The sequence below is a fragment of the Streptomyces ficellus genome (assembly GCF_009739905.1).
Taxonomy (GTDB): Bacteria; Actinomycetota; Actinomycetes; order Streptomycetales; family Streptomycetaceae; genus Streptomyces; species Streptomyces ficellus_A.
The window spans coordinates 4,771,568-4,828,310 of the sequence record NZ_CP034279.1 but is presented as its reverse complement, the minus strand read 5'-3'; the positions used below and the strand labels follow the sequence as shown (position 1 = coordinate 4,828,310).

The following is a 56,743-nucleotide window of genomic DNA, read 5'->3' as shown; positions in this document are numbered from 1 at the left end:
CTCGGCCGAACGATTATCAGTGATCCGACACGAGACACGGCAAGAGACATGACACCTGCGCGTGCCGCGCCGCCCCCCGAACCGAGACCGGCGGGCCAGCCGGTGCGGGGGACGAGACAGATCTGCGCGACGCTCGCCGCGCTCACCGAGTCCGCCCGCCGGGAGCTGCTGACCTTCGACGATCCGGCCGCCTGTCTGGGCCTTCCGATCCCGGCGCCGTTCCTGGAGCTCGCGGGCACCTGCGTGCGGGCGGCGAGCGAGCGGGTGGCCACGGTCCGTCAGATCGTGCCGCGGCACGCGCTGTCCAGCGTCGCAGCCGCGGACGCGGCCGGGGCGATACGGCTGCCGGGCCGGGCCAGGCTGACGCCGTCCATCCCGTTCAAGATGATCGTGGTGGACCGTACGGTCGCGGCGATCCCTCTCGACCTCGAACTGCTCTACAACGGGCTCCTGCTGATCCGCGACCCGGTCGTGGTGCAGGCCCTGGTGCGGGCTCACCACGCCTGGTGGGAGACGGGCGAGGAGGTCCCGCCCCGGCCGGCGCCCGCCGGGGCGCTGCCCGCGCACCTGCGGCCGGTGCTGGAGGCGCTGCTGGCGGGGCTCACCGACGAGACGGCCGCCGCGCGGCTCGGCATATCGGGGCGTACGTACAGCCGTCGGGTGGGCGAACTGCTCGCGGCGCTGGGCACGACGAGCCGCTTCCGGGCGGGAGCGGAAGCGGTTCGTCGCGGCTGGCTCTGAGCACGACGGCACGACGGCACGACGGCACAACGTCTACGACACGATGTCCTTGCGGGAGAAGCCCCGAAAGGCGAGCGCGAACAGCACCAGGGCGTAGGTCACGGACACCGCCGACCCCTTGAGCATGCCGCCCCACTCCAGTTGCGGCTGCAGCGCGTCGGCCCAGGCGAACTGCCAGTGCGCGGGCAGGAAGTCGCGCCAGGAGCCGAGCGCCGTCACCGCGTCCAGCACATTGCCGATGATCGTCAGTCCGACCGCGCCCCCGACCGCGCCGAGCGGGGCGTCGGTCTTGGTCGACAGCCAGAAGGCGAGGCCCGCCGTGACCAGTTGGGAGACGAAGATGAAGGCGACGACGAGCGCGAGGCGCGGCACGGTGTCGGCCGTGGCCAGGGAGCCACCCGTGGGCAGCCGCAGCGGCCCCCAGCCGTACGCGGCCGTCCCCGCCGCGAGGGCCACCACCGGCAGCAGCAGCATCGCGGCCGCGCTGAAGGAGAGCGCCACGGCCAGCTTCGACCAGAGCAGCCGGGCACGCGGCACGGGCGCGGCGAGCAGGTAGCGGAGGGAGGACCAACTGGCCTCGGACGCCACGGTGTCCCCGCAGAACAGTGCCACCGGCACCACCAGCAGGAAGCCGGCCGAGACGAACAGGCAGGTCGCGGCGAAGTTGGCGCCGGACGCGGTCGCCGTGTCCATCAGGGTGATCCGGTCGTTCCCGCGCCCGTCCGGGGTGCCGCCGATCGCGAAGGCGGCGATCAGCACGAAGGGCAGGGCGGCGAGGATCGCGCCCATGACGAGCGTGCGGCGCCGCTTCAGCTGGCGTACGGCTTCGACGCGCAGGGGCAGGGTGCGCCCGGCCCGGTAGCCGGGCGCGGTCGCGGCCGCCGTCCCGTCCCCGGTGCGCGCGGGGACCGGTTCCTGGTCAACCGCCGGCTGGGCCGGGTGGGCCGGCTGGGCCGGGTTGCGGCTGGGGGCGCTCATGCGGATCCTCCTCCGATCAGGGTGAGGAACGCGTCCTCCAGGCGGCGGTGCGGGCCGACGCCGGTCAGCGGGACGTCCAGCCGGACGAGCTCGGCGATCAGGGCGCCGGCCCGCGCGCCGTCGAGCCGTACCAGCAGGCCGCCGTCCGCCCGGGCCACCGAGCCGACGCCGGGCATGGCGCCGATCTTGTCGAGCAGCCCGTCCGGTACGTCGCCGTCGGTGGTGACGAGCAGGGTGTCGCCCGCGCCGGTGATCTCGGCGACCGGCCCGGTCTGGACGAGCCGGCCGCGGTCCATGACCACCAGGTGCGTGCAGGACTGCTCGACCTCCGACAGGAGGTGGCTGGAGACGATGACGGTCCGGCCCCCGGCCGCGTACCGGATCATCACGTCCCGCATCTCGCGGATCTGCGGCGGGTCGAGCCCATTGGTCGGTTCGTCGAGGATGAGGAGGTCCGGCAGGCCGAGCATGGCCTGGGCGATGGCGAGGCGCTGCCGCATGCCCTGCGAGTAGGTGCGCACCGCGCGGGCCAGGGCGTCGCCGAGGCCGGCGATCTCCAGGGCCTCCTCGATGTGGGCGTCGGCGGCGGGGCGGCCGGTGGCCTGCCAGTACAGCTCCAGGTTCTCGGTGCCGGACAGGTGCGGCAGGAAGCCCGCTCCTTCGACGAAGGCACCCACCCGTGACAGGACCGGTGCGCCCGGCCGGATCGCGTGCCCGAAGACCCGGATCTCGCCCTCGTCCGGGGTAATCAGGCCCATGAGCATGCGCAGGGTGGTGGTCTTTCCGGCGCCGTTCGGTCCGAGGAGCCCGAGGACCTGGCCCTTCTCGACGCGGAAGGACAGCTCGCGCACGGCGTACCGGTCGGCGGACTTGGCGTACCTCTTCGTCAGTCCGGTGATCTGGAGCGGGACGTCGGCGAGCCCGGCGTCGGGCGCGGGCGCCGCGGTGCGGCGGCGTGCGGTGACCAGCAGCGCGGCGGCGACCAGGGCGCCGGCGGCCGGGAGGCCCCACACCCACCAGGGCAGTCCGGCGGCCTCGGTGCGTACGCCGGGAGCGGTCGGTACGGACAGGCCGTCGCCAGCCAGGGCCACGGAGTACGTCGCCGGGGCCGCCGGGGTGGCGTAGCCGAGGTCGGTGGCGGCGAGGACGAGGCGCAGCCGGTGCCCGGCCTCGACCTCGTGGTCGACGGCCGGCAGGGTCAGCTCGACCGTCTTGCCCCGCTCGGCGCCCTCGACCCGGACGGGCGCCACGAGCTGGGCGGGCAGCACCTGTTGGCGGCCGTCGGGACCGACGTCGTACACCTTGCCGAAGAGGACCGCCTCGCCGGTGTCGGAGGTGACGGTGACGCGGACGGTGGGCGAGCCGGTGATGCGCAGCGGCTCGGTCAGGGGCGGGGACTCGAACCGGGCGTGCTGGCCGGGGAAGTCCAGCGACAGGCCCACGCCGAGGGACGACAGTTGCGCCAGTCCCCCGCCGACGCCGGGAACGGCGGAGATCGCGGGAGGCGTGCCGCCGGCGGGGTTGCGGAAGATCTGTGGCCGGGCGGCGTCACCACTCCTGCCGCCGCCCGCTCCCGAAGCTCCCGCACCCGCGGCCCCCGCACCCGAAGCGCCCGCACCTGCCCCGCCGGCACCCGCACCTCCCGTGAGGGGGATCGTGCGGTCACCGTTGCGCAGGCCGGGGTAGCCGTCGCCGGTGGCGCCGCGCAGCCGGGCCCGGCCGTCGGTCGAGTCGACGCCGCCGGTGCGGCTGACCCGGAAGGCGGGGCCCGTGTCGGCGCCCTCGTCGCCCTTGAGGTACCGGTCGAACCAGGCGCCGATGCGGGCCTCGACGCGCTCGGTCTCCCGGTCGCCGCCGTCGTGCCCGCCGGCGATCCAGTCGACGGCCACGGGGGCTCCGCCCGCGCGGACGGCCTTGGCGATGGCGTCGGCGTGCGACAGCGGGAAGAGGGAGTCGGCCTGGCCCTGGACGATGAGCGTGGGCACCTTGATGCGGTCGCCGACGGCGGAGGGGCTGCGCGCTTCGAGCAGTTTCCGCGCCGCGGCGTCCGGCTTTCCGGTGACGGCGACCCGTTCGTACATGGCGCACAGGGCGTCCTGGAATTGACCGCAGGCGGCGGGCCGGGCACCCGGCTGCGTGACCGGCTGCCGGGCCGCACCCGCGCTCTCGCCACCGCCCGGCGCGCGGCCCGGCGGCTGGTCGCCCTCGCCCGGCGCGCGCTCCGGCGGCCGGTCGGCGGAGGCGGCCGTTCCGGTGCTGAAGAAGATGCCGGCCCAGAGCTTCTTGAAGACCCCGTCCGGGAAGAGCGCCTCCGCCAGGTTCCAGTACGTGATCTGCGGGGCGATCGCGTCCACCCGCTGGTCGTACCCGGCCGCCAGCAGCGAGATCGCCCCGCCGTACGACGAGCCCGACACGCCCACGCGCGGGTCACCGTCCCGGTCCAGCCGGACCTCGGGGCGTTTCGCGAGCCAGTCGATGAGCCGCGACACGTCCTTGACCTCGTGGTCGGGGTCGTTGAGCCCGATGCGTCCGGTCGAGGCGCCGAAACCGCGCGCGGACCAGGTCAGCACGGCGTAGCCGTCCCGGGCCAGCTTCTCGGCCTGGGCGCGGACGTCGTCCTTGCTGCCGCCGAAGCCGTGCCCGAGGAGCACGGCGGGGCGGCGGACGCCGGCCGGGCCCGAGGTGAAGAACGAGGTGTCGATCCTCGCTCCGGGCATCTCCAGCACCCGGTCCTCGCGGCTCGGGGCGGACTCGTCGCCGGAGGCCACCGCCGTCCACGTGCCGCCGCCCGCGAGCAGCACGGCGGCGGCGGCGCCCGCGGCCAGCCGGCGGCGGGAGGGTCGGCGGAATCGGATCTGCATGCCTAGACCCTAAGCGGAGCGCCACCCGCGCCGGACTGCCGCACGGCGGAACTCGGGGGCCTTCCTGAGGTGTACGCACTACCGTCCCCGTACGGCATCCGCGGTACACCGCGGCCTCCCGCGGTACTCCGCGGCACACGGAAGGACCCCTATGGAGATCCGGCGTGCGACGACCGTCGCCGAGCTGGTCGCGGCGCAGCACCTCTACGACGGCCCGGCGCGCCCCGGGTGGGCCGCGCGGTTCCTGGCGGCGCCGGGCCACCTGATGCTCATCGCCTACGTGGACGGCGTCCCGGCCGGGATGGTGTCGGGGGTCGAGATGCTGCACCCCGACAAGGGCGCCGAGATGTGCCTGTACGAGCTGTCGGTCGACGAGGCGTACCGCAGGCGCGGGATCGGGCGGGCGCTGACCGGGGCGCTGGCCGGCGTCGCGCGGGAGCGGGGCTGCTACGGCATGTGGGTCGGGGTGGACACCGACAACGCTCCGGCGCTGGCGACCTATCGCTCGGCGGGCGCGGACGACGATGGAGAATTCGCCATGCTCGCGTGGGGGTTCGGCGACGAAGCGGAGGAAGCCCGGTAGCACCCTTGTGCGGTACATGACCAGCCGCGACGCTGTGGGGCCCGTCCCCAAGTGGAAAGGTCAGGTGCCCCCAGGATGAGAGCACCGTCCCGCAGGCCCCGGCGCCCCGCGCTCCGGCGCCGCACCGGCGCGCTGATACCCGCCCTCGCGCTCGCGGCCGGCCTGCCGCTCGCCGTCTCCCCCACCGCGCACGGCGCGCAGACCGGCGACCTCCGTCTCGCCCCCGCGAAGACGGCCGTCCCCAACAGCTGGATCGTCGTCCTCAAGGACGGCTCGACGCGCGCCGCAGACCTCGGCGTCACGGCGCGGCACGAGTACCGCAGCGTCCTCGACGGGTTCTCCACCACCCTGTCGACGGCGGAGGCGGGCGCCCTCGCCGCCGACCCGAGGGTGGCGTACGTCGAGCAGAACCGGGTGGTCCGCGCCAGCGCCACCCAGCCGGACGCCACCTGGGGCCTCGACCGGATCGACCAGCGCGACCTGCCGCCCTCGACGACGTACAGCTACGACACCACCGCGTCGAACGTGCACGCCTACGTCATCGACACCGGGATCCGCACCTCGCACGGCGAGTTCGGCGGCCGGGCGGTGGTCGGGACGGACACCGTGGGCGACGGCCGCGACGGGCAGGACTGCCAGGGCCACGGCACGCACGTCGCCGGCACGGTCGGCGGGAGGACCTACGGGGTCGCGAAGGGTGCGAAGCTCGTCTCCGTCCGGGTCCTGGACTGCAACGGCTCGGGCACGACGGCCGGGGTCATCGCGGGCGTCGACTGGGTGACGGCCAACGCCGTCAGGCCGGCGGTCGCCAACATGAGCCTGGGCGGCGGTTCGGACACGTCGCTCGACGACGCCGTGCGGCGGTCGATCGGCTCGGGCGTCTCGTACACCGTCGCGGCCGGCAACGGCAACTTCCTGGGCCTGCCGGAACGGGCGTGCAACACCTCGCCGGCCCGCGTCCCGGAGGCCATCACCGTCGGCGCCACGGACAGCGCGGACAGGCGCGCCTCGTTCTCCAACTACGGTACGTGCGTCGACCTGTTCGCGCCGGGCGTGAACGTCGCCTCGGCCTGGAGCACCGGCGACACGGCGACGAAGAGCATCTCCGGCACGTCGATGGCGGCACCGCACACGGCCGGTACGGCGGCCCTGTACCTGGCGGAGCACCCGGCCGCGTCCCCGGCGCAGGTCCGGGACGCGCTGGTGGCGAACGCCACGGCCGGCAAGGTGCGCAACGCGCTCACGGGCTCGCCCGACAGGCTGCTGTACTCGCGGTTCTAACCCGTTGCGAACCGTTCAGGACTCGTTCCGCACGAGGTGCCCGAGGAGCTCCGGACCCGCCGGGTACGGACGCTCCTCGGGCAGCAGCCGTGCCGCCCCGTCCAGGTCCCCGGCGCGCACGAGCCCGTGGACCTCGTGCGCGAGCGGCGTCACGTCCCGTATGGAGACCGTCCACTCGTCGGCGTACCGCGCGGACGCCTCGCCCGCGAGGCCCAGCTGGAGCGAGCGGTACGGCAGCGGCGCCAGGTGCGGGTCGCGCTCGGGGTCCCACTGGACGCGGGCGGGCGACCGGCGCAACTCCCGCTGCCAGGCGGCCCGGTCGGGGTGGAAGCCCCGTACGTAGTGCGACAGGCAGGCGTGGCGCAGCGCCCACTCGAAGCCCTCGCGGGTGATCTCGACGGCCAGGACGGTCTCCTGGCCCTCCTTCGTCGCCCAGCCGCAGCGGTACATCATCCACAGGAAGCTCGGCTTGATCCAGGTCATCCGGTCCCGCTTCCAGGCGGCCGGGAAGCGGCCGGTGCGGGCGGCGGGGCCGCCGATGCCGGGCCGGTACGCCTGGTAGACGGTGACGGTGTCCTCGGTGTGGAGGGCGCGGATGCGGTACTTCGGTTCGTTCGCGTTCATCCCGGCACAGGATGAACGGCCGGCCCCGGACGGGGCCAGCCGTTTTTTCCTGCGCGGGCTTTCCTGCGCGGGCTTTCCTGCGCGGGCTTTCCTGCGCGGGTGCGGCTCAGTGGTTGCGCGGGAAGCCCAGGTCCACGCCGGCCGGGGCGTCGGCGGGGTCGGGCCAGCGGGTGGTGACGACCTTGCCGCGCGTGTAGAAGTGCACGCCGTCGTTGCCGTAGATGTGGTGGTCGCCGAAGAGCGAGTCCTTCCAGCCGCCGAAGGAGTGGTAGCCGACGGGCACCGGGATCGGGACGTTCACGCCGACCATGCCCGCCTGGACCTCCAGCTGGAAGCGGCGGGCGGCGCCGCCGTCGCGGGTGAAGATCGCGGTGCCGTTGCCGAACGGCGAGTCGTTGATGAGGCGTACGCCGTCCTCGTAGGTGTCGGCGCGCAGCACGCACAGCACCGGGCCGAAGATCTCGTCGCGGTAGGCGTCGGAGTCGGTGGACACCTTGTCGAGCAGGGACAGGCCGATCCAGTGCCCGTCCTCGTGGCCGTCGACGGTATAGCCGGTGCCGTCGAGGACGACCTCGGCGCCCTGGGCGGCGGCTCCGGTGACGTAGGAGGCCACCTTGTCGCGGTGGGCGGCGGTGATCAGCGGGCCCATCTCGGACGTGGGGTCGTTGCCGGGGCCGATCTTGATCTTCTCGGCGCGCTCGCGGATCTTCTGTACGAGCTCGTCGCCGACGGCGCCGACCGCGACGACGGCCGAGATCGCCATGCAGCGCTCGCCGGCCGAGCCGTACGCCGCCGAGACCGCCGCGTCGGCGGCCGCGTCGAGGTCGGCGTCGGGGAGGACCAGCATGTGGTTCTTGGCGCCGCCGAGGGCCTGGACGCGCTTGCCGTTGGCCGAGGCGGTGGCGTGGATGTACTTCGCGATCGGCGTCGAGCCGACGAAGGAGACGGCCGCGACGTCCGGGTGCTCCAGGAGCGCGTCGACCGCGACCTTGTCGCCGTGCACGACGTTGAGGACGCCGTCGGGCAGGCCGGCCTGGGAGGCCAGCTCGGCGAGCAGGTTGGCGGCGGACGGGTCCTTCTCGCTGGGCTTGAGCACGAAGGTGTTGCCGCACGCGATGGCGAGCGGGAACATCCACATCGGCACCATGGCCGGGAAGTTGAACGGCGTGATGCCGGCGACGACGCCGAGCGGCTGGCGGATGGCGGCGACGTCGACCCGGCTGGAGACCTGGGTGGACAGCTCGCCCTTGAGCTGGACGGTGATCCCGCACGCCAGCTCGACGATCTCCAGGCCGCGCGCGACCTCGCCCAGGGCGTCGGAGTGGACCTTGCCGTGCTCGGCGGTGATCAGGGCGGCGATCTCGTCGCGGTGGGCGTCGAGCAGCGCGCGGTACTGGAACAGCACGGCGGTGCGCTGGGCCAGCGAGGACGTGCCCCAGGTCGCGTACGCGTCCCTGGCGGCGGCGACGGCGGCGCCGACCTCCTCCGTGGAGGCGAGGGCGACCCGCGTGGTGACGGCGCCGGTCGCCGGGTCGGTGACCGGGCCCCAGTTGCCCGACGTGCCCTCGACGGTCTTGCCACCGATCCAGTGGTGAACGGTCTTCGTCATGACGTACGTGCTCCTCTTCAGACCTCTACAGGTGGCGGCGTCGGGCTGCGACGTGACGGTCGTACTCCTCCCGGGCCCTGACCGCCGGTGGACGTGTCGCGATCTCGGCCACGGGCACATCCCACCATGCCTCGGCGGCGGGCGCGCCCGACACTGTGTCTGCCGTTTCGGTCTCGGTGTAGACACATGTGGGGACGGTCGCGGACCGCGCTTCGGCCAGGGCTTCCCGCAGGTCACCGATGGTGTGGGCGCGCAGGACGCGCATCCCGAGGGCGGCCGCGTTCGCGGCGAGGTCGACCGGCAGCGGGTCGCCGGTGTACGTGCCGTCGGCGGCGCGGTGGCGGTAGGCGGTGCCGAAGCGCTCGGCGCCGACGGACTCGGAGAGGCCGCCGATGGAGGCGTACCCGTGGTTCTGGAGGATCACGACCTTGATGGGCACGCCCTCCTGGACGGCGGTGACGATCTCGGTGGGGTTCATCAGGTACGTGCCGTCGCCGACGAGGGCCCAGACGGGGCGGCCGGGGGCGGCGAGGGCGACGCCGATGGCGGCGGGGATCTCGTAGCCCATGCAGGAGTAGCCGTACTCGACGTGGTACTGGTCGCGGGAGCGGGCCCGCCAGAGCTTGTGGAGGTCGCCGGGGAGCGAGCCGGCGGCGTTGATCAGGATGTCGGTGTCGTCGACGAGGGCGTCGAGCAGGCCCAGGACCTGCGGCTGGGTGGGGCGCCGGTCGTCGCCGCGCGCCGTGTACGCGGCGGTGACGCGGGCCTCCCACGCGGTCTTGCGCTCCTCGTACTCGGCCGGGTACGCGGCTGGGACGCGGTGCCCGTCCAGGGCGCGTGCGAGGTGCTCCAGGCCTTCGCGGGCGTCGGCGACCAGCGGCAGGGCGGCCATCTTGTGGGCGTCGAAGCCGGTGATGTTGAGGTTGACGAACCGGACGCCCGGCTCGGCGAAGAGCGTGGACGAGGCGGTGGTGAAGTCGGAGTAGCGGGTGCCGGCGCCGATCACCAGGTCTGCGGTGCGGGCGAGGTGGTTGGCGGTGGCGGTGCCGGTGTGGCCGATGCCGCCGACGTCGGCCGGGTGGTCGTGGGGCAGGGCGCCCTTGCCGGCCTGGGTGGAGGCGACGGGGATGCCGGTGGCGTCCGCCAGGGCGCGCAGCGCGGCTTCGGCGCGGCTGTGGTGGACGCCGCCGCCCGCGACGATCAGGGGGCGCCGCGCGGCCCTCACGGCCCGTACCGCGGCGTCGAGTTCGGCGGCGTCGGGGCGCGGGCGGCGGACGTGCCAGACCCGTTCGGCGAGGAACTCCTCGGGCCAGTCGAAGGCTTCCGCCTGCACGTCCTGCGGCAGCGCGAGCGTGACCGCGCCGGTCGTGGCCGGGTCGGTGAGGACGCGCATGGCGGCGAGGGCGGCCGGGATCAGCGCCTCGGGGCGCGCGATCCGGTCGAAGTAGCGCGACACGGGGCGGAGGGCGTCGTTGACGGACACGTCACCGGCGTACGGCACTTCGAGCTGCTGGAGGACCGGGTCGGCGGGCCGGCCGGCGAAGGTGTCGCCGGGCAGGAGCAGCACCGGGAGGTGGTTGATCGTGGCGAGGGCGGCGCCGGTGACCAGGTTGGTGGCGCCGGGGCCGATGGAGGTGGTGACCGCGTGCGCGGAGAGGCGGCCCGACTGGCGGGCGTAGCCGACGGCGGCGTGCACCATGGCCTGTTCGTTGCGGCCCTGGAGGAAGGGCATCCGGTCCCGGTGCTCGATCAGCGCCTGGCCGATGCCGGCGACGTTGCCGTGGCCGAAGATGCCCCAGGTGGCGTTGATGAGCCGGTGGCGCTGCCCGTCGCGTTCGGTGTACTGGCGGGCCAGGAAGGCGACGAGCGCCTGGGCGGTGGTGAGCCGTCGGGTGCTCATCGGTATCCCTCCGTGCGGTGATCGGGGTGGAAGCGGATCTTCCACTCCCGTTCGTCGCCGGGCCCGGCCATGACGTTGAGGTAGTACATGGCGTGGCCGGGCGGGGCGATGGACGGGCCGTGCCAGCCGTCCGGTACGAGGACGGCGTCGCCGCTGCGGACCTCGGCGAGGACGTCGGCGCCGCCGGGGCGGGAGGGCGACACGCGCTGGTAGCCGGGTCCCCCGCCCTCGATCTCGAAGTAGTAGATCTCCTCCAGCTCCGTCTCCTCGCCGGGGAGGCGCTCGTCGTGCTTGTGGGGCGGGTAGGAGGACCAGTGCCCGCCGGGGGTGATGACCTCGACGGCGATGAGCCGGTCGCAGTCGAAGGTGTCGGCGGCGGCGAAGTTGCGCACCTCGCGGGCGCAGGTGCCGCTGCCGCGCGACTCGACGGGTACCTCCGGCGCGGGGCCGTGGCGAGCGGGGAGTCGTCGCTCGCACCTCGCTCCTGCCAGGGCGAAACGGCCTCCCGCGCCGGAGGCGATCTGGGTGTGGGCGTCACGCGGGAGGTACGCGAAGTCGGTGACGCCGCTGAACACGCTTTCACGGCCGAGCAGTTCGATGCACTCACCGTCGGCCAGAACCGTACAGCCGCCGGTGAGGGGAAGCAGGATCCACTCGCTGTCGCCGGTGGCGAAGAGGTGGGACTCGCCGGGCGCGAGGTCCAGGACGCGCAGGGCGGAGTAGCCCCACCCGGCCCGCTCCGGGTCGATGCGCAGGGCGTAGGGTCCGTGGGCCGCTTCGCCCGCAGGTACGTGCAACTGCCGTTCGGTCATGATCTCTCCGTACCCCTCCGGACCGGTCCTCAGAGCAGGCCCACTGCCGTGTCGACGGCGGCGGCGACGTCGCCGTCCGCCGGGTAGAGCAGCGAGCGGCCCGCCACCAGCCCCTGCACGGTCGGCAGCCGCAGCGCCTTGCGCCACTTCTCGTACGCCGTGTCCTGGTCGGGTCCGACGTCGCCGCCGAGGAGGACGGCGGGCAGGGTCGTCGTCTCCATGACCCGGGCCATGTCGCCGGGGTCGTCGGTGACGGGGACCTTCAGCCAGGTGTACGCGGAGGTCCCGGCGAGCCCGGAGGCGATGGCGAGCGAGGTGGTCACCGCGTCGGGGCTCAGGTCGTTGCGGACCCGGCCGTCGGCGGGGTCGCGGCGCGAGAGGAACGGCTCGACGAAGACCGGCAGGCCCCGCTCGGCCATGGCGTCGATGGTGCGGGCGGCCGAGGCGAGGGTGGTGAGGGAGCCGGGGTCGGTGTGGTCGATGCGTAGCAGGAGCTTCCCGGCGTCGAACCCGAGCCGCGCCAGGTCCTCGGGGCGGTGGCCGGTGAACCGGTCGTCGAGTTCGAACGCCGCGCCCACGAGGCCGCCGCGGTTCATGGAGCCCATGACGACCTTGTCCTCCAGCGCGCCCAGGAGGAGCAGGTCGTCGAGGATGTCGGCGGTGGCGAGCACCCCGTCGACCCCGGGGCGGGACAGCGCGAGGCACAGCCGTTCCAGCAGGTCGAGGCGGTTGGCCATGGCCAGCGGCCGGTCGCCCACGGCCAGCGCGCCCCGGGCGGGGTGGTCGGCGGCGACGATCATGAGCCGCCCCGACGCGCCGAGCAGCGCCCGCCGCCTCCGCCGCCCGGCCGCCTCCGCGACCGCCTCCGGATGCCGCGCCCGCACCGCGACGAGCCGCGCGAGGTCGACGGTCACGATCGGCCGCCTTCGGGGTGGGCGGGGCGGTGCTGACCCCCTTCGGGGTGGGCGGGGCCGGGGTACCCCCCTTCGGGGTGGGCGGGGCCGGGCTGGCCGCCCCCGGGGTGCCCGCCCCCGGGGCGGCCGGGGCCGGGCGTGGCGTTTTCGGGGGCGGCACCCGACCCGGCGTCCTCCGGGTGGGCCGGCGGGGACGCGGAGGCGCCCGGGCCGGGGGCCCCTGGGCGGGCGGTCAGGGACGCGGCCGCGCGGGGCCTCGGCCCGCCGGGAGCGGGGCCGGGCCCCGGCGGCGCGGCGGCACCCGACCCGGCGTCCTCCGGGTGGGCCGCCGAGGGCGCCGGGCCGGTGAGGGCGGCTTCGACCTCGTGCGGGAACGGCATCGCGGAGGAGCAGGCGAGGCGGGAGGCGACGAGGGCGCCCGCGGCGTTGGCGTACCGTACGGCCCGCTCCAGGTCCCATCCGGCGAGGAGCCCGTGGCACAGCGCCCCGCCGAACGCGTCGCCCGCGCCGAGGCCGTTGACGACCTCCACCGGGACGGGCGGCACGTCGGCGGTGTCGCCGTCGGCGGTCATGGCGAGGACGCCCTTGGGGCCCTGCTTGACGACGGCGAGCCGGACGCCCCGGTCGAGGAGGGCGCGGGCCGCGGCGTGCGGTTCGCGCTCGCCGGTGGCGATCTCGCACTCGTCGAGGTTGCCCACGGCGACGGTGGCGTGCCGCAGGGCGGCCGCGTAGCGGGGCCGGGCCTCGTCGGCGCCGGACCAGAACATGGGCCGCCAGTCGAGGTCGAACACGGTGACCCGCCCGTCCGGCGCGGCGGCGTACCCGGCGGGGCGCGGGCCACCGGACGGGCCGCCGGGCGGCGACGCGGACGACCGGGCCGCGAGCGCCGCGAGGGTGGACGTGCGGCTGGGGTCGGCGGACAGGCCCGTACCGGTCATCCAGAACACCCGGGCGGCGGCGATCGCCGCCAGGTCCAGCTCGTGCTCGTGGATCTCCAGGTCCGGGGCCTTGGGCTGCCGGTAGAAGTAGAGCGGGAAGTCGTCCGGCGGGAAGATCTCGCAGAAGGTGAGCGGGGTGGGGTACGCGTCGACCGGCGTCACCCACCGGTCGTCCACGCCGAACGCCCGCAGCTCCTGGTGCAGGTACGTGCCGAAGGGGTCCGCGCCCGTGCGGGTGATCAGCGCGGTGCGGCGGCCGAGGCGGGCGGCGGCGACCGCCACGTTGGAGGGCGAGCCGCCGAGGAACTTGCCGAACGTCTCGACGCGGGCGAGCGGGACGCCGGTCTGGAGCGGATAGAGGTCCACCCCGATGCGCCCCATGGTGATGAGGTCGTAACGATCGGTCGCCATCCATGTCCCCTTCGCGTCGGTCGGCACCGTGATCAGGTCTAGCCGCCCCGAGTACCCCTGTCAACATTTTGTCCTGACATTCGGACGAATGCTTGACGACCCCCGGCGGCCGCCACCAAGCTGACCCCCATGACGCCGCTGTCCCCGCCGCCGCTGTCCCGCATCCGGATCGGTTCCGCCCCCGACTCGTGGGGGGTGTGGTTCCCCGACGACCCACAGCAGGTCCCCTGGCCGCGCTTCCTCGACGAGGTGACGGAGGCCGGGTACGAGTGGATCGAGCTCGGGCCCTACGGGTACCTCCCCACCGACCCCGCCCGGCTCACCGCGGAGACCGCGCGCCGCGGGCTGAAGGTCTCGGCGGGCACCGTCTTCACCGGCCTGCACCACGGGGACGCCGTGTGGGAGAAGACCTGGGCGCACGTCTCGGACAACGCCACGCTCGCCCGCGCGATGGGCGCCGACCACCTCGTCGTCATCCCGTCCTTCTGGCGCGACGACAAGACGGGCGAGGTGCTGGAGGACCGGACCCTGACGGCGGACCAGTGGCGGAACCTGACCCGCCTGACCGAACGCCTCGGGCGCGAGGTGCGGGACCGCTTCGGCCTGCGCATCGTCGTCCATCCGCACGCCGACACCCACATCGACGGCGAGGAGAGCGTCAGCCGTTTCCTCGACGCGACCGACCCCGACCTGGTCTCCCTCTGCCTGGACACCGGGCACTACGCGTACTGCGGCGGCGACAGCGTCAAACTGATCGAGACGTACGGCGAACGCATCGGCTACCTGCACCTGAAGCAGGTCGACCCCCGCGTCCTGGCCGAGGTCGTCGCCGCGGGCACCCCGTTCGGGCCGGCCGTGGCCCGCGGCGTGATGTGCGAGCCCCCGGCCGGCGTGCCCGCCCTCGAACCCGTACTGGCCGCCGCCCAGGCACTGGACGTCGACCTCTTCGCGATCGTCGAGCAGGACATGTACCCCTGCCCGCCGGACAAGCCCTTCCCCATCGCCCGCCGCACCCGCCGCTTCCTCCGCTCCTGCGGAGCCTGACCGCGGCCCCCTCTCTGACCCCTTCGTGTCACAGCGGTCTCACCGCTGTCACACATGTCTCCGTCACGCGGGTCTTCCGTCACAGCCGGTCGACAAGCCCTTCCGGCCCGTCACTCTGCGTCGTTCAACGGGCACTGGCTCAGTGATCGCCAGCGTCTGCGCCGCGGCCCCCCGACGGTCCCTCCCGGACCGCCCCGCGGCGCGCGCAGGGAGGTGCCCAAGATGACGGACAGAAGGCTCTGGTCCTACAAGGAGATCGCCGCGCACATCCGGGTGCAGCCGGACACGGTCCGCTCGTACCGCAAGCACGGCCTGCTCCCGCAGCCCGACCACGTGGAGGGCGGGAAGCCGTACTGGTACGCGGACACGATCCGCACCTGGGTGGCCAACCGCCCCGGCAACCGCGGCCGCCCGAGCTGACACCCACCCCCGCGCCGCCCGGACCCGGCACGCCGGTCCGGCACCCCGGCCCGGCACCCCGGCCCCGCACCGCCCCCGGTGCGGGGCCGGCGGCGTAATCCCCTTGCCCGCTCCCCCGCCGGGCCGGAGGATCACCGGATGACCGACTTCTCCAGCAAACCCACCCTGACCGGCGACAACGTCGTGCTGCGCCCGGTCACCGAGGAGGACGCGGCCGTGTTCGCGGAGATCCTCACTGATCCCGAGGTCCTCACCCTCACCGGCACTCCCGAGGACGCGCCGCCGCTCTCCCCCGCGTACCTGCGCTCCTGGTACGGCTCCCGCGGCGACCACCCCGACCGGCTGGACCTCGCCCTGGTCGACCGGACCTCCGGTGAGGTGGTGGGCGAGCTCGTCCTCAACGAGTGGGACGAACCGAACCGCAGCTGCAACTTCCGCACCCTCATCGGGCCCCGGGGCCGCGGCCGGGGCCTCGGCACCGAGGCGATCCGGCTGCTCCTCGCCCACGCCTTCGAGCACCTGCACCTGAACCGGGTCTCCCTCGGCGTCTTCGCCTTCAACCCGCGCGCGATCCGCGTCTACGAGAAGGTCGGCTTCGTCCAGGAGGGCGTGGAGCGCGAGGCGCTGCTGCACCGGGGCCGGTGGATCGACTCGCTCTCCATGTCGGTCCTGGCCCGCGAATGGGCCGTCCACCGGGGGCACCCGGAGACGGCACACGGGCCCGGGCTTACTGGAATTCATACCCCCTAGGGGTATAGTCTGTGGTACGCCAGGACGCCACGGTGCTCCCGTGCGCCCCTGCCGCACCACGAGTCCGACCGTAGAGGAGAACACCATGACCGCTGAGACGAGGACCGAGCTCCCCCAGGCGACCGGCTCCTGCTGCTCCCCCGCCGGCTCCTGCCACGACAGTGCGGCCGGGGCCGCGGCCGGCGGCGTGACGACGGTCTACGAGGTCCGGGGCATGACCTGCGGCCACTGCGAGGGCGCCGTGACCGAGGAGGTCTCCGCCCTCGCCGGCGTCACCTCCGTCACGGCGGACGCCGGGTCCGGCCTGGTCACCGTCGTCTCCGAGACCGCGCTGGACGAGGCCGAGGTGCGCGCGGCGGTCGACGAGGCGGGTTACGAGCTCGCCGGCCGGGCCTGACCGCCACCCCTCACGCCTTCCCGGCGCCGCACACCCCCGGCGTTTCGTCCGCCTTTGCCGGTGACTGTCGGTCTCGCGCCGCTCGACTCCCCGTGATTTCACCTTCACGTGACTCACAGGACCTTCACAAAGAGACCTAGATCACAGATATTTGGGGGTAACCATTTGGACGGCTCGCGAGTCTAAATGGGCGATGCCAGGAACGTCTTGGGGGACGTTCATGGGATGTCTTGGGGGACGTCCCAGGCAAGCGTTGGCCGGGGCACGTGCACCGGGGAGCTTTGAGCGGCCCTCCCGTACGTACCCCGGCAGATCGCACCGCGAGCTTCTGCTGCAACCCGGCAGACGCCCGGACCCGGATCCCGTGGGGGGAATCCGTTCCGGGGATATGGGGAGCGCCCCGCTCGCCGACCCGTGGGGGGATCGGCGGCGGGGCGCTTCTCGTGCGTACGGCGCCCGGGGGGCGTCCGGCGTCAGCGGCCCTCGACCGGGACGAAGTCGCGCAGAACCTCGCCCGTGTAGATCTGGCGCGGACGGCCGATGCGGGAACCCGGCTCCTTGATCATCTCGTGCCACTGGGCGATCCAGCCCGGCAGCCGGCCCAGCGCGAAGAGCACCGTGAACATCTCGGTCGGGAAGCCCATCGCCCGGTAGATCAGACCCGTGTAGAAGTCGACGTTCGGGTAGAGGTTGCGCGAGACGAAGTAGTCGTCGGCGAGCGCGTGCTCCTCCAGCTTCAGCGCGATGTCCAGCAGCTCGTCGGACTTGCCGAGCGCGGAGAGGACGTCGTGCGCGGCCGCCTTGATGATCTTCGCCCGGGGGTCGAAGTTCTTGTAGACGCGGTGGCCGAAGCCCATCAGGCGGACGCCGTCCTCCTTGTTCTTCACCTTGCGGATGAAGGAGTCGACGTCGCCGCCGTCGGCCTTGATGCCCTGGAGCATCTCCAGCACCGACTGGTTGGCGCCACCGTGCAGCGGGCCCCACAGGGCGGAGATGCCGGCGGAGACGGAGGCGAACATGTTCGCCTGCGACGAGCCGACCAGGCGCACGGTGGACGTGGAGCAGTTCTGCTCGTGGTCCGCGTGCAGGATCAGCAGCTTGTCGAGGGCCGACACCACGACCGGGTCCAGCTCGTACTCCTGGGCCGGGACCGAGAAGGTCATGCGCAGGAAGTTCTCGACGTACGACAGGTCGTTGCGCGGGTAGACGAACGGGTGACCGATCGACTTCTTGTACGCGTAGGCCGCGATCGTGGGCAGCTTGGCCAGCAGCCGGATCGTGGACAGGTGGCGCTGCTTCTCGTCGAACGGGTTGTGGCTGTCCTGGTAGAACGTGGACAGCGCACTGACGACCGAGGACAGCATCGCCATCGGGTGGGCGTCGCGCGGGAAGCCGTCGAAGAACCGCTTGACGTCCTCGTGCAGCAGGGTGTGCTGCGTGATCTCGTTGCGGAAGGCCGCCAGCTCGTCGACCTTCGGCAGCTCACCGTTGATCAGCAGGTACGCCACCTCGAGGAAGGTGGAGCGCTCGGCCAGCTGCTCGATGGGGTAGCCGCGGTACCGCAGGATGCCCTGCTCGCCGTCCAGGTAGGTGATCGCGGATTTGTAGGCGGCCGTGTTGCCGTAGCCGCTGTCCAGGGTCACCAGACCGGTCTGGGCTCGGAGCTTCCCGATGTCGAAGCCCTTGTCACCGACGGTGCTCTCGACCACCGGGTAGGTGTATTCACCGTCCGCGTACCGCAGTACTACAGAGTTGTCGCTCACGTCATCCCTCACCGACGTAGTGCCTCTTCTTCGAGGTGCCCTGACTGTCTCTACCATCCCCCACTTGGCCCAGCAGAGTGCACTCGGGGTCGACCATTCGGCCGCTTGGCGGCACTCAGTGCCGTCAACCTGCTCATCCTGCCCCCTTCGCCCCGGTTGCGAAAGTCCGGGTGATCCTCAGGTGATGTTTCCCACCCGGACCTCACCTTTCAGCCGGTGGCGCAGTGAGGTAAAGCGCCGTCCGGCCGAGACGGTGCGGACCGCCTGCCCGATCGCCTTGCGTGAGCCCACGAGGACAACGAGCTTCTTCGCGCGCGTGACGGCCGTGTAGAGCAGGTTTCGCTGGAGCATCATCCACGCCCCGGTGGTGACCGGGATCACCACCGCCGGATACTCGCTGCCCTGGGAGCGGTGGATCGTCACCGCGTACGCGTGCGCCAGCTCGTCCAGCTCGTCGAAGTCGTAAGGAACCTCCTCGTCCTCGTCGGTCAGCACCGTCAGCCGCTGCTCGTCCACGTCGAGCGAGGTGACCACGCCGACCGTGCCGTTGAAGACCCCGTTCGCACCCTTCTCGTAATTGTTCCTGATCTGGGTGACCTTGTCGCCGACGCGGAAGACCCGGCCGCCGAACCTCTTCTCCGCCAGGCCGGGTCTCGCGGGGGTGACGGCCTGCTGGAGCAGCCCGTTCAGGACGCCCGCGCCTGCCGGGCCACGGTGCATCGGCGCCAGGACCTGCACGTCACGGCGCGGGTCGAGGCCGAACTTCGCCGGCAGGCGGCGGGCGGCCACGTCCACCGTGAGCCGGCCCGCCTCCTCGGTCTCCTCGGCGACGAACAGGAAGAAGTCCGGCAGCCCGGAAGTCAGCGGTTGCTGACCCGAGTTGATCCGGTGCGCGTTGGTGACGACACCGGACTGCCGGGCCTGCCGGAAGATCCGGGTCAGCCGCACCGACGGGACGGGGCCGTCCGGCGCCAGCAGGTCGCTCAGCACCTCGCCCGCGCCCACGCTGGGCAGCTGGTCGACGTCCCCCACCAGCAGCAGGTGGGCGCCCGGCGCCACCGCCTTGACCAGCTTGTTGGCCAGCAGCAGGTCCAGCATGGACGCCTCGTCGACGACGACCAGGTCGGCGTCGAGCGGCCGGTCCCGGTCGTACGCCGCGTCCCCGCCCGGCTTCAGCTCCAGCAGCCGGTGCACCGTGGACGCCTCCGCGCCGGTCAGCTCCGCCAGCCGCTTGGCGGCCCGGCCGGTGGGCGCCGCGAGGACCACCTTGGCCTTCTTGGCGCGGGCCAGCTCCACGATCGACCGGACCGTGAACGACTTGCCGCACCCGGGGCCGCCCGTCAACACGGCCACCTTCTCGGTGAGCGCCAGGCGCACCGCCTCCTCCTGCTCGGGCGCCAGATCGGCACCCGTACGGTCGGCGAGCCACGCCAGCGCCTTGTCCCAGGCCACGTCCCGGAAGGCCGGCATCCGGTCCTCACCGGTCCGCAGCAGCCGCTGGAGCTGGGCGGCCAGGGAGACCTCGGCCCGGTGGAACGGGACCAGGTAGACGGCCGTCAGCGGCTGCCCCTCCGGGCCCGGGACCTGTTCCCGGACGACCCCCTCCTCGTCGGCCGCCAGAGCGGCCAGGCAGTCGATGACCAGGCCCGTGTCGACCTGGAGGAGCTTCACCGCGTCGGAGATCAGCCGCTCCTCCGGCAGGAAGCAGTGCCCCTGGTCGGTGGACTGCGACAGCGCGTACTGCAACCCGGCCTTCACCCGGTCCGGGCTGTCGTGCGGTATCCCCACCGCCTGCGCGATCCGGTCGGCGGTCAGGAACCCGATGCCCCACACGTCGGCGGCCAGCCGGTAGGGCTGGTTGCGCACCACGGAGATCGAGGCGTCCTGGTACTTCTTGTAGATCCGCACGGCGATCGAGGTGGACACGCCCACGCCCTGGAGGAAGACCATCACCTCCTTGATCGCCTTCTGCTCCTCCCACGCGGCGCCGATCATCCTCGTCCGTTTCGGCCCCAGCCCCGGCACTTCGACGAGCCGCGCGGGCTCCTGCTCGATCACCTCCAGCGTGCCGACCCCGAAGTGCTCCACGATCCGGTCGGCGATGCGCGGCCCGATGCCCTTGATCAGTCCGGAGCCCAGATAGCGGCGGATGCCCTGGACGGTGGCCGGGAGGACGGTCGTGTAGTTCTCCACGGTGAACTGCTTGCCGTAACTCGGATGCGACCCCCAACGCCCCTCCATCCGCAACGACTCCCCCGGCTGCGCGCCGAGCAGCGAGCCGACCACCGTGAGGAGATCCCCGCCACCGCGCCCCGTGTCGACCCGGGCCACCGTGTAGCCGTTCTCCTCGTTGGCGTACGTGATCCGCTCGAGGACCCCTTCGACCACCGACAGACTGGACATGCTCCGACGCTACCCGGCGGGTCCGACAGCGCGGTGCCCCTGTGGAAAACCCCTGCCGTCGCGGCAATGGCCCTTGCTAGGGTGCGCCGATGTCATCGATCAGGCAGTTCCAGGTCACCTTCGACTGCGCGGATCCCGAGCGCGTGGCCCGCTTCTGGTGCGAGGTGCTGGGGTACGTCCTGCCGCCGCCCCCGAAGGGGTTCGGCACGTGGGAGGACTTCCGCTCCTCGCTGCCGCCCGAGGAGCGGGGGGCGTGGTCCGCGTGCGTCGATCCCTCGGGCGCGGGACCGCGGTTGTTCTTCCAGCGCGTCCCCGAGGGCAAGGCCGGCAAGAACCGGGTGCACCTCGACGTGCGGGTGGGCACCGGGCTCGTCGGTGAGGAGCGCCTGACCACGCTGGAGGCCGAAGGCGCCCGCCTGGTGGCACTCGGCGCGGTGCGCGTACGGCTGCTGCCCGCCGACGAGGACAACGAGTCGTGTCTCGTGATGCAGGACGTCGAGGGCAACGAGTTCTGTCTCGACTGAGCGCCCTGACACGGGACTGGCACGACACCCGGCACGACAAAGGGGCCCGGTCCTCGGACCGGGCCCCCGCGTGGTCCCCCCACGGGACTTCCCTGAATCCCCCCGGATTCCCCCCGGAAAGCCCCGATGACAGGTACGACCCCCGCCACCGCCCAAGGGTTGTACGGGTGGTGGGAAAAACTTCAGAGGACGTGCTCGACGTACCGCCGTGCCGTCTCCTCCAGGACGTCGACGCCGTCGCGGGACCACAGGGTGTCGTTGAAGAGCTCCACCTCGATGGGGCCGGTGTAGCCGGACGCGTCGACGCGTTCGCGCCAGGCACGCAGGTCGATGACGCCGTCGCCGAGCGGGCCGCGGCCGGTGAGGACGCCGGCGGGCAGGGGGGTGGTCCAGTCGGCGACCTGGAAGGCGTGGACGCGGCCCTCCGCGCCCGCGCGGGCGACCGCCGCCGGGGCGTGGTCGTCCCACCAGACGTGGTAGGTGTCGACGACGACGCCGACCTCGGAGGGCGCGAAGGGCCGGGCCAGCGCGAGGGCCTGGTCCAGGGTGGAAACCGCGCAGCGGTCGGCCGCGTACATGGGGTGCAGGGGTTCGATGGCGAGCCGGACGCCTCGCCCGGCGGCGTACGGGACGAGTTCGGCGAGCGCGCCGGCGATGCGGGAGCGGGCCGCGGCGAGGTCCTTGACGCCCGGCGGGAGGCCGCCGGAGACCAGGACCAGGGTGTCGGTGCCGAGGGTCGCCGCCTCGTCGACGGCCGCCCGGTTGTCGTCCAGGTCGGTGGCGGTGGTGAAGAAGCCGCCCCGGCACAGGGTGGTGACGGCCAGTCCCGCGTCACGGACGAGCTGGGCGGTGGCCTCCAGGCCGTACTCCGCGACGGGTTCGCGCCACAGTCCGACGCCCGGGACACCGAGCCGGACGCACTCCTCGACCAGGCGGGGGAGCGGCAACTGCCTGACGGTCATCTGGTTGATGCTGAAGCGGGCCAGGTCGCTCATCGCCCGCCCCCGTACACCGACAGCAGGGCCTTCATCCGGTGTTCCGCCAGCGCCGGGTCGGGGAACAGCCCCAGGCGGTCGGCCAGTTCGTACGCCCGCGCGAGGTGCGGGAGCGAGCGGGCGGACTGGAGGCCGCCGAGCACGGTGAAGTGGTCCTGGTGGCCGGCCAGCCAGGCCAGCAGGACCACACCCGTCTTGTAGAAGCGGGTCGGCGCCTCGAAGAGGTGGCGGGACAGCGCGACGGTCGGGTCCAGGAGCGCGCGGAAGCCCTCCTTGTCCCCCGCGTCCAGGACCCGCACGGCCTGCGCCGCCAGCGGGCCGAGCGGGTCGAAGACGCCGAGCAGGGCGTGGCTGGAACCGTGTGCGTCGCCCTCGATGAGCTCGGGGTAGTGGAAGTCGTCGCCGGTGTAGCAGCGCACCCCCTCGGGAAGGCGGCGGCGGAGGTCGACCTCGCGACCCGCGTCCAGCAGGGACACCTTGATGCCGTCGACCTTGTCCGGGTGCTCGGCGACGACCTTGAGGAACGTGTCGGTGGCGGTGTCCAGGTCCGCCGAGCCCCAGTAGCCGTCCAGCGCCGGGTCGAACACGGGGCCGAGCCAGTGCAGGATCACCGGCCCGGAGGCCTGGCGCAGCAGCCCGGTGTACACGTCCAGGTAGTCGTCGGCGGACGTGGCCGCCGCCGCGAGGGCGCGGGAGGCCATGAGGACGGGCTGGGCGCCCGCGTCCTCCACCAGGGCGAGCTGTTCCTCGTACGCGGCACGGACCGCTGCCCGGCCGGCCGGCCCGGTCAGCTGGTCCGTTCCGACTCCCGCCGCGATCCGGCCGCCGGCCGCCCTGGCCTCGGCGGCGGAGCGGCGGATCAGCTCGGCGGCGGCGGCCCAGTCCAGGCCCATGCCCCGCTGGGCGGTGTCCATGGCCTCGGCGACGCCCAGCCCGTGCGCCCACAGGTGGCGGCGGAAGGCGAGGGTGGCGTCCCAGTCGACGGCGGCCGGGGAGCCGGGCGGGACGTCCGCGTACGGGTCGGCCACGACATGGGCGGCGGCGAAGACCGTGCGGGACACCGGAGGGGAGCCCGTGGGCCCGAAGGACCGGGGCGTGGTGCGCGGTTCGTAGGGCCCGTGCGGGAGCCGGATCGTCACAGGGTCAGCTCCGGTACGTCGTAACGGCGGCCCTCGGCCGAGGACTTGAGGCCCAGCTCGGCCAGCTGTACGCCGCGCGCCCCCGCCAGCAGGTCCCAGGGGAACGGCTCGTCCAGCACCACGTGCCGCAGGAACAGCTCCCACTGGGCCTTGAAACCGTTGTCGAACCCGGCGTTGTCGGGGACCTCCTGCCACTGGTCGCGGAACGCCTCCGTGACAGGCGCGTCCGGGTTCCACACGGGCTTGGGGGTGGCCGAGCGGTGCTGGACGCGGCAGCCTCGCAGTCCGGCGACGGCCGAGCCGTGGGTGCCGTCGACCTGGAACTCCACGAGCTCGTCGCGGTGGACGCGTACCGCCCAGGAGGAGTTGATCTGCGCGACGGCTCCGCTCTCCAGCTGGAAGATGCCGTACGCGGCGTCGTCGGCGGTCGCGGCGTACGGCTTGCCGTCCTCGTCCCAGCGCCGCGGGACGTGCGTGGTGACGTGGGCGGTGACGCCGCACACCCGGCCGAACAGTTCGTGCAGGACGTACTCCCAGTGCGGGAACATGTCGACGACGATGCCGCCGCCGTCCTCGGCGCGGTAGTTCCAGGAGGGGCGCTGGGCCTCCTGCCAGTCGCCCTCGAAGACCCAGTAGCCGAACTCGCCGCGCACGGACAGGATCTCGCCGAAGAAGCCGCCGTCGACCAGGCGCTTCAGCTTGCGCAGCCCCGGCAGGAAGAGCTTGTCCTGGACGACCCCGTGCCTGACGCCGGCGGCCCGGGCGAGGCGGGCGAGATCCAGGGCGGCGGCGGTGTCGGTGGCGGTCGGCTTCTCGGTGTAGACGTGCTTGCCGGCGGCGATCGCCTTCCGGATCGCGTCGGCGCGGGCGGAGGTGGCCTGCGCGTCGAAGTAGACGTCGACAGTCCCGTCCGCGAGGACCGCGTCGAGGTCGGTGGACCATTCGGTCAGGCCGTGGCGGCGGGCGAGCTCCCGCAGGGCGTGCTCGCGGCGGCCCACGAGGACGGGTTCGGGCCACACGACCCGGCCGTCACCGAGGTCGAGGCCGCCCTGCTCGCGGATCGCCAGGATCGAACGCACCAGGTGCTGCCGGTGGCCCATGCGCCCCGTCACACCGTTCATGGCGATCCGCACGGTTCTGCGCGTCACGAAGCCCTCCCTCGACAGTAAGCGCTTTCTACCAGGCGTGACGCTAGCCTGCCGCCAACGACCCGGACAAGGGTCCCGGCCGCACCCCCCGGAGGAACGCGATGACAGTCACCCTGGCCGACGTGGCGGCACGCGCCCGGGTGTCCCCGGCCACCGTCTCGCGCGTCCTGAACGGCAACTACCCGGTCGCGGCCGCCACCCGCGAGCGGGTGCTGCGCGCGGTCGACGAACTGGACTACGTCCTGAACGGCCCGGCCAGTGCGCTCGCCGCCGCCACCTCCGACCTGGTCGGCATCCTGGTCCACGACATCGCCGACCCCTTCTTCGGGATCATCGCGGGGGCCGCGCAGCACGCCATGGTCGAGGGGGCGCCGGGCCGGGCGGGCGGCGAGAAGCTGGCCGTGGTCTGCAACACCGGCGGCTCGCCCGAGCGCGAGCTGACGTATCTGACCCTGTTGCAGCGCCAGCGCGCGGCCGCCGTCGTCCTGACCGGGGGCGCCGTCGACGACCCGGAGCACACCGCGGCGACGGCCGCCAAGCTGGCCAGACTCACGAACGGCGGCACCCGCGTGGTGCTGTGCGGGCGGCCACCGGTGCCGGGGGCGGCGGTCACGGCCACGCTCACGTTCGACAACCGCGGCGGGGCCCGCCGGCTGACGGAGCACCTCCTGTCCCTCGGCCATGAACGGATCGGGTACGTCGCGGGCCCCGCCGAGCGCACCACCACCCGCCACCGCCTGGAGGGCCACCTCTCCGCGATGCGGGACGCGGGCCTGGCCGCCGGCCTCGACCGGCTCACCGCGCACGGCTCCTACGACCGGCGCTCGGGGTACGACGCGACGCTGGAGCTGCTGCGGCGGGAACCGGGCCTGACCGCGATCGCCGCCGCCAACGACACGGTCGCGCTGGGCGTCTGCGCCGCGCTGCGCGACCAGGGACGGCGCGTCCCGGACGACGTCTCCGTGGCGGGCTTCGACGACCTGCCGTTCTCGGTGGACGCGGCGCCCGCGCTCACCACCGTGCGGCTTCCGCTGCACGAGGCGGGGGCACGGGCCGGGCGGCTCGCCACGGGCACGGAGGCCCCGCCGCCGGGCGGTGTCGCGACCGTCGGCGCCGAACTCGTGGTCCGCTCCTCCACGGCGCGGCCATGAGGGGGCGCGGGCCGGGTACGTTCCACGGGAGTGAGACCGGACCCGCCCCGCACGAAGGAGTCCAGACCGTGAAGTACGCCTTCTCCACCCTCGGTGTCCCCGGCATGCCGGTCCCCGATGTCGCCCGGCTGGCCGCCGGGTGCGGCTACCAGGGCGTGGAGCTGCGCGCCCACCCCGAGGAGCCGGTGCATCCGGGGCTCGTGAGCCACGAGCGGCGGGCGGTGGTGGAGGAGTTCGCCCGGGAGGGCGTCGAGATCCTGACGGTCGCCGGGTACGCGCGCGTGGCGGAGGCCGGTGACGACGAGCCCGTGTACGAGGAGCTGCACCGGTTGCTGTACCTCGCGGCCGACCTGGGCGCCTCGTACGTCCGGGTGTTCCCGGGCGGCGGCGACCAGGACCCGGCGGAGGCGGACGCGACGGCCGCCCGGCGGTTGGGCGCCGCCGCGGAGATCGCGGCGGACCTGGGCGTACGGATCCTGGTGGAGACCCACGACTCCCACCGCACGGGCGCGGACGTGGCCCGCATCGTCGGCGCGGTCGGCCACAAGCACGTGGGCGCGCTGTGGGACGTGATGCACCCCTGGTCGGCGGGCGAGCGCCCGACGGCGACACACGCGGTGCTGGCGCCGTACCTCGGCTACGTCCAGGTCAAGGACGTCGCCTCGACGGACGACCCCACTCCGCTGGCCCTCGGCGCGGGAGTGCTGCCGCTCGCGGAGTGCCTGGCGCTGGTGGGCGACGAGGGGTGGGTGAGCTGGGAGTACGAGAAGCGGTGGCACCCGGGGGCGGCGGAGCTCCCGCCCCTGCTCGCGGCGGGCCGCGAGCACCTGTCCACGCTGACCTGACGCCCGCGGCGTCCCGCACCCGGCGACGCGCCCGGGGCGGGGCCGTGCAGGGTCGCCCCCGCAGGGGACCGGCGGCGCAGGCGCGGCTCCCCTACTCGTAACCCGAGGCCGCCGGCCCCGAGGAGGCGAGCCCGGAGGGGCCACGCCCCACCCCCACCGGCAGCCCACCGAGCCGCACCGGGGCGAACCGAGAACAGGCACCGCCCCGGTCCCGTTGTGCCCACCCGTCCCGCCCCAGCGGGACGATTGCCCACAACGGGTGGGTGGGGAGGGAGCCCCCGGGACGATTGCCCACAACGAGACCGGCCGGACGATTGCCCACAACGGGGATGGGAGTCCCGGGAGGATTGCCCACGACGGGATGGGCGGGCCCGGCGGGACCGATTGGCCACGACGCGTTGGGGTTCTTGACCTGGCAGTTACTTTCCGGCTATCCGTGACTCCTTGGAAGTTTCCTTCATCCGCATGGCCGGAAGGAGCACCGATGCACCACCGCGCCACCTCCACCGACTCCCCCTCCTCCTCCCCCTCCGTCCCCTCCAGACGCACCCTCCTCGCCGTCACCGCCGCCGCCGCGGCCGCCGCCGTGTCCGGGGGCGCCGTTCCCGCCGCGGCCGCCGCCGACGACCGCCGCCTCAAGCAGCTCGTCTCGCGGATGAGCCTGGAGGAGAAGGTCGGTCAGCTCTTCGTCATGCGGGTGTACGGGCACTCCGCCACCGAGCCCGACCAGGCCGACGTGGACGCGAACCTCAAGGAGATCGGGGTCCGCAACGCCGCAGAGCTGATCGCGAAGTACCACGTCGGCGGCATCATCTACTTCTCGTGGGCGCACAACACCCGCGACCCGCACCAGATCGCCGACCTGTCGAACGGCATCCAGCGCGCCGCGCTCGGCCGGCCCGCGCGGGTGCCGGTGCCGGTGCTGATCTCCACCGACCAGGAGCACGGCATCGTCGCCCGGATAGGGGAACCGGCCACGCTGATGCCCGGTGCGATGGCGCTCGGCGCGGGCGGGTCGCGCTCCGACGCCCGGCGTGCCGCCCAGGTCGCCGGCGCCGAGCTCGCGGCGCTGGGCATCCGCCAGAACTACGCCCCGGTCGCCGACGTCAACGTCAATCCCGCGAACCCGGTGATCGGCGTCCGGTCCTTCGGCGCGGAGCCGGGTGCCGTGGCCGCGATGGTCGCCGCCCAGGTCGGCGGCTACCAGCGGGCGGGGGTGGCCGCCACGTCCAAGCACTTCCCCGGGCACGGCGACACGTCCGTCGACAGCCACTACGGTCTGCCGACCATCAGCCACACCCGCGAGCAGTGGCGGACGCTCGACGCGCCGCCGTTCCGGGCCGCGATCGCCGCCGGGATCGACTCGATCATGACGGCTCACATCGTGGTTCCGGCGCTCGACCCGGCCGAGGATCCCGCGACCCTGTCCCGTCCCATTCTGACGGGCATCCTGCGTGAGCAACTGGGCTACGACGGTGTGGTCGTGACGGACTCGCTCGGCATGGAGGGCGTCCGCACCAAGTACGGCGACGACCGCGTGCCGGTCCTCGCCCTCAAGGCGGGCTGCGACCAGTTGCTCAACCCGCCGAAGCTGGACGTGGCGTTCCACGCCGTCCTGAACGCGGTGCGCGGCGGCGAGATCAGCGAGACCCGCGTCGACGAATCGATTCTCCGGATCCTCCGCCTGAAGGTGAGGCTGGGGCTGTTCCGGGACCCTTACGTCACGCACGGGGCCGTCGACCGCACGGTCGGCACCCGTTCGCACCTCGCGACCGCCGACCGGATCGCCGAGCGGACCACCACGCTGCTGCTCAACGAGGGCGCTCTGCTCCCGCTGCGCGCCGCCGAACGGCCGAACCTCCTGGTCGTGGGTGCCGACGTCGCCTCCCCCTCGGGGACGACCGGCCCGCCGACCGCCACTCTGGGCGCCGCCCTCGCCGCGCTGGGCTTCACCACCACGGTGCTGCCGACCGGCACGGCGCCGACGGCCGCGAAGATCGACGAGGCGGTGGCGGCCGCGGCCGGCAAGGACGCCGTGGTCGTGGGGACGTACAACGTCTCGGCGTCCAGCGCCCAGCGCACCCTGGTGTCGCGGCTCGCCGCCACCGGCGTCCCGGTGGTCACGGTCGCCATCCGCAATCCGTACGACATCGCCCACCTGAGCGGGCAGCGTGCCACGCTCGCCACGTACTCCTGGACGGACGTCGAGCTGCGTGCCGCGGCCCGGGTCATCGCGGGCCGTGCGCGGCCGGAGGGACGGCTTCCCGTGCCCGTGCAGCGGGCGGACGATCCCGCCCGGGTGCTGTATCCGGTGGGCTACGGCCTGGGGTACGGGTAACGCACGGGGTCCGCGGGCCGCACGCGACACCGGTGACCGGTGCGCGCGCGGCCCGCGGACCGCCGTCCGGTCTACGGACGCAGCGTCATCTCCTTCGCCGGCTCCCGCTCGTCCAGGCGCGGGTCGAACGTCTTCAGTGGCGCGGCGCGGCTCGGGTCGGCCGGGGCGACGCCGGCCCAGGCCAGGATGCGGGCGGTGGCCTTCGTCCGGTCGGCCTCGGTCAGGCCCTCGACGTTCGCGCCGTGGTTGGCGCCCGGCGCGGTCATGACGTACGCGTCCCGCGCGCCCTTGTCGATGCGGAACTTCTCGGCGCCCCACGGGTCGTTGCCGCCGTAGACGAAGAGCATGCCGCGGCCGTGGTGGCGCACCCAGGTGTCGACGTCACGCATGACCCAGGGCTTGAAGCGCATCGGGATGTCGCGCGGCACGAAGTTGCGGGCGGGCTGGTAGCCGTAGCGGGTGAGGCCCTTGAGGTGCGGCAGCCGCAGGCTGGGCGAGCCGAGCTCGGTGGCGGCCTGGTAGTAGTACGGCGTGTAGGCCTCCAGGCTCTGGTCGGTGTAGGCGGCCCAGCCGGAGTGCGCGTCGATGGTGTCGTAGACGGCCTGGTCGGTCGCGGTGGCGGCGACGGGGATCGAGGCGCAGTCGGCCTCCGTGGAGTACTGCCAGAAGGCCCAGACGAAGTCCAGGACGACCGCCTCGTACGCCTTGTCCAGGGTGCCGACGGTGGTGAAGGTCGCGCCCTCGGCCGCCGCCCAGGTGCGGAGCTTCTCCTGGAGCGGCGCCCGGCGGACGAGCGCCTCGCGCTGGAGGGCGTTCAGCCGGTCGCGGCACTCCTTGGTAGACACCGTGGCGAAGAACCGGTCGTACGCCGAGTCCTCCTTCTCCACCACGTCGTTGGGCGCGACGTAGGCGACGACGCCGTCCATGTCGCGCGGGTAGAAGCGCTCGTAGTAGGTGGCCGTCATCCCGCCCTTGGAGGCGCCGGTGGACAGCCACTTGCGGTCGTAGATCCGCTTCAGCGCGGTGAAGATCCGGTGCTGGTCGGAGGCCGCCTGCCAGATGTCCAGTGTGGACCAGTCGGCGGGCTGGGGACGGGACGGGGTGAAGAAGCGGTACTCCATGGAGACCTGGTTGCCGTCCACGATCCGGGTCGGCTCGGCCCGTGAGGGACGGGTGCTGACGGCGTATCCGCTGGTGTGGAACACGGTGGGGCGGGTGGTGTCCTTGTGCAGCAGGGTGAGGCGCTGCTGGAAGGTGCCCTTGGAGCGGTCGCGGTGGTCGACCGGCTGGGTGTAGGTGAGGACGAAGTAGCGGTAGCCGGGATAGGGCTTCTCCTCGACCAGGCTCATCCCGGGGATGGCCAGGATTCGGTCCTTGATGTCGGTGGTCGTGCCGCTGTCGGGGGTCGTGCCTCTGTCGGCGGTGCCGGCGGCGGTGGCCGTTCCGGCCGCGCTCATGATGCCTATGAGCACCACGAGTGACAGCAGCCATGTGAGCGCCTTGCGCATTCACCCTCCACGTGGGTTTGCGGTGGTCGCCGCGAACCTAGTGGGATCAACGTGGTTGCCGCCAGCCCCTGTTGGCCCGGCCCGGCGCTCGGCCCGGTGCTCGGTCCGGCGCTCGGCCCGGTGCTCGGCCCGGCGCTCGGCCCGGCGCTCGGCCCGGTATACGGCTCAGCACAGGATCCAGCCCGTGGAGCCGCCCCGCCCGGCGACGGTGCCGGACGCGCGGACGCAGCGGTTGAGGGCGTACACGGTCACAGGCCCCGCCTGCCGGGTGAAGGCGCCCACGTCGACGGCGGCGCGTCCGCCGCGCGGCTGGATGGACACCGACATGGCGCGCCGGGCGCCGGGCTTCTTGGCGACGGTGAGGGCGCAGGCGTACTGGCGCTTCTTGTACACGCGCAGTTCGCCGGTGCTGAACTTGACCGTCTTGACCAGGCGTCCGGAGCAGGCGGTGACCGCCGCGTCGGCGCGTGGCGCGCCGGGTCCGCCGAGGACGAGGAAGCCCGCGGCGACCAGCACCGCGAGCATCTGCACCAGCAGTCGCCTTGCCCTGGCCATGGCCACCCCACCGAACACGCTTGCTCCCATCCGCCGCACGAGCGTACGTGCGTACGACGCTTCCGCGCGCCGGACGGTTGCCTTCCGACTCGGCGGCGGGGCTACGCGTGGCTGAGGATCGCGAACAGCGCGAAGGCCTCGCAGCCGAGCTGGACGCGGTAGGCGGCCAGGCGTACGGCCCGGCTGCGCCCGCCCCGGTCGGGGGTGAACAGCGCCACGCACCACAGCAGACCGGCCGCCAGGGCGCTGTGGAGCCAGAACGCGCCCGGCACGCCGACGCACTGGTCGCCGCCCTCCAGGACGCACCCGGAGGCCCGCTCGGAGAAGAGCGTCAGGAATCCGACCACCGCGCAGGCAGGCAGGAACGCCACGGCGGCGATGGTGGCGCGGACGCGCACCCGGGCGGCGGGGCGGGAGGGCGCCGGGAAGGCGGCGGGGTCGGTGATCATGCCCCCATCCCACCCCGGGCCGCCCGCCGGCCGGATGCGCCACCGTACTCAGGCGGCCGGTGCGGCGTACTCACCCCACCCGGCCAGGGTCTGACGGGGCGCCCCGGTCAGCCCGTCGGTGCCGGGGTGCCGGTGCCGGCAGGTTCCTCGCCGATGAAGGTGCGCCAGAGCTCCGCGTACCGGCCGTCGCGGGCGAGCAGCTCCTCGTGGGTGCCGTCCTCGGCGACGCGGCCGCGGTCCATGACGACCACGCGGTCGGCGCGGGCCGCCGTGGTGAGGCGGTGGGCGACCACCAGGGTGGTGCGGCGGCCGGCGAGGCGGTCGGTGGCGGCGTTGACCTGTGCCTCGGTCGCCAGGTCCAGGGCGGCGGTCGCCTCGTCGAGGAGCAGCACGTCCGGGTCGACCAGCTCGGCGCGGGCCAGGGCGATCAGCTGCCGCTGGCCCGCCGACAGGTTCCGGCCGCGCTCGGCGACCTCGTGGAGGTACCCGCCGTCCAGTGTGGCGATCATGTCGTGGGCGCCGACCGCGCGGGCCGCCGCCTCCACTTCGGCGTCGCTCGCGCCGGGCCTGCCGTACGCGATGGCGTCCCGGACGGTGCCGGCGAACAGGTACGCCTCCTGCGGCACGACGCCGAGCCGGTGCCGGTACGCGGTGAGGTCCAGGTCGCGCAGGTCGGCGCCGTCGGCGGTGACGCGGCCGGACGTCGGGTCGTAGAACCGGGCGACCAGCTTGACCAGCGTCGACTTGCCCGCGCCGGTCTCGCCGACGAAGGCGACGGTCTGCCCGGCCGGGATGCGCAGGTCGACGCCGGTGAGCGCGCTCTCGTCGTCCTTGTACGAGAAGGAGACGCCCTCGAAGGCGATGTCCCCGCGCAGGGAGGGCACCGGCAGCGGCTTCGCGGGCGCGGCGGTGGACGTCTTCTCGCGCAGCAGCTCCTGCATCCGCCCCAGCGACACCGCCGCCTGCTGGTAGCCGTCGAAGACCTGCGACAGCTGCTGCACGGGCGCGAAGAACAGGTCGATGTAGAGCAGGTACGCGACGAGCGCGCCGGTCGTGAGCGTCCCGGCCTCGACCCGGCCCGCGCCCACGATCAGCACCGCGGCCGCGGCCACCGACGACAGGAGCTGGACGAACGGGAAGTAGACGGAGATCAGCCACTGGCCGCGCACGCGCGCCGCCCGGTACTCGGCGCTGCGGGCCGCGAAGGCCTGCCTGCCGGACCGCTCGCGCCGGAAGGCCTGCACGATCCGCAGCCCGGCCACCGACTCCTGGAGGTCGGCGTTGACGACGCTGATCCGCTCACGCGCGAGCTCGTACGCCTTGACGCTGGAGCGGCGGAAGAAGACGGTGCCGACGACCAGTACCGGCAGCGTCGCGAAGACGACCAGCGCGAGCTGCACGTCGATGACGACGAGCGCGACCATGATGCCGAAGAAGGTCACGAGCGACACGAAGGCGGTGACGAGTCCGGTCTGGAGGAATGTCGACAGGGCGTCCACGTCGGTCGTCATCCGGGTCATGATCCGCCCGGTCAGCTCCCGCTCGTAATAGTCGAGCCCGAGGCGCTGGAGCTGCGCGAAGATCTTGAGGCGCAGCGCGTAGAGGACGCGCTCGCCGGTGCGGCCGGTCATCCGGATCTCGCCGGTCTGGGCCACCCACTGCACGAGCACCGTCGCGAGGGCCAGCCCGGAGGCCACCCAGACCGCGCCCAGCGCGGCCTGCTCGACGCCGTCGTCGATGCCGTGCCGGATCAGGATCGGCAGCAGCAGGCCCATCCCGGCGTCGACGGCCACGAGCCCCAGGCTGACCAGCAGCACCGCTCCGAAGCCTCGCAGCAGCCGGCGCAGCCCGTACGACTCCTCGGGCGTGACCGCCCGCGCCTCGTCGACGGCCGGGGTGTCGGTCGCCGGCGGCAGCGCCTCGACCTGGGCGAGCAGCTCGGGGGTGGCCCCGTCGCCGGCGCCGGAGCGCGCGTCGGCGGCGTCGGCGTCCCGTACCCACAGGGCGGGCGTGATGCCCCGCTCGGCGTCGAACTCGGCGTCCAGCTCTTCCCGGACCGTCCGGTCCTCCTGCGGTGCGGTGACGGGCACGGCGTGGCCGGGTGAGACGCCGCCCAGCTCGTCGGGGTCGGTCAGCAGCCGCCGGTAGAGCGCCGAGCGCCGCTCCAGCTCGTCGTGGGTGCCGATGTCGGAGAGCCGGCCGTCGTCGAGGACGGCGATCCGGTCGGCGAGGTTCAGGGTGGAGCGGCGGTGGGCGATGAGGAGGGTGGTGCGGCCGGCCATGACGGACCGGAGCGCTTCGTGGATCTCGTGTTCGACGCGGGCGTCGACGGCCGAGGTGGCGTCGTCGAGGACGAGCAGGCGGGGGTCGGTGAGGATGGCGCGGGCGAGGGCGACGCGCTGGCGCTGTCCGCCGGACAGGGTCAGGCCGTGTTCGCCGACCTTGGTGTCGTAGCCGTCGGGGAGGCCGGCGATGAAGCCGTCGGCCTGGGCGGCACGGGCGGCGGCGCGGATCTCCTCGTCGGTCGCGTCGGGCTTGCCGTAGGCGATGTTCGCGCGGACGGTGTCGGAGAAGAGGAAGCTGTCCTCGGGGACGAGGCCGATGGCGGCCCGCAGCGAGTCGAGGGTCAGCTCGCGCACGTCGTGCCCGCCGATCAGGACGGCGCCGTGCGTCACGTCGTAGAACCTCGGCAGGAGCAGCGAGACGGTCGACTTGCCGCTGCCGGAGGAGCCGACGACGGCGACGGTCTCGCCGGGGCGGATCTCCAGGGAGAAGCCGTCGAGGACGGGCCGTCCGTCCTCGTAGGCGAAGGACACGTCGTCGAACTCGACGCTCGCGGGGGCGTCGGCCGGCAGTTCCTTCGTGCCGTCCTCGATGCCCGGTTCGGTGTCGATCAGCTCCAGGACGCGCTCCACGCCGGCGCGGGCCTGCTGGCCGACGGTGAGGACCATCGCGAGCATCCGGACCGGGCCGACGAGCTGGGCGAGGTAGGTGGAGAAGGCGACGAACGTGCCGAGGGTGATCTGGCCACGGGTGGCCAGCCAGCCGCCGAGCGCCAGCATGGCGACCTGGCCGAGCGCGGGCACGGCCTGGAGCGCGGGGGTGTAGCGGCTGTTCAGCCGGATGGTGCGCAGCCGGCCGGCGAACAGTTTCCGGCTCGCCGCCCGGATCTTGCCGGTCTCCTGCTCCTCCTGCCCGAAGCCCTTGACCACGCGTACGCCGGTCACGGCGCCGTCGACCACGCCCGCGACGTGCGCGGCCTGGGCCTGGGCGTACCAGGTGGCGGGGTGCAGCCGGGTGCGGCTGCGTTTGGCGATGAACCACAGGGCGGGGGCGACGGCGAGCGCGACGAGGGTCAGCGGCAGCGACAGCCACGCCATGACGACGAGGGATATCAGGAAGAGCAGGATGTTCCCGATGGTCATCGGGAGCATGAACAGCAGGCCCTGGATCAGCTGGAGGTCGCTGGTGGCGCGGCCGACGACCTGCCCGGTGGACAGCTCGTCCTGGCGCCGCCCGTCGAGCCGGGTGATCGTCCCGTACATCTCGGTGCGCAGGTCGTGCTGGACGTCGAGGGCGAGGCGCCCGCCGTAGTAGCGGCGGACGTACGTCGCGGCGTAGACGGCGACCGCGGCGGCGAGCAGCAGGCCCGTCCAGACGGCGAGGGACCGTGTCTTCGCGCCGATGACGTCGTCGATGACGACCTTGGTGATCAGCGGGACGAGGGCCATGACGGCCATGCCCGCGAGGGACGAGCCGAGTGCGAGCACCACATTGCGCCGGTACCGCCATGCGTACCCGGACAGCCGTCGTGCCCATCCCTGCTCTGCCGCCGCCACGTGGTGCCTCCCGGATCCGGCCCGCGGGCCGTTCGACCTGATCTACCGGAAGGCACCAACGCGGGGACGACCGGATTTCATCCCTCCGCGGGGGTCGGCCCTTGGTCCTACGTCCCGTGCATCAGCGCGGGGCGCTGACCAGGTCCTGGGCGGCGCGGCCCGGGACGGCCGGGACGGCTTCCTGCGGGACGGCGGGCGGGACGAAGGCGTCGCTGCGGGCGGCGCCGGGGTTGAGGTCGGCGTGGACGACGCGGGCGACGGCCTGGATGGTGTTGATGCCGTCCTGCATGGTCGCGTTGTCGTGGGTGAGGACGGTGAGCTGGTAGTTGTGCGTGGTGCCGGTGAAGGCGCCGATGGAGTGCACGCGCCAGGCGTGGGTGGCGCGCGGCAGCCAGCCGTTCTTGACGTGGATCCGGGCGGTCGCGGGGGCCCCGGCGGGGGCGCCCCAGCGCTGCGCGGCGACGACCTTGTTCATCAGGTCGAGGATGTAGGCGCGGGACGCGTCGGTGAGGACGGTGTTCTTGGCGGTGATCAGCCCGAGCAGCTTCTGCTGGTCACGGGCGGTGATCTGGGTGAGCCCCCAGTAGCCGCCGGAGCCGGGGACGGTCTTGGTCATCTGGGCCGCGGCGAGGAAGCCCTTGACCTTGGTGACGCCCAGCTGCTTCCACAACGCGGTGGTGGCGTCGTTGTCCGACTTCGTGATCATGGCGGTGGCGCGGGACTTCTCCGTCGCGGTCAGCGCCCGCTTGGACTTCTGCGCGTCCCAGAGCAGGGTGGCGAGGACGGTCGTCTTGACCACGCTGGCGGAGTCGAACTGCGTGTCCGGCCGCAGGACGCAGCTGGTCTTGCTGACCCGGTCGTTGACCAGGATCGCGGTGGTGGACTTGCGGCCCTTGAGGGCGGCGTTGATGTCCTTGACGAGCTTGGCGGCGAGGCCCGCCTTCTGGGACGTGCACGCCACGGCCGGGGCGGCGGCGGTGGCGGGGGTGATCGTGGCGGCGGTCGGCAGGAGCACCCCGAGGGCGACCGCGGCGGACACGGCGCCACGGCGGCGGCGCGATATGGAAAGTCTGTTCACACAACACATGACTCGGCAGCGGGCGAATGGTTGTACGCCGGTGGCCCACCCGTCCGGGGGCCACCGGCGGTGCGCCCGTCACAGGTGGGTCGGCGCGAACATCTTCAGCACGGCGGGCAGCACGACCACCGAAGGGCCGGGCGCGGCGAGGGAGTTGGCGAGGTCCGCGGCGAGGGACTCCCGGGTCGTGGTGACCGCGGGGACGCCGAACGACCCGGCGAGCGCGACGAAGTCCGGGCGGGCCAGCTCGGTGCCGGTGGCCTCGCCGAAGGCGTCGGTCATGTACTCGCGCAGGATGCCGTAGCCGCCGTCGTCGACGATCAGCCAGGTGACGTTCAGCCCGTACTGCCGGGCGGTGGCCAGCTCGGCGATGGAGTACATGGCGCCGCCGTCGCCGGAGACGGCCAGCACGGGCCGGGTCGGGTCGGCGGCGGCCGCGCCGAGGGCGGCGGGGAAGCCGTAGCCGAGGCCGCCGGCGCCCTGCGCGGAGTGCATGGTGTTGGGGCGGCGGGCGTCGAACGCGGACCACGCCCAGTAGGCGAGGATCGTCATGTCCCAGAAGCTGGGCGCGTCGTCCGGGAGGGCCTCGCGCACGGCGGCGAGGACCTGCCGCTCCAGCGTGAGGTCCTGGCCCTCGATCCGGGCCCGGACCTTGTCCAGGACGGTGCGGACGCGCTCGGCGGCGGTGTCGTCGTGCCGGGCCGGGACCGTCTCCAGGAGGGCGGAGAGGGCGAGCCGGGCGTCGGCGTGGATGCCGAGGGCCGGGTGGTTGGACTCCAGCTTGCCGAGGTCGGCCTCGATCTGCACGATCCGGCCGCGCGGGGCGAAGGTGTGGTAGTTCGAGGACAGCTCGCCCAGCCCGGAGCCCACGACGAGCAGGACGTCGGCGTCCTCCAGGAACTCGGTGGTGTGCCGGTCCTCCAGCCACGACTGGAGGGACAGCGGGTGCTCCCACGGGAAGGCGCCCTTGCCGCCGAAGGTCGTGACGACGGGCGCGCCGATCCGCTCGGCCAGCGCCAGCAGCTTCCCGGAGGCGTCGGCCCGTACGACGCCGCCGCCCGCGATGATCGCGGGCCGCTCGGCGTTCGCCAGGAGGTGCGCGGCGAGCGCGGTCAGCTCGGGGCGCGGCGGGAGGTCCTCGGGGGTGGCGTCCATGGCGGTGACGACGGGGAGGGACGTCTCGGCGAGCAGCACGTCCTGCGGGATCTCCACCCAGACCGGGCCGTGCGGCGCGGTCAGCGCGGACTCCCAGGCGGCGGCGACCGCGGACGGGATCTGCGACGCGGTGCGCACGGTGTGGACCGACTTGACGACGTCGCGGAACGAGGCCCGCTGGTCGCGCAGTTCGTGCAGGTAGCCGTGGCGGCCGCCGCCCAGTCCGGCCGCCGGGACCTGGCTGCCGATGGCGAGCACGGGGGCGCTGGCGGCGGCCGCCTCCTGGAGCGCGGCCAGCGACATCAGGGCGCCGGGGCCGGTGGACAGCAGCAGCGGTGCCGCCTCGCCGGTGATGCGGCCGTACGCGTCGGCGGCGAAGCCCGCGTTGTTCTCGACGCGCAGGCCCACGTACTGGAGCTTCGAGCGGCGCAGCGCGTCGAACATGCCGAGCGCGTGCTGGCCCGGCAGCCCGAAGACCGTGGTCGCCCCGAGCCCGGCCAGCGTCTCGACGACGAGGTCCCCGCCGGTGCGGCCGGGCGGCGGGTTCAGCGCGGCCTCGGTCTGCGCGGTGGTGGGCCGCAGGACGAGGTCGTGGTCGTGGGTCATGGAGGGTCCCCAGGGGTGCGCGGTCGGTCGGGTGCGGGCGCGGTGGCCGGGCCGTGGACACGGGCGCCGCGGGGGGCGGCGCCCGTGTCCGGCCCGGGCCGGTGCTACTTCGCGCCGGAGGCGCGCTGGGCGGCGATCTGCCGGGACATGATCGTCGTCAGCTCGTACGCGGTGTGGGAGGCCGCGACCGAGGTGATCTCGGCGTGGTCGTACGCCGGGGCGACCTCGACGACGTCCGCCGACACCAGGTTGCAGGAGGCGAGGCCGCGCAGGATCTCCAGCAGCTCGCGGGAGGTCATGCCGCCGGCCTCGGGGGTGCCGGTGCCGGGGGCGTGGGCCGGGTCGAGGCAGTCGATGTCGATGGAGATGTACAGCGGGCGGTCGCCGATCCGCTGGCGCAGCTGGTCGGCCACCTCGTCCGCGCCGCGCCGGTAGACGTCGGCGGAGGTGACGATGCCGAAGCCCATCTTCTCGTCGTCGGTCAGGTCCTGCTTGCCGTACAGCGGGCCGCGCGTGCCGACGTGCGACAGCGCCTCGGTGTCGAGGATGCCCTCCTCGACGGCGCGGCGGAACGGGGTGCCGTGGGTGTACTCGGCGCCGAAGTAGGTGTCCCAGGTGTCGAGGTGCGCGTCGAAGTGGAGCAGCGCGACGGGGCCGTGCTTCTTGGCGACCGAGCGCAGGAGCGGCAGGGCGATGGTGTGGTCACCGCCGAGGGTCATCAGGCGGGCGCCGGTGCCGAGGAGGTCGTCGGCGGCGGCCTCGACCGTCTCCACGGCCTCGTTGATGTTGAACGGGTTGACGGCGATGTCGCCGCCGTCCGCGACCTGCGCGAGCGCGAAGGGGGAGGCGTCCTGCGCCGGGTTGTAGGGGCGCAGGAGGCGGGACGCCTCGCGGATGGCGTTGCCGCCGAAGCGGGCGCCGGGCCGGTAGGAGACGCCGGAGTCGAAGGGCACGCCGACGACGGCGACGTCGGCGGTGCCGACCTCGTCGAGGCGCGGCAGCCGCGCGAACGTGGCGGGTCCGGCGTACCGCGGGACGCGGGACGAGTCGACGGGGCCGCGCGGGGTCACGTTCTCGTTGCTGCTGCTCATGTCCAAATGCCTTCTTTCAACGACTTGTCGACCTATAAGACTAACCGTGGGCCGGGGTGGTCCCGGTCGCGGCGGTTTCGGGGGCGTTCCGGTCGCCGGGGGCGCTCCCGTCGCCGGGGGCGTGCCCCGCGAGGCGGGCGCGCCAGGCGGCGAGGACCGCGGCGTCGGTCGGCCTGGTGCACAGGGAGACGACGACGTAGGTGGTGAGGGAGGCGGCCAGGCCGTAGTAGACGGGCTCGTTGGCGAGGATCCCGTACGCCGCCATCAGGCCGGTCACGGCGAGGCCGCCCACGGCGACGGAGGCCAGCGCGCCGGCCGCGGTGCCGCGGCGCCACAGCAGGCCGCCGAGGATCGGGACGAGCAGCCCGCCGACGAGGAGGTTGTACGCGACGGTCAGCGCCTCGACGACGTCGTTGAGGGCGATCGCGACGGCGATGACGGCGACACCCATGATCAGGATGAAGGCGCGGTTGTCCTTGACCTCGTCGGCCTCTCCGTCGCTGCCGTCCCTGGTGGTGACCAGGCCGCGCAGCCTGGACCAGATGTCGTTGTTGGCGACGGTCGCGCAGGCGATCAGCGCGCCCGACGACGTGGACATCACCGCGGCGAGGGCGGCGGCGAGCACCAGGCCGCGCACGCCCATGGGCAGCTCGTCCTTGACGATGGTCGCGAACGCGTCGTCGGCGCCGGCCAGGTCGGGGTACATCACCTTGGCGGCCGTGCCGATGACGGCGCCGGCGATCGCGTACAGCAGGCAGTACGTACCGGCGACCGTGCCGCCCCAGCGGGCCACCCGGTCGTCGCGGGCGGTGAACACGCGCTGCCAGATGTCCTGGCCGATGAGCATGCCGAAGGTGTAGATCAGCACATAGGTGAAGATCGTCTCGCCGCCGATGCCGAGCGGCGCGAAGTAGTCGCCGGGCAGCCGTTCCCTCATCTCGGCGAAGCCGCCCGCCTTGACGACCGCGATCGGCAGGAGCAGCAGGAGCACGCCGATCGTCTTGACGACGAACTGCACCATGTCGGTGAGCGTGATGGACCACATGCCGCCGAGGGCCGAGTACGCGACGACGATGGTGCCGCCGAGCACGATCGCGAGCGTGCGGTCGAGGTCGAACAGGACGTCGAAGATGGTGGCGTACGCGATGGTCGAGGTGACCGCGAGCATCAGCGTGTACGCCCACATCACCACGCCGGAGATGACCCCGGCCCTGCCGCCGTAGCGCAGGTCGAGCATCTCGGAGACGGTGTAGACCTTCAGGCGGGCGATGCGCGCCGAGAAGAAGACGGAGAGCGCGAGCAGGCCGAGGCCGATGGTGAGGACCATCCAGGCGCCGGACAGGCCGTACCGGTAGCCCAGCCCCACGCCGCCGATGGTCGAGGCGCCGCCGAGGACGATCGCCGCCATGGTGCCGGAGTACATCCACGGGCCGAGGCGCCGGCCGGCGACCAGGAACTCGCTCTTGTTTCTGGCGCGGCGCATGCCCCACCAGCCCATCGCCAGCATGCCGGCCAGATAGACGGCGATCACTGTGTAGTCGACGGCCATGGGGCCTCCTTCGCGTACCTCGGTGGCGTGTCGTGCGGGGGATGGAGCCCCGGCGGTCCTGCGGGGACATCCGCCCGTACCCGCGCCGCCGGTCGGGACGACAGTAGGTGGCCGGAAAGGGACGCTGAAGTGTACGTTTCCTCCACTGGTCGCACGTCGGATGGAGGAACCGTCCATGTCCGAGTCCGCCGGGGCGCTGCCGGCCCCACCGGCGCCCCCCGTCCGGCTGAGCGCGCTGCTGGCCCGGGAGGACCTGGGGCTGCGCCTGCTGGCCGGGCCGGAGGAGGCCGACATCCACTGGGTGCACACCTCCGAGATGGCCGACCCCTTCCCGTACCTGCTGGGCGGCGAGCTGCTGATGACGGCGGGGGTGCAGCTGCCGGACCCGGAGCGGTACGTGGCGCGGGTCGTCGCGGCGGGTGCGGCGGCGCTGGGCTTCGGGGTGGCGCCGGTGTACGACACGGTGCCCGGGGCCCTCGCCGAGGCGTGCGCCCGGCACGGGCTGCCGCTGCTGGAGGTGCCGCCGAGGACCCCGTTCACGGCGGTGGGGCGCGCGGTGTGGCGGCTGATGGCGGAGGCCCGGCACCGGGAGCTGCGCCGGGTGACGGAGGCCCAGCAGGCGCTGGCGACCGCCGCGGCCCGGCCCGACCCGGTGCCCGCCGTGCTGCACGCGCTGGCGTCCCGGCTGGCGGGGCGGGCCGCGCTGTACGCGCCGGACGGCTCGGAGTACGCCGCCGCGGGCCCCGCCCCGGAACCCGAGGTCGCGGCGGCCCTCGCCCGGCTGGCCCGGGTGCCGCACGCGGGTTCGCGGGAGGCGGGCCCCGCGGAGGGTTCGGGCGGTGGTGCCGGTGGGCCGCGGCCCGCCTCGGCGGCCGACACCGTGGCGGGGGTGCCCCTCGCCGCGTACGCCCTCGGGGGCGGCCAGGGCCTGACGCTGGGCCTCGCCCCGGGGCGGCGGGAGCCGGGTGACCGCACGGTGGCGGGCGTCGCGGTGGTCCTCCTGTCGCTGCTCACCGCCCCGCACCAGGGCGCCGACGAGGCGACGCGCTCCGCCGCCCTGGTCCGCCTCCTGCTGGGCGCCGGCCCGGCGGAGGTGGCCCCGCTGCTGGGGGGCGGCCCGTGGACCGTGGTGCACGCGCGCGGGGAGGGCGTTCCGCCGCCGCTGGGCACCCCGCTGGTGGACGTGGACGTGCGGGAGGGGACGGTACGGGCGCTGCTGCCCGCGGGGCGCGACGCAGCCCCGCACCCGGGCTGGGCCCTCGGGGTGAGCGCCCCGGCGGGCCCCGCCGAGCTGGCCGCGGCCGACCTCCAGGCGGCCCGCGCCCTGCGCCGCGCCCGGGCGGCGCACCTGCCGTTGGCCCGGCACCGCTCCGGCGGGATGGGCGCGCTGCTGGACCCGGACGAGGCGTCCGCGTACGCGCGCACGCTCCTCGCCCCGCTCTCCGAACCCCTGCGGGAGACCCTGCGCGCGTGGCTGTCGCTGCACGGCAGCTGGGACCGCACGGCCACGGCGCTCGGGGTGCACCGCAACACGGTGCGGCAGCGGATCGCCCGGTGCGGGGAGGCGCTCGCCATGGACCTGGACGACGCGGAGGCCCGGATGGAGCTGTGGTTCGCGCTGCGGTGGTCGTGAGGCCGGCGCGGGAGGTGAGCACGACAGCGGCGCGCCCGGGTTCGGGTCGCGCCGCTGCGGGGCTGTGGTGAGCTCTTGGGGAGCCCCCCGGGTCAGTGGAGCTTGTTGACGGCGGTCTTCGTCGTGGTGCGGAAGGCGGTCAGCGGGGCGTCCTTGAGGTCGCCCGTCTGGCCCCAGCGGACGAGGGTGACGGTGCGGCCGTCGCGGCCGACGGAGAACAGGTGGATGTCGGTGGCGCCGATCTGCGGGTCGGCGGTGTCCAGGCTGTAGACCCAGGCGCCCTCCTCGACGGCGAGCTTGCCGTGGGAGGCGCTGACGGCCTTCAGGCCCGGGTTCTGCTGCTCCAGCAGGGGCCCGCAGTTGGCGAGGGACGTGCGGAGGGTGTCGACCAGCTTCACGGCGTCGGCCTCGGTGCGGGCGACCGTGGTGACCTGGACGCCGTTGGCGTCGAGGTCGGTGCTGAACTCGCGGTAGCGGCTGTTCTGCGCCGGGATCTTGTACGAGGCGCAGAGGACGCCGCCGTTCTCCGGGACGCCGGTGAATACCTGGGTGGCGGTCCACGGCGTCGACGACGGCGGCATCTGGGAGGCGGCGAGGAACGCGGGCTGGGCGGCGGCCTGCGCCGGGGCCGTGGCGAGGGCCGCGAGGCCCAGGACGGCGGCGGCGGCGGTGGCGAGTGCGGTGCGGAGCGTGTTCATGGTGGTGGATCCCCCGTCGGGTCGTTCGTTCGGTCAGTGCTCCACCAGCGTGGGGCCGGCGCCCGCCGCCCGCAACGATCACACGCCCACCATCCGTCCCGGAACCATTCCACCCCCGTTGACGTGCAAGGACGTGAAGCGTGGGACGCAGGGTGGGACGCAGGATCGAGGGGGATGGAATGCCGAAGGACGCCGCCGTCGAGGAGTTCGCGGGGCTGGTGCGCGCGCTGAAGGCGCGGGACGGGAGGAGTTACGAGGCGCTGGGCCGGCGTCTGAGCGTCAGCGCGTCCACCCTCCACCGCTACTGCTCCGGCGCGACCGTCCCGGAGGAGTTCGGCGTGGTCGACCGCCTCGCCCTGCTGTGCGGGGCGGACGAGGAGGAACGGCGGGCCCTGGAGGCGGCCTGGACGGAGGCGGACCGAGCCCGCCGCCGGGCGGCCGCGCCCGTGCCCTCGCCCCCGCCCGTGTCGGCCGCGCCGGCATCGCACCCGGAACCGTCCGCGCCGGAACCGGGCCCCGCCCCGGACCCCGACCCCGCCCCGGGCCCGACCGCCGCCGCCCCGCCCGCGCCGGAGGCGCCCGCCCCGGGGGCGCCCCACTCCCGTCGTGCCGCCCGCGCTCCGCTCCTCGTCGCCGCCGCCGTCGCCCTCGTCGTGCTCGCGCTCGCCGCCGCCCTGCTCGGCCACCCCACCCGTACGGGTTCCGCCGCCGCTCCCGCCCCGACCCCTCCGGCGCGGACCGCGGACCCCCTCCCCTTCACCTGGACGGTCGGCTCCCAGCTCTGGCAGGGCGACTGCGGGCACACGTACCTCGTGGACCGGGCCCCGCGGGCGGTGGCCCCGCCGCCGGTCACGGCCGACGCCAAGGCGTGGGCGGGAGCGCACGGGGCCGTGCACGGCGGGGAGGCGCTGGTGCGGCTCTCGCTCCAGGGCCGGTCGGCGTCCACCGCCGTGGTCCTCCACGCCCTGCACGTCCGCGTGGTCGGGCGGGCCGAGCCGCCGCCGTGGAACGCGTACCGGATGGGCGAGGGCTGCGGCGGCGCGGTCACCCCGCGCCACTTCGCCGTGGACCTCGACCGGCCGCGCCCGCTCGCGCGGCCCGTCGACGGCCTCGACGCCTCCGGGGCCGAGGTCCGGACGATCCCGGCCGTCTCCTTCCCGTACAAGGTCACCTCCTCCGACCCCGAGGAGCTGCTCGTCTCCGCGCGGACGGCGGGCTGCGACTGCCGCTGGTACCTGGAGCTGGAGTGGAGCGCCGGGGGGCGTTCGGGGACGGCGCGGATCACGGACGGCGGGAAGCCCTTCCGCACGAGCGGGACCGGGGGGAGGCCGGCGTACGCGTACGACTCCGCCGAAGGGCGCTGGATCACAGACGCGGAGTCTGGACAGAACGGGTGACCGATGAGTAACTTCGACTGGCACACGCTGAGCAAGCGCTTAGCCAGACCGTACCCAGCGACACCCCGAGGAGGCGTCCGTGCGCCGTACCGTATTCGACGAGGACCACGAGGCGTTCCGGGAGACCATCCGCGCCTTCATCGAGGCCGAGGTCGTCCCCGTCTACGACGAGTGGTTCGCGGCGGGCCAGGCGCCGCGCGACTTCTACCACAAGCTCGGTGAGCTGGGCGTCTTCGGGATCAACGTGCCCGAGGAGTTCGGCGGCGCGGGTCTGGACACCCACAAGTTCGAGGCCGTCCTGTACGAGGAGACCTCCCGCGCGGGCGTGAACTTCGGCGGCTCCGGCGTGCACGTGCTGCTCGCCCTGCCGTACATCAAGATGCTCGCCACCGACGAGCAGAAGAAGCGCTACCTGCCGAACTTCGTCTCCGGCGAGGAGATGTGGGCACTGGCGATGACCGAGCCGGGCACCGGCTCCGACGTCGCGGGCATGAAGACCACCGCCAAGCTCTCCGAGGACGGCACGCACTACGTCCTCAACGGCGCCAAGACCTTCATCACCGGCGGCGTCCACGCCGACCGCGTGATCGTGTGCGCCCGCACCTCCGCGCCCAGCGCCGAGGACCGCCGCTTCGGCATCTCGCTCTTCGCGGTGGACACCAAGTCCGAGGGCTACTCCATCGGCCGCAAGCTGGACAAGCTGGGCCTGCGCACCTCCGACACCGCCGAGCTGGCCTTCGTCGACGTCAAGGTGCCGGTCGAGGACCTGCTCGGCGAGGAGGGCAAGGGCTTCTACTACCTCGGCCACAACCTGGCCTCCGAGCGCTGGGGCATCGCCTTCGGCGCGTACGCGCAGGCCAAGGCCGCGATCCGGTTCGCGCAGCAGTACGTCACCGACCGCACGGTCTTCGGCAAGCCGGTCGCCCACTTCCAGAACACCAAGTTCGAGCTGGCCGCCTGCCAGGCCGAGGTGGACGCGGCCGAGGCCGTCGCCGACCGCGCCCTGGAGGCCCTGGACGCGGGCGAGCTGACCCCCGCCGAGGCCGCCTCCGCGAAGCTGTTCTGCACCGAGGTCGCCCACCGCGTCATCGACCGCTGCCTCCAGCTGCACGGCGGCTACGGCTACATGAACGAGTACCCGATCGCCCGCCTGTACGCGGACAACCGCGTCAACCGCATCTACGGCGGCACCAGCGAGATCATGAAGACGATCATCGCGAAGTCGATGGGCCTGTAAGTGCCCGAGGCTCTCGACGCCCTGCTCGATCTGCTCGACCTGGAGCGGATCGAGCAGGACATCTTCCGGGGCGTGTCCCGGTCGGCCCTCGTCCCGCGCGTCTTCGGCGGCCAGGTGGCCGCCCAGGCCCTGGTCGCGGCCGGCCGGACCGTCCCCGAGGACCGTCCCGCCCACTCCCTGCACGCGTACTTCCTGCGCGCCGGGGACCCGGGCGCGCCGATCGTCTACACCGTGGACCGCATCCGCGACGGCCGCTCGTTCACCACGCGCCGGGTCGTCGCCGTCCAGCACGGCCAGCCGATCTTCCACCTGTCGGCGTCGTTCCAGGCGTACGAGGAGGGCCTGGAGCACCAGGCGGACATGCCGGCCGCGCCCGACCCCGAGAGCCTCCCGACGGCCGCGGAGATGCTGCCGCGCCACCTCCCGGCGGACGTCGCCGGCCGCCTGGTCGAGGCACGGGCCGCGGTGGACCTGCGGTACGCCGAGGCGCCGCCGTGGGGCAGCGTCGGCGAACCGCGCGAGCCGCGCTCCCAGGTGTGGTTCCGCACCAACGGAAAGCTGGCGGACGACCCGCTGCTGCACGTGTGCCTGGCGACGTACGTCTCCGACATGACGCTGCTCGACTCGGTGCTCCTCGCCCACGGGCGCGGCGGCTGGGCGGTCGGCGACGTGGTGGGCGCCTCGCTGGACCACGCCATGTGGTTCCACCGCCCCTTCCGGGCGGACGAGTGGCTCCTGTACGACCAGGAGTCCCCCTCCGCCTCCGGCGGCCGGGGCCTGGGCCAGGCCCGCATCTACACCCAGGACGGCCGGCTCGCGATCTCCGTGATCCAGGAGGGCGTGGTGCGCGTCCCGCGGGGGTGACCGCGTGATTGCCGCCGGCCCTGGCAGGGGCATATCCTTCATATGGCGCCAGCATAGGGAGGATATGACCCATGTCGAACCTCTACGTCGAAGTCGATGACGACGCCCTGAGCGAGGCGGCGTCGATACTGGGCACCACCACGAAGAAGGACACGGTCAACGCCGCGCTCCTGGAAGTGGCGAAGCGCCGGCGGCGCCTGAACGCCCTGGAAGAGCTCGCCGCGATGGGCGATCGGGGCGACTTCGACGTCCTTCTCGACAAGGGCGCCTACCGCCGGTGAGCCCGGTCACCCACCTCATCGACACGTCCGCCGCTGTCCGGATCCTGACGAACAAGCAGGTCCGGGAGCGCTGGAGCGAGCACCTCACCGAGGGCGTCATCGGGATGTGCGAGATCACCGAGCTGGAGATGCTCTACTCGGCGCGCTCCCTGGCCGACCGGTTGACGAAACAGGAGCTGCTCGCCGAGCTCTTCAACTGGGCACCCGTCCCCGATGGTGTGTACCAGCGGGCCGGCGGCGTGCAACGCGTGCTGACGGAGCGCGGCGAGCACCGGAGCGCCGGCCCGGTCGACCTCCTGCTCGCGGCCGCCGCCGAACTGTCCGGCCTCACCGTTCTGCACTACGACGCCGACTTCGAGACGGTCGCGAGGGCCACCGGCCAGCCCACGACGTGGATCGCGCCCCCGGGCAGCCTCTGACGGACGGAACCGGTCAGGCCAGGCCCGCCGCGTCCAGGAGGTACTCCGTCATCGGCTCGTAGAAGCGCGGGTCCACGACGTGGTCGTCGAGCGGGACAGTGACCTGCATGACGCCCTCGGCCTCGCCGATGAACAGGGCGGGGTCGTTGCAGTCGGCGTACCCGACGGAGTCGATGCCGCGCTGGCCGGCGCGGCCCGCCCAGCCGTGGTCGGCGACGACGAGGTCCGGCCGGACGTCCAGGCGGTCGAGGATCGCGTTCATCGGCTCCGGCGAGTGGGTGTGCCACAGGCTCGCGCCGCGCTCGAAGACCGCCACGTCCGCGAACTGCACGACGTACCCCTCGTCCGCGACGAGCCCGCCCGGGATGCGGACGATGTCGCACCCGGCGCTCCGCAGCGCGGCGGCGGTGCGGCTGTGCACGTCCAGCAGCGCCCCGGGGTGGCCGGTGGCGAACAGCACGCGCTGTCTGCCGGCCGCGGCCTTCCGCAGCCGCGCGGCCATCCGGTCGAGGCCGTCGACGGTGAGTTCGGGGTCGATGGTGTCCTGGCCGGACCGGTGCGCCGGATCGTCGTTCACCCCGCACCGCTCGGCCATCACGGCGAGCACGTCCTGCTCGTCCGTCCACCGGTCCCCCAGCTCGATGCCGAGCCAGTAGTGGCGGTCGCCGTTCGCCAGTTTGCGGTAGTGGAGGAGGTTGTTGTCGCGGGGCGTGGCGACGTCTCCGGCGATCCGGGTACGGACGAGGTGCTCGACGAGGGCGGCGCGGCTGGGTATCGGCATGGCCCCATTGTGCCGTCCCGGTACGCGCAGTGGCGGCGTGGTTCCACGGGGTGGACGTGTCGGGGCGCGCCCGGGGCGGGTGTCAGTACCGGTGACCCGGCCAGTGGGGGTCCTCCCACCGGGCGGCGCCGGTGACGCCCAGCAGCCGTATCCGGTGGAGCAGCTCCTCCGGCGCGCCGTGGGCCCGGAGCCGGCCGGCCGCGTGGCGCACCAGCCAGGCGGTCAGTTCGGCGCACATGGCCTCCTCGTCGTGCCAGCCGCTCCACGGCAGTTCGTCGCCCAGCGGGTCGTACTCCCACTGGTCCGCCGCCTCGGCCAGGTGCTCGGTGGCCCGGGGCGAGTCGAGGGCCTCCCAGGTGGCGAGCCACGGGGTGAGGGTGCCGGAGGCCTCGGCGACCAGGGCGAGGACCTCGTGCGCCGGTACGGCCGGCCGCGGGTCGGTCAGGGTGTGGAGCCACCAGGCCTCCAGGAACTCCCGCACCGGCGCGGCGTGGTCGGCGGGCCACCGTGTCCAGCCGGCGATGGTGAACGAGCGCCCGACCTCGTGCAGGCCGGACCAGGCGTCGACGCGGCCCGCGACGAGGGCCCGGGAGAGCTGGGGCAGTACGCGGCGCAGCACCGCCCCGCAGTCGGTCCAGTCGATGGCCCGCCAGGTGCGGTCCAGCAGGTCCGGGTACAGCGTCACGTCCGGCGTCTTCAGCAGGGCGAGGTCCTCGTCGCTGCCCCAGTGGCATTCGCAGTTGGTCTCGTCGGGGCGGGCGGTCATGCCCCGGAAGGTGACGGCCAGGCCGTCCAGTGCGGCGTCCAGGCGTGCGGACGGGGACGCGGACGGGGACAGCGGGGAAGCGTGCATCGCGGGTGCCGCTCTCAGGACTCCGGCAGCCGGCGCGGCCGAAGATCCGGACTCTACCCGCCGCCCCGGCGGCGCACCCGGGCGGGCGGTCAGTCCGCGAGCGAGCCGATCGCGCCGTGCGCCAGACGGCGCAGCAGGGCCTCCATGGCGGTGCGGCCGAGCAGGCCGATGTGCGGCGTGGAGTTCAGCAGGCCGAACACGGCGTGGACGGTGGCCCTGGCCTCGGTCTCCGGGGGTGCCGGGTACAGCTCGCGGACCACGGTGACCCACAGCTCGACGTACTGCCGCTGGAGCTGGCGCACCCTCTTGCGGTCGGCCTCCCGGAGGCGGTCCAGCTCGCGGTCGTGCAGGGTGATCAGGGGGCGGTCGTCGAGCGCGAAGTCGATGTGCCCGTCGATGAGCGAGCCGAGCAGCGCCTCGGGGTCGCCCGCCGCCTCCTGGACGCGGCGACGGCCGCCGTCGAGGAGCCGTTCGCTGATGCCGACCAGCAGTTCGGCCAGCATGGCGTCCTTGCCGGGGAAGTGCCGGTAGAGGCCGGGGCCGCTGATGCCGACGGCGGCCCCTATCTCGTCGACGCCCACGCCGTGGAAGCCGCGCTCGGCGAAGAGGCGGGCGGCCTCCTTGAGGATCTGCTCGCGGCGCGTCGGGGCGTCGGTCCTGGTGCTCATGGGATTGATTCTAGACAAGGCGGTTAGCGGTCGTTAACCTGATGGACATACGTTAACGGTCATTAACTGGGGGCATGATGCAGCAGGCGCCCGTGCTGAGCAGTGCGGCGGACCCGGCCTCCGCCGCTTGGCAGGCCAATGAGGCGGCGCACCACGAGCTGGCCGACGGGCTGCGCGCCCGGCTGGCGGCCGCCCGAATGGGTGGTGGCGAGAAGGCCCGCGCCCGGCACACGGCGCGCGGCAAGCTGCTGCCGCGCGACCGCGTCGACAGCCTTCTGGACCCCGGCTCGCCGTTCCTGGAGCTGGCGCCGCTGGCGGCGAACGGGATGTACGACGACCAGGCCCCGGCGGCCGGTGTGATCGCCGGCATCGGGCGGGTCAGCGGCCGCGAGGTCGTGGTGGTGGCGAACGACGCCACGGTCAAGGGCGGCACGTACTACCCGATGACCGTCAAGAAGCACCTGCGCGCCCAGGAGGTGGCCCTGGAGAACCGGCTCCCGTGCCTGTACCTGGTGGACTCGGGCGGCGCCTTCCTGCCGAAGCAGGACGAGGTGTTCCCCGACCGGGAGCACTTCGGGCGGATCTTCTACAACCAGGCCCGCATGTCGGGCGCCGGGATCCCGCAGATCGCCGCCGTCCTCGGCTCGTGCACCGCCGGCGGGGCGTACGTCCCGGCGATGAGCGACGAGGCGGTGATCGTGCGGAACCAGGGCACGATCTTCCTGGGCGGCCCGCCGCTGGTGAAGGCGGCGACCGGCGAGGTGGTCACGGCCGAGGAGCTGGGCGGCGGCGAGGTCCACTCCCGGACCTCCGGCGTCACCGACCACCTCGCGGAGGACGACGCCCACGCCCTGCGGATCGTCCGGAACATCGTGGCGACGCTCCCCGCCCGCGGCCCGCTGCCGTGGGCGGTGGAGCCGGCGGAGGAGCCCAAGGTGGACCCCGCGGGCCTGTACGGGGCGGTGCCGGTCGACTCGCGCACGCCGTACGACGCCCGGGAGGTCATCGCGCGCGTGGTGGACGGCTCCCGGTTCCAGGAGTTCAAGTCGGAGTTCGGCCAGACCCTGGTCACCGGCTTCGCCCGGATCCACGGCCACCCGGTGGGGATCGTCGCCAACAACGGCATCCTGTTCGCCGAGTCCGCCCAGAAGGGCGCCCACTTCATCGAGCTGTGCGACCAGCGCGGCATCCCGCTGCTGTTCCTGCAGAACATCTCCGGCTTCATGGTCGGCCGGGACTACGAGGCGGGCGGCATCGCCAAGCACGGCGCGAAGATGGTCACCGCCGTCGCCTGCACGCGCGTACCGAAGCTGACGGTCGTCGTGGGCGGCTCGTACGGCGCGGGCAACTACTCGATGTGCGGCCGGGCCTACAGCCCCCGCTTCCTGTGGATGTGGCCGAACGCCAAGATCTCCGTCATGGGCGGCGAGCAGGCCGCCTCCGTCCTCGCCACGGTCAAGCGGGACCAGATCGAGGGCCGTGGGGAGTCCTGGTCCACCGAGGACGAGGAGGCCTTCAAGGACCCGGTCCGCGCCCAGTACGAGCAGCAGGGCAACGCCTACTACGCGACCGCCCGGCTGTGGGACGACGGGGTGATCGACCCCCTGGAGACCCGCCAGGTGCTGGGTCTGGCCCTGACCGCCTGCGCCAACGCCCCGCTGGGAGACCCCCAGTTCGGCGTCTTCCGGATGTGAGGGACTGATGTTCACGACTGTTCTTGTCGCCAACCGGGGCGAGATCGCGGTCCGCGTCATCCGTACGCTGCGGGCCCTCGGCATCCGCTCGGTCGCCGTCTTCAGCGACGCGGACGCCGACGCCCGCCACGTACGGGAGGCGGACACGGCGGTACGGATCGGGCCGCCGGCCGCGACCGAGAGCTACCTGCGGGCGGACCGGCTGCTGGAGGCCGCGGCCCGCACCGGCGCCCAGGCGGTGCACCCGGGTTACGGCTTCCTGGCGGAGAACGCCGCCTTCGCGAAGGCGTGCGAGGACGCCGGGCTGGTCTTCATCGGCCCGCCCGCCTCCGCCATCGCCCTCATGGGCGACAAGATCCGCGCCAAGGAGACGGTGAAGGCGGCCGGCGTCCCGGTCGTGCCCGGCTCCTCGGGGAGCGGGCTGAGCGACGACGAACTGGCCGCGGCGGCCCGCGAGATCGGCATGCCGGTACTGCTGAAGCCCTCGGCGGGCGGCGGCGGCAAGGGCATGCGCCTCACCCGCGTGGAGTCGGCCCTGCTGGAGGAGATCGCCGCGGCCCGGCGCGAGGCACGGGCCTCGTTCGGTGACGACACCCTGCTGGTGGAGCGGTGGATCGACCGGCCCCGTCACATCGAGATCCAGGTCCTGGCCGACGGCCACGGCAACGTCGTGCACCTCGGCGAGCGGGAGTGCTCCCTCCAGCGCCGCCACCAGAAGATCATCGAGGAGGCGCCCTCCGTCCTGCTGGACGAGAAGACCCGCGCCGCGATGGGCGAGGCGGCCGTGCAGGCGGCCCGCTCCTGCGGCTACCGGGGCGCGGGCACGGTGGAGTTCATCGTCCCGGGCGGTGACCCGTCGGCCTACTACTTCATGGAGATGAACACCCGCCTCCAGGTCGAGCACCCGGTCACCGAGCTGATCACGGGCGTGGACCTGGTGGAGTGGCAGCTGCGGGTGGCCGCCGGGGAGCCCCTCGGGTTCACCCAGGACGACATCGCGCTGACCGGCCACTCCATCGAGGCCCGGATCTGCGCGGAGGACCCCTCCCGCGGCTTCCTCCCCTCGGGCGGCACCGTCCTGGCGCTGAACGAGCCGCACGGCGCCGGGGTGCGCACCGACTCCGGCCTCAGCGAGGGCACCGAGGTCGCGAGCCTCTACGACCCCATGCTGGCGAAGGTCATCGTCCACGGACCCGACCGCCCCACCGCGCTGCGCAGGCTGCGCGCCGCGCTGGCGGACACCGTCACCCTGGGCGTCCCCACCAACGCCGGGTTCCTGCGCCGGCTGCTGGCCCACCCGGACGTCGTCTCCGGCGACCTCGACACCGGCCTCGTGGAGCGGGACGTGGACGGCCTCGTCCCGGACGGGGTGCCGGAGGAGGTGTACGAGGCCGCGGCGGCCGTCCGCGAGGCGGGCCTGCGTCCCGAGCCGGACGCGGGCGGCTGGACCGACCCGTTCTCGGTGCCCAGCGGCTGGCGGCTCGGCGGGGAGCCCCTCCCGGTCACCCACTGGCTGCGCGTACCGGGGCACGAGCCCGTCGCCCACCGGACCCGGGGCCACGCGCGCGTGGAGGCCGGCCGGGTCACGGTCACCGTGGACGGCGTCACCCACACCTTCCACCGCGCGGGCACCTGGCTCGGCCGCGACGGGGACTCGTGGAACGTCCTGGACCACGACCCCGTCGAGGCGTCCCTCGACCGCACCGCCCACGCCGGGGCCGACTCGCTCACCGCGCCCATGCCGGGCACGGTCACCGTCGTCAAGGTCGCCGTCGGGGACGAGGTGACGGCCGGACAGGGCCTGGTGGTCGTGGAGGCGATGAAGATGGAGCACGTCATCTCCGCCCCCCACGACGGCACCGTCGCCGAACTGGACGTCACGCCCGGCACCACCGTCGCCATGGACCAGGTACTGGCCGTGGTGGTCCCCAAGGAGGAGGCGGACGCATGACCGCAGGGCTCCCGATGACCGTTCCCGCGCCCGGCCTGCCCGCGCGCGTGCGGATCCACGAGGTCGGCGCGCGCGACGGCCTCCAGAACGAGCAGGGCGTCGTCCCGACCGAGGTGAAGGCGGAGTTCGTCCGCCGCCTCGCGGAGGCCGGGCTGACCACCGTCGAGGCGACCAGCTTCGTCCACCCCAAGTGGGTGCCGCAGCTGGCCGACGCCGAGCAGCTGTTCCCGCTCGTCAGCGGCCTCGACGGCGTACGCCTGCCGGTCCTGGTGCCCAACGAGCGGGGACTGGACCGGGCGCTGGCGCTCGGCGCCCGTGACGTGGCCGTGTTCGCCAGCGCCACCGAGTCGTTCGCCAGGGCCAACCTCAACCGCACGGTCGACGAGGCGCTCGCCATGTTCGCCCCCGTCGTCACCCGCGCCGTCGAGCACGGCCTGAGCGTGCGCGGCTACCTCTCCATGTGCTTCGGCGACCCCTGGGAGGGCCCCGTCCCGGTCGAGCAGGTCGTCGCCGTCTGCCGGCGCCTGCGGGACCTGGGCTGCGACGAGCTGAGCCTGGGCGACACCATCGGCGTGGCCACCCCCGGCCATGTGACGCGGCTCCTGACCGCCCTCGGCGAGGCGGGGATCCCGGCCACCGCCCTGGCCGTGCACTTCCACGACACGTACGGGCAGGCGCTCGCCAACACCCTCGCCGCCCTCCAGCACGGCGTCACCACGGTCGACGCCTCCGCGGGCGGCCTGGGCGGCTGCCCGTACGCCAAGTCCGCCACCGGCAACCTCGCCACCGAGGACCTCGTGTGGATGCTCCACGGCCTCGGCATCGACACCGGGGTCGACCTCGGCCGGCTCACCGCCACGAGCGTGTGGCTGGCCGGACAACTGGGCCGTCCCAGCCCGTCCCGCACCGTCCGCGCCCTCGGCGGCGCGGCCTCCCACAAGGAGTCCTGAGTCATGTCCCTGGACCACCGGCTCTCCCCGGAGCACGAGGAACTTCGCCGCACCGTGGAGGAGTTCGCCCACGAGGTCGTCGCCCCGAAGATCGGGGACTTCTACGAGCGCCACGAGTTCCCGTACGAGATCGTCCGCGAGATGGGGCAGATGGGCCTGTTCGGTCTGCCCTTCCCGGAGGAGTACGGCGGCATGGGCGGTGACTACCTGGCCCTCGGCATCGCCCTGGAGGAGCTGGCCCGGGTCGACTCGTCGGTGGCCATCACCCTGGAGGCGGGCGTCTCGCTCGGCGCGATGCCGCTCTACCGCTTCGGCACCGAGGAGCAGAAGCGCGAGTGGCTGCCGCGCATGTGCGGCGGGGAGATCCTGGGCGCGTTCGGGCTGACGGAGCCGGGCGCCGGTTCGGACGCGGGCGGCACCCGCACCACGGCCGTCCGGGACGGTGACGAGTGGGTCATCAACGGCTCCAAGTGCTTCATCACCAACTCCGGTACGGACATCACCGGTCTGGTCACGGTCACCGCCGTCACCGGGCGCACGCCCGAGGGCAAGCCGCTGATCTCCTCGATCATCGTCCCGTCGGGCACCCCCGGCTTCACGGTGGCCGCCCCGTACTCCAAGGTGGGCTGGAACGCCTCGGACACCCGCGAGCTGTCCTTCTCCGACGTCCGGGTGCCGGTCGCCAACCTCGTGGGCGAGGAGGGGCGCGGGTACGCCCAGTTCCTGCGCATCCTCGACGAGGGCCGGATCGCCATCTCGGCGCTGGCGACGGGTCTGGCGCAGGGGTGCGTGGACGAGTCGGTGAAGTACGCCAAGGAGCGGCACGCCTTCGGGCGGCCCATCGGGGACAACCAGGCCGTCCAGTTCAAGATCGCCGACATGGAGATGCGGGCGCACATGGCCCGGATCGGCTGGCGCGACGCGGCGTCCCGGCTGGTGAGCGGCGAGCCGTTCAAGAAGGAGGCCGCGCTGGCGAAGCTGTACTCGTCGACGGTGGCCGTGGACAACGCCCGTGAGGCCACCCAGATCCACGGCGGCTACGGCTTCATGAACGAGTACCCGGTGGCGCGGATGTGGCGGGACTCCAAGATCCTGGAGATCGGCGAGGGCACGAGCGAGGTCCAGCGGATGCTGATCGCACGGGAGTTGGGCCTCTCCGCCTGACGCCCGCCCGGCCGCTCGGCGCACCGTGGCCGCCGCCCTCACCGGCGGCGGCCGCGGTGCGCCGGGGCGTTCGGAGGGCACGGTCCGAGGCGCCCGGGCCGCGGAGTGCCGCATCGCACACGGGGGCGCCCTCTGGACAAGGCGTGAGGTTAGGCTAACCTACCCTCGAACTTGCCCGGTGGCCGAATACGGCCGTACGAAAGCGATCCGCCATGCCCAGCAACGCCCGAGCCACCCACCTCACCCGTCGCGGTCTGCTCGCCGCGGGCGGCGCCCTCGGGCTCGGCGCCGCGCTCGTCGCCTGCGGCGGCGACAAGGACGACAAGAAGTCGTCCGCGTCCGGCGAGAAGTCCGGCCCCTGGAAGTTCACCGACGACCGCGGCAAGAAGGTGGAGCTGAAGTCCACCCCGAAGAACATCGTCGCCTTCATCGGCACCGCGGCCGCCCTGCACGACTACGGCATCGAGGTCAAGGGCGTTTTCGGTCCCACCACCGTCAAGGACCCCAAGACGGGCAAGGACACGGCGGACATCCAGGCCGGTGACCTCGACGTCACCAAGGTGAAGAACCTCGGCAACGTCTGGGGCACCTTCAACATCGAGGAGTACCTCAAGCTCGAGCCCGAGGTGCTGGTGTCGGCCATGTGGGACAAGGACGTGCTGTGGTACCTGCCGCCGCAGTCCCACGACAAGATCGTGAAGCTGGCGCCGACCGTCGCGCTGTGGGCCGCCAACACGACGATGCCGAAGGCGCTGGCACGCCACGCCGAGCTGGCCGAGTCGCTGGGCGCCGACCTGAAGGCCAAGAAGACGGTCGACGCCAAGGCCCGCTTCGAGAAGGCCGCCGCGTCGCTGCGCGCCGCCGCCAAGGCCCGCCCCGAGATTCGCGTCATGATCGGCTCGGCGAGCGCCGAGCTGTTCTACGTGTCGCTCGCCAAGATGTCCGCGGACACCGCGTACTTCGAGGAGCTGGGCGTGAAGTTCGTGAAGCCGAAGGTGAACGCCCAGGGCTACTTCGAGGAGCTCAGCTGGGAGAACCTCGACACGTACCCGGCCGACATCATCATGATGGACAACCGCAGCCAGGCCATCCAGCCCGGCGACCTGAAGTCCAAGCCGACCTGGGGTCAACTGCCCGCCGTCAAGGCCGGCCAGGTCATCCCGCGCTTCACCGAGCCGATCTACTCCTACGACAAGTGCGCCGTCCTCCTGGAGGACCTGGCCAAGGCGATCGAGAACGCCAAGAAGGTGGCCTGAGCCGCATGTTCGGTTTCTTCTCCCTGAAGGTGGCGCGCACCCGGCGGCTCGGCCCGTCGCTGGTGCGCGTCACCTTCGCCGGGGCGGCCGGTGAGGAGCTGGAAGGCTTCGCCTCCGGGGGCCGCGACCAGAGCCTGTCCCTGTTCCTGCCGCACCCGGGCCAGCCCGAGCCGGTGCTGCCGCCGGTGGACGACGGGGACATGTACGGCACGCTCGGCGCGTGGCGGGCCATGCCCGACGACGTACGGGCGGTGATGCGCTCGTACACCGTGCGGGAGCAGCGCCGCACGGACGCGGGCGCCACCGAGGTCGACATCGACTTCGCCCTCCACGAGGACGGCGGTCCGGCCTGCCGCTGGGCCGCCCGGGCCGCGGAGGGCGACCGGGTGGTCGTCCTCGGGCCGACGGTCGCCGACAACACCGGTGTGCGCTTCCGGTTGCCGGCGGACGCGGACGAGGTGCTGATCTGGGGCGACGAGACGGCGCTGCCCGCCGTCT

General features: G+C 73.4%; 48 protein-coding genes (1 of these 48 only partly in view). 23 read left to right on the top strand and 25 right to left on the bottom strand.

The window, feature by feature from the left end; translation table 11 throughout:
- Positions 1-48: 48 nt before the first annotated feature.
- Positions 49-741 (top strand): helix-turn-helix transcriptional regulator, encoded by a 693-nt coding sequence (locus EIZ62_RS21605; protein WP_244375885.1) that lies wholly within the window; start codon positions 49-51, stop codon positions 739-741.
- A gap of 33 nt (positions 742-774) precedes the next feature.
- Here EIZ62_RS21605 and EIZ62_RS21600 read toward each other — a convergent pair whose 3' ends face one another.
- Together EIZ62_RS21600 and EIZ62_RS21595 are read right to left on the bottom strand one after the other, a co-directional pair.
- The gene (locus EIZ62_RS21600) at positions 775-1,719 is read right to left on the bottom strand and encodes an ABC transporter permease (protein WP_244375883.1); all 945 of its coding nucleotides are present in this window, start codon (positions 1,717-1,719) and stop codon (positions 775-777) included.
- Entirely contained in the window at positions 1,716-4,580 is a 2,865-nt protein-coding gene (locus EIZ62_RS21595; RefSeq protein WP_156694299.1) for an alpha/beta fold hydrolase, read from the bottom strand. Before EIZ62_RS21595 ends, EIZ62_RS21600 begins: the two co-directional genes overlap by 4 nt.
- Before the next feature lie 151 nt (positions 4,581-4,731).
- Between EIZ62_RS21595 and EIZ62_RS21590 the strand changes: the two genes are divergently transcribed.
- Both EIZ62_RS21590 and EIZ62_RS21585 read left to right on the top strand, forming a co-directional pair.
- Positions 4,732-5,163 carry a GNAT family N-acetyltransferase gene (locus tag EIZ62_RS21590; RefSeq protein WP_156694297.1) on the top strand — a complete coding sequence of 144 codons (432 nt, stop codon included), beginning with the start codon at positions 4,732-4,734 and terminating at the stop codon, positions 5,161-5,163.
- A gap of 75 nt (positions 5,164-5,238) precedes the next feature.
- Positions 5,239-6,444: a S8 family peptidase gene (locus tag EIZ62_RS21585; RefSeq protein WP_156694295.1), complete on the top strand. Its 1,206-nt coding sequence runs from the start codon at positions 5,239-5,241 to the stop codon at positions 6,442-6,444.
- A gap of 15 nt (positions 6,445-6,459) precedes the next feature.
- Here the strand turns inward: EIZ62_RS21585 and EIZ62_RS21580 are convergent, their stop codons facing one another.
- From EIZ62_RS21580 to EIZ62_RS21555, 6 genes are all read right to left on the bottom strand, one after another.
- Positions 6,460-7,068 (bottom strand): DUF4291 domain-containing protein, encoded by a 609-nt coding sequence (locus tag EIZ62_RS21580; protein WP_156694293.1) that lies wholly within the window; start codon positions 7,066-7,068, stop codon positions 6,460-6,462.
- Between the two features lie 106 nt (positions 7,069-7,174).
- Positions 7,175-8,677, bottom strand: coding sequence for a CoA-acylating methylmalonate-semialdehyde dehydrogenase (locus tag EIZ62_RS21575; RefSeq protein ID WP_156694291.1), 1,503 nt, complete (start codon positions 8,675-8,677; stop codon positions 7,175-7,177).
- 25 nt (positions 8,678-8,702) lie between these two features.
- Positions 8,703-10,577 carry a 3D-(3,5/4)-trihydroxycyclohexane-1,2-dione acylhydrolase (decyclizing) gene (iolD, locus tag EIZ62_RS21570; RefSeq protein WP_156694289.1) on the bottom strand — a complete coding sequence of 625 codons (1,875 nt, stop codon included), beginning with the start codon at positions 10,575-10,577 and terminating at the stop codon, positions 8,703-8,705.
- Positions 10,574-11,389, bottom strand: a complete 816-nt coding sequence (gene iolB, locus EIZ62_RS21565) for a 5-deoxy-glucuronate isomerase (protein ID WP_156694288.1) — start codon at positions 11,387-11,389, stop codon at positions 10,574-10,576. The genes iolD and iolB overlap by 4 nt, the downstream gene beginning before the upstream one ends.
- 29 nt (positions 11,390-11,418) lie before the next feature.
- Positions 11,419-12,303: a Cgl0159 family (beta/alpha)8-fold protein gene (locus EIZ62_RS21560; protein ID WP_156694286.1), complete on the bottom strand. Its 885-nt coding sequence runs from the start codon at positions 12,301-12,303 to the stop codon at positions 11,419-11,421.
- On the bottom strand, positions 12,300-13,652 hold the full coding sequence (locus EIZ62_RS21555) for a 5-dehydro-2-deoxygluconokinase (RefSeq protein ID WP_167536406.1): 1,353 nt from the start codon (positions 13,650-13,652) through the stop codon (positions 12,300-12,302). Before EIZ62_RS21555 ends, EIZ62_RS21560 begins: the two co-directional genes overlap by 4 nt.
- 129 nt (positions 13,653-13,781) lie before the next feature.
- On the opposite strand from EIZ62_RS21555, the gene EIZ62_RS21550 reads away from it, so the two are divergent.
- The 4 genes from EIZ62_RS21550 to EIZ62_RS21535 all read left to right on the top strand — a co-directional run bounded on the left by EIZ62_RS21550 (position 13,782) and on the right by EIZ62_RS21535 (position 16,263).
- A complete protein-coding gene (locus EIZ62_RS21550) occupies positions 13,782-14,696 on the top strand; it encodes a sugar phosphate isomerase/epimerase family protein (protein WP_156694284.1) in 915 nt (304 codons plus the stop codon).
- Between the two features lie 222 nt (positions 14,697-14,918).
- Positions 14,919-15,116: a helix-turn-helix transcriptional regulator gene (locus EIZ62_RS21545; RefSeq protein ID WP_156694282.1), complete on the top strand. Its 198-nt coding sequence runs from the start codon at positions 14,919-14,921 to the stop codon at positions 15,114-15,116.
- 138 nt (positions 15,117-15,254) lie between these two features.
- Positions 15,255-15,866: a GNAT family N-acetyltransferase gene (locus EIZ62_RS21540; protein WP_156694280.1), complete on the top strand. Its 612-nt coding sequence runs from the start codon at positions 15,255-15,257 to the stop codon at positions 15,864-15,866.
- 85 nt (positions 15,867-15,951) lie between these two features.
- Positions 15,952-16,263: a heavy-metal-associated domain-containing protein gene (locus tag EIZ62_RS21535; RefSeq protein ID WP_156694279.1), complete on the top strand. Its 312-nt coding sequence runs from the start codon at positions 15,952-15,954 to the stop codon at positions 16,261-16,263.
- 473 nt (positions 16,264-16,736) lie between these two features.
- On the opposite strand, the gene EIZ62_RS21530 is transcribed toward EIZ62_RS21535, so the two are convergent.
- Together EIZ62_RS21530 and recD2 are read right to left on the bottom strand one after the other, a co-directional pair.
- Positions 16,737-18,026 (bottom strand): citrate synthase, encoded by a 1,290-nt coding sequence (locus EIZ62_RS21530; protein WP_156694278.1) that lies wholly within the window; start codon positions 18,024-18,026, stop codon positions 16,737-16,739.
- A 177-nt stretch (positions 18,027-18,203) separates the two neighbouring features.
- Positions 18,204-20,429, bottom strand: coding sequence for an SF1B family DNA helicase RecD2 (gene recD2 / locus EIZ62_RS21525; protein ID WP_156694277.1), 2,226 nt, complete (start codon positions 20,427-20,429; stop codon positions 18,204-18,206).
- Between the two features lie 89 nt (positions 20,430-20,518).
- On the opposite strand from recD2, the gene EIZ62_RS21520 reads away from it, so the two are divergent.
- Positions 20,519-20,953 carry a VOC family protein gene (locus EIZ62_RS21520; RefSeq protein WP_156694276.1) on the top strand — a complete coding sequence of 145 codons (435 nt, stop codon included), beginning with the start codon at positions 20,519-20,521 and terminating at the stop codon, positions 20,951-20,953.
- Positions 20,954-21,135: 182 nt separating this feature from the next.
- Here EIZ62_RS21520 and EIZ62_RS21515 read toward each other — a convergent pair whose 3' ends face one another.
- Genes EIZ62_RS21515 through EIZ62_RS21505 form a run of 3 tightly spaced genes read right to left on the bottom strand, consistent with a single transcriptional unit; the run spans position 21,136 to position 24,235 of the window.
- Positions 21,136-21,948 (bottom strand): sugar phosphate isomerase/epimerase family protein, encoded by an 813-nt coding sequence (locus EIZ62_RS21515; RefSeq protein ID WP_156694275.1) that lies wholly within the window; start codon positions 21,946-21,948, stop codon positions 21,136-21,138.
- Entirely contained in the window at positions 21,945-23,087 is a 1,143-nt protein-coding gene (locus EIZ62_RS21510) for a dihydrodipicolinate synthase family protein (protein WP_156694274.1), read from the bottom strand. The genes EIZ62_RS21515 and EIZ62_RS21510 overlap by 4 nt, the downstream gene beginning before the upstream one ends.
- Positions 23,084-24,235, bottom strand: coding sequence for a Gfo/Idh/MocA family protein (locus EIZ62_RS21505; RefSeq protein WP_156694273.1), 1,152 nt, complete (start codon positions 24,233-24,235; stop codon positions 23,084-23,086). Before EIZ62_RS21505 ends, EIZ62_RS21510 begins: the two co-directional genes overlap by 4 nt.
- A 101-nt stretch (positions 24,236-24,336) precedes the next feature.
- On the opposite strand from EIZ62_RS21505, the gene EIZ62_RS21500 reads away from it, so the two are divergent.
- The 3 genes from EIZ62_RS21500 to EIZ62_RS21490 all read left to right on the top strand — a co-directional run bounded on the left by EIZ62_RS21500 (position 24,337) and on the right by EIZ62_RS21490 (position 28,569).
- Positions 24,337-25,386 carry a LacI family DNA-binding transcriptional regulator gene (locus tag EIZ62_RS21500; protein WP_156694272.1) on the top strand — a complete coding sequence of 350 codons (1,050 nt, stop codon included), beginning with the start codon at positions 24,337-24,339 and terminating at the stop codon, positions 25,384-25,386.
- Between the two features lie 68 nt (positions 25,387-25,454).
- Complete coding sequence (locus EIZ62_RS21495) at positions 25,455-26,231, top strand: sugar phosphate isomerase/epimerase family protein (protein ID WP_156694271.1); 777 nt, start codon at positions 25,455-25,457, stop codon at positions 26,229-26,231.
- 484 nt (positions 26,232-26,715) lie between these two features.
- A complete protein-coding gene (locus EIZ62_RS21490; protein WP_156694270.1) occupies positions 26,716-28,569 on the top strand; it encodes a glycoside hydrolase family 3 protein in 1,854 nt (617 codons plus the stop codon).
- 71 nt (positions 28,570-28,640) lie between these two features.
- Here the strand turns inward: EIZ62_RS21490 and EIZ62_RS21485 are convergent, their stop codons facing one another.
- From EIZ62_RS21485 to EIZ62_RS21445, 8 genes are all read right to left on the bottom strand, one after another.
- Positions 28,641-30,077: an alpha/beta hydrolase family protein gene (locus tag EIZ62_RS21485; protein WP_156694269.1), complete on the bottom strand. Its 1,437-nt coding sequence runs from the start codon at positions 30,075-30,077 to the stop codon at positions 28,641-28,643.
- Between the two features lie 165 nt (positions 30,078-30,242).
- Positions 30,243-30,662, bottom strand: coding sequence for a hypothetical protein (locus EIZ62_RS21475; RefSeq protein ID WP_244375881.1), 420 nt, complete (start codon positions 30,660-30,662; stop codon positions 30,243-30,245).
- A 71-nt stretch (positions 30,663-30,733) separates the two neighbouring features.
- The gene (locus EIZ62_RS21470) at positions 30,734-31,081 is read right to left on the bottom strand and encodes a hypothetical protein (protein WP_156694267.1); all 348 of its coding nucleotides are present in this window, start codon (positions 31,079-31,081) and stop codon (positions 30,734-30,736) included.
- Between the two features lie 107 nt (positions 31,082-31,188).
- Positions 31,189-34,920, bottom strand: a complete 3,732-nt coding sequence (locus EIZ62_RS21465; RefSeq protein ID WP_156694266.1) for an ABC transporter ATP-binding protein — start codon at positions 34,918-34,920, stop codon at positions 31,189-31,191.
- A gap of 121 nt (positions 34,921-35,041) precedes the next feature.
- A complete protein-coding gene (locus EIZ62_RS21460; protein ID WP_156694265.1) occupies positions 35,042-36,007 on the bottom strand; it encodes a serine hydrolase in 966 nt (321 codons plus the stop codon).
- Positions 36,008-36,076: 69 nt separating this feature from the next.
- Positions 36,077-37,759 (bottom strand): thiamine pyrophosphate-binding protein, encoded by a 1,683-nt coding sequence (locus EIZ62_RS21455; RefSeq protein WP_156694264.1) that lies wholly within the window; start codon positions 37,757-37,759, stop codon positions 36,077-36,079.
- A 104-nt stretch (positions 37,760-37,863) separates the two neighbouring features.
- Entirely contained in the window at positions 37,864-38,850 is a 987-nt protein-coding gene (gene speB / locus EIZ62_RS21450) for an agmatinase (protein ID WP_156694263.1), read from the bottom strand.
- Between the two features lie 40 nt (positions 38,851-38,890).
- A complete protein-coding gene (locus tag EIZ62_RS21445) occupies positions 38,891-40,399 on the bottom strand; it encodes a sodium:solute symporter family protein (protein WP_244375879.1) in 1,509 nt (502 codons plus the stop codon).
- Between the two features lie 175 nt (positions 40,400-40,574).
- Here EIZ62_RS21445 and EIZ62_RS21440 point away from each other — a divergent pair, with 175 nt between their 5' ends.
- A complete protein-coding gene (locus EIZ62_RS21440) occupies positions 40,575-42,032 on the top strand; it encodes a PucR family transcriptional regulator (RefSeq protein WP_244375877.1) in 1,458 nt (485 codons plus the stop codon).
- Positions 42,033-42,124: 92 nt separating this feature from the next.
- Here EIZ62_RS21440 and EIZ62_RS21435 read toward each other — a convergent pair whose 3' ends face one another.
- The gene (locus EIZ62_RS21435; RefSeq protein WP_156694261.1) at positions 42,125-42,730 is read right to left on the bottom strand and encodes a hypothetical protein; all 606 of its coding nucleotides are present in this window, start codon (positions 42,728-42,730) and stop codon (positions 42,125-42,127) included.
- Between the two features lie 179 nt (positions 42,731-42,909).
- On the opposite strand from EIZ62_RS21435, the gene EIZ62_RS21430 reads away from it, so the two are divergent.
- The 5 genes from EIZ62_RS21430 (at position 42,910) to EIZ62_RS21410 (ending at position 46,928) form a co-directional block, all read left to right on the top strand.
- Positions 42,910-44,127, top strand: a complete 1,218-nt coding sequence (locus tag EIZ62_RS21430; protein WP_156694260.1) for a helix-turn-helix domain-containing protein — start codon at positions 42,910-42,912, stop codon at positions 44,125-44,127.
- 79 nt (positions 44,128-44,206) lie between these two features.
- Positions 44,207-45,364: an acyl-CoA dehydrogenase family protein gene (locus tag EIZ62_RS21425; protein ID WP_156694259.1), complete on the top strand. Its 1,158-nt coding sequence runs from the start codon at positions 44,207-44,209 to the stop codon at positions 45,362-45,364.
- Positions 45,365-46,228 carry an acyl-CoA thioesterase gene (locus EIZ62_RS21420; protein ID WP_156694258.1) on the top strand — a complete coding sequence of 288 codons (864 nt, stop codon included), beginning with the start codon at positions 45,365-45,367 and terminating at the stop codon, positions 46,226-46,228.
- 71 nt (positions 46,229-46,299) lie between these two features.
- Positions 46,300-46,509 carry a type II toxin-antitoxin system VapB family antitoxin gene (locus EIZ62_RS21415; RefSeq protein WP_156694257.1) on the top strand — a complete coding sequence of 70 codons (210 nt, stop codon included), beginning with the start codon at positions 46,300-46,302 and terminating at the stop codon, positions 46,507-46,509.
- Positions 46,506-46,928 carry a PIN domain nuclease gene (locus tag EIZ62_RS21410; RefSeq protein ID WP_156694256.1) on the top strand — a complete coding sequence of 141 codons (423 nt, stop codon included), beginning with the start codon at positions 46,506-46,508 and terminating at the stop codon, positions 46,926-46,928. Before EIZ62_RS21415 ends, EIZ62_RS21410 begins: the two co-directional genes overlap by 4 nt.
- Positions 46,929-46,941: 13 nt before the next feature.
- Here the strand turns inward: EIZ62_RS21410 and EIZ62_RS21405 are convergent, their stop codons facing one another.
- The 3 genes from EIZ62_RS21405 to EIZ62_RS21395 form a co-directional block, all read right to left on the bottom strand.
- Positions 46,942-47,709 (bottom strand): phosphatase, encoded by a 768-nt coding sequence (locus EIZ62_RS21405; RefSeq protein ID WP_156694255.1) that lies wholly within the window; start codon positions 47,707-47,709, stop codon positions 46,942-46,944.
- 82 nt (positions 47,710-47,791) lie between these two features.
- Positions 47,792-48,562, bottom strand: coding sequence for a hypothetical protein (locus EIZ62_RS21400; RefSeq protein WP_156694254.1), 771 nt, complete (start codon positions 48,560-48,562; stop codon positions 47,792-47,794).
- A gap of 89 nt (positions 48,563-48,651) precedes the next feature.
- Positions 48,652-49,230, bottom strand: coding sequence for an SACE_7040 family transcriptional regulator (locus EIZ62_RS21395; protein WP_156694253.1), 579 nt, complete (start codon positions 49,228-49,230; stop codon positions 48,652-48,654).
- A gap of 77 nt (positions 49,231-49,307) precedes the next feature.
- Here EIZ62_RS21395 and EIZ62_RS21390 point away from each other — a divergent pair, with 77 nt between their 5' ends.
- The 6 genes from EIZ62_RS21390 to EIZ62_RS21365 form a co-directional block, all read left to right on the top strand.
- Positions 49,308-50,924: a carboxyl transferase domain-containing protein gene (locus EIZ62_RS21390; protein ID WP_156696529.1), complete on the top strand. Its 1,617-nt coding sequence runs from the start codon at positions 49,308-49,310 to the stop codon at positions 50,922-50,924.
- A gap of 7 nt (positions 50,925-50,931) precedes the next feature.
- Entirely contained in the window at positions 50,932-52,875 is a 1,944-nt protein-coding gene (locus EIZ62_RS21385) for an acetyl/propionyl/methylcrotonyl-CoA carboxylase subunit alpha (RefSeq protein ID WP_156694252.1), read from the top strand.
- A complete protein-coding gene (locus tag EIZ62_RS21380; protein ID WP_156694251.1) occupies positions 52,872-53,825 on the top strand; it encodes a hydroxymethylglutaryl-CoA lyase in 954 nt (317 codons plus the stop codon). The genes EIZ62_RS21385 and EIZ62_RS21380 overlap by 4 nt, the downstream gene beginning before the upstream one ends.
- Before the next feature lie 3 nt (positions 53,826-53,828).
- Positions 53,829-54,989 carry an acyl-CoA dehydrogenase family protein gene (locus tag EIZ62_RS21375; RefSeq protein ID WP_156694250.1) on the top strand — a complete coding sequence of 387 codons (1,161 nt, stop codon included), beginning with the start codon at positions 53,829-53,831 and terminating at the stop codon, positions 54,987-54,989.
- Between the two features lie 212 nt (positions 54,990-55,201).
- The gene (locus EIZ62_RS21370) at positions 55,202-56,245 is read left to right on the top strand and encodes an ABC transporter substrate-binding protein (RefSeq protein ID WP_156694249.1); all 1,044 of its coding nucleotides are present in this window, start codon (positions 55,202-55,204) and stop codon (positions 56,243-56,245) included.
- 5 nt (positions 56,246-56,250) lie between these two features.
- Positions 56,251-56,743, top strand: the 5' portion of a protein-coding gene (locus tag EIZ62_RS21365) for a siderophore-interacting protein (protein ID WP_156694248.1). Its footprint extends 353 nt past the window's final position; only the first 493 of its 846 coding nucleotides appear in the window; the start codon lies at positions 56,251-56,253; its stop codon lies off the right edge, out of view.

Coding starts and splice junctions, on each gene's coding strand:
- EIZ62_RS21435 (WP_156694261.1), bottom strand. CDS start 42,730: ATGAACACGCTCCGCACCGCACTCGCCACCGCCGCCGCCGCCGTCCTG.
- EIZ62_RS21440 (WP_244375877.1), top strand. CDS start 40,575: ATGTCCGAGTCCGCCGGGGCGCTGCCGGCCCCACCGGCGCCCCCCGTC.
- EIZ62_RS21430 (WP_156694260.1), top strand. CDS start 42,910: ATGCCGAAGGACGCCGCCGTCGAGGAGTTCGCGGGGCTGGTGCGCGCG.
- EIZ62_RS21395 (WP_156694253.1), bottom strand. CDS start 49,230: ATGAGCACCAGGACCGACGCCCCGACGCGCCGCGAGCAGATCCTCAAG.
- EIZ62_RS21590 (WP_156694297.1), top strand. CDS start 4,732: ATGGAGATCCGGCGTGCGACGACCGTCGCCGAGCTGGTCGCGGCGCAG.
- EIZ62_RS21540 (WP_156694280.1), top strand. CDS start 15,255: ATGACCGACTTCTCCAGCAAACCCACCCTGACCGGCGACAACGTCGTG.
- EIZ62_RS21470 (WP_156694267.1), bottom strand. CDS start 31,081: ATGATCACCGACCCCGCCGCCTTCCCGGCGCCCTCCCGCCCCGCCGCC.
- EIZ62_RS21535 (WP_156694279.1), top strand. CDS start 15,952: ATGACCGCTGAGACGAGGACCGAGCTCCCCCAGGCGACCGGCTCCTGC.
- iolB (WP_156694288.1), bottom strand. CDS start 11,389: ATGACCGAACGGCAGTTGCACGTACCTGCGGGCGAAGCGGCCCACGGA.
- EIZ62_RS21545 (WP_156694282.1), top strand. CDS start 14,919: ATGACGGACAGAAGGCTCTGGTCCTACAAGGAGATCGCCGCGCACATC.
- EIZ62_RS21575 (WP_156694291.1), bottom strand. CDS start 8,677: ATGACGAAGACCGTTCACCACTGGATCGGTGGCAAGACCGTCGAGGGC.
- EIZ62_RS21485 (WP_156694269.1), bottom strand. CDS start 30,077: ATGCGCAAGGCGCTCACATGGCTGCTGTCACTCGTGGTGCTCATAGGC.
- EIZ62_RS21455 (WP_156694264.1), bottom strand. CDS start 37,759: ATGACCCACGACCACGACCTCGTCCTGCGGCCCACCACCGCGCAGACC.
- EIZ62_RS21380 (WP_156694251.1), top strand. CDS start 52,872: ATGACCGCAGGGCTCCCGATGACCGTTCCCGCGCCCGGCCTGCCCGCG.
- EIZ62_RS21600 (WP_244375883.1), bottom strand. CDS start 1,719: ATGAGCGCCCCCAGCCGCAACCCGGCCCAGCCGGCCCACCCGGCCCAG.
- EIZ62_RS21555 (WP_167536406.1), bottom strand. CDS start 13,652: ATGGCGACCGATCGTTACGACCTCATCACCATGGGGCGCATCGGGGTG.
- EIZ62_RS21400 (WP_156694254.1), bottom strand. CDS start 48,562: ATGCACGCTTCCCCGCTGTCCCCGTCCGCGTCCCCGTCCGCACGCCTG.
- EIZ62_RS21595 (WP_156694299.1), bottom strand. CDS start 4,580: ATGCAGATCCGATTCCGCCGACCCTCCCGCCGCCGGCTGGCCGCGGGC.
- EIZ62_RS21500 (WP_156694272.1), top strand. CDS start 24,337: ATGACAGTCACCCTGGCCGACGTGGCGGCACGCGCCCGGGTGTCCCCG.
- EIZ62_RS21390 (WP_156696529.1), top strand. CDS start 49,308: ATGCAGCAGGCGCCCGTGCTGAGCAGTGCGGCGGACCCGGCCTCCGCC.
- EIZ62_RS21445 (WP_244375879.1), bottom strand. CDS start 40,399: ATGGCCGTCGACTACACAGTGATCGCCGTCTATCTGGCCGGCATGCTG.
- EIZ62_RS21490 (WP_156694270.1), top strand. CDS start 26,716: ATGCACCACCGCGCCACCTCCACCGACTCCCCCTCCTCCTCCCCCTCC.
- EIZ62_RS21405 (WP_156694255.1), bottom strand. CDS start 47,709: ATGCCGATACCCAGCCGCGCCGCCCTCGTCGAGCACCTCGTCCGTACC.
- EIZ62_RS21460 (WP_156694265.1), bottom strand. CDS start 36,007: ATGTGTTGTGTGAACAGACTTTCCATATCGCGCCGCCGCCGTGGCGCC.
- EIZ62_RS21520 (WP_156694276.1), top strand. CDS start 20,519: ATGTCATCGATCAGGCAGTTCCAGGTCACCTTCGACTGCGCGGATCCC.
- EIZ62_RS21550 (WP_156694284.1), top strand. CDS start 13,782: ATGACGCCGCTGTCCCCGCCGCCGCTGTCCCGCATCCGGATCGGTTCC.
- EIZ62_RS21415 (WP_156694257.1), top strand. CDS start 46,300: ATGTCGAACCTCTACGTCGAAGTCGATGACGACGCCCTGAGCGAGGCG.
- EIZ62_RS21585 (WP_156694295.1), top strand. CDS start 5,239: ATGAGAGCACCGTCCCGCAGGCCCCGGCGCCCCGCGCTCCGGCGCCGC.
- EIZ62_RS21580 (WP_156694293.1), bottom strand. CDS start 7,068: ATGAACGCGAACGAACCGAAGTACCGCATCCGCGCCCTCCACACCGAG.
- EIZ62_RS21370 (WP_156694249.1), top strand. CDS start 55,202: ATGCCCAGCAACGCCCGAGCCACCCACCTCACCCGTCGCGGTCTGCTC.
- EIZ62_RS21475 (WP_244375881.1), bottom strand. CDS start 30,662: ATGGGAGCAAGCGTGTTCGGTGGGGTGGCCATGGCCAGGGCAAGGCGA.
- iolD (WP_156694289.1), bottom strand. CDS start 10,577: ATGAGCACCCGACGGCTCACCACCGCCCAGGCGCTCGTCGCCTTCCTG.
- EIZ62_RS21375 (WP_156694250.1), top strand. CDS start 53,829: ATGTCCCTGGACCACCGGCTCTCCCCGGAGCACGAGGAACTTCGCCGC.
- EIZ62_RS21385 (WP_156694252.1), top strand. CDS start 50,932: ATGTTCACGACTGTTCTTGTCGCCAACCGGGGCGAGATCGCGGTCCGC.
- recD2 (WP_156694277.1), bottom strand. CDS start 20,429: ATGTCCAGTCTGTCGGTGGTCGAAGGGGTCCTCGAGCGGATCACGTAC.
- EIZ62_RS21605 (WP_244375885.1), top strand. CDS start 49: ATGACACCTGCGCGTGCCGCGCCGCCCCCCGAACCGAGACCGGCGGGC.
- EIZ62_RS21515 (WP_156694275.1), bottom strand. CDS start 21,948: ATGAGCGACCTGGCCCGCTTCAGCATCAACCAGATGACCGTCAGGCAG.
- speB (WP_156694263.1), bottom strand. CDS start 38,850: ATGAGCAGCAGCAACGAGAACGTGACCCCGCGCGGCCCCGTCGACTCG.